Source organism: Cohnella baijiui, from assembly GCF_020731285.1.
In the GTDB taxonomy this organism is placed as follows: domain Bacteria; phylum Bacillota; class Bacilli; order Paenibacillales; family Paenibacillaceae; genus Cohnella.
Window position 1 is genome coordinate 1 of the sequence record NZ_JAJFOW010000048.1, and the last position, 46,830, is coordinate 46,830.

The following is a 46,830-nucleotide window of genomic DNA, read 5'->3' on the forward strand; positions in this document are numbered from 1 at the left end:
TACCTACATTCGGCGATCGTGCGGGGAATCGGCCAATGTGCGTATGTAAACTACCCACATTCGGCGTTCGTACGAGGTAATGGCCAATGCGCGTAAGAAGGCTGCCTCCTTCAGCGTGATTTTCGATTTTCTTCAAACTCCCCCGTTACGAAACCCCGGAAGACGCCTCGTCTCCGCCCGCATTTTCTTTCCTCCGAGCGATCATATTTCTCTCTATCATCTCATAGCATAGTTAATAGATTGAGGGACAAGGGGAGAAGACCGATGCAGCAGAAGACGAGAATGACGTTCCGCTTCGACGGAGCCGAGCCCCGGGAGACGACGCAGCCGCAGCATGCCGCCGCGCAGGAGCAACCGATCGAAGCGCGGAGAAACGTCGCCGCGCATGCGCCCGCGTCGCGCGGAACCGAACATCGCAGGGACAATCGGGACGAGCCGCGGGAAGCGGAAACGCTGGACGCCTGGCAGAGCCCTTATCAAGACGATATTCACGCGCTGGAAGAGATCATCCGCCGCTCGAATCCGGCGGATCCGCAGACGCAGCCGATTCAGCCGGCGCCAACACGCGTGCGGCGCCAGGCCCGCAAGCCGGCGCGGTCGGCCGCGCTTGCGCCAACGGAGTCGGCGCCGGAACCGCATCGGACCGCGGCGCAGCAGGCCGCCGAGCGGCATCGCCGCGGCGAGCGGCTCGATGCTTGGTCTTCTGCTGCGCCCAAGCCGGAAGATTGGCCGACATCTGCACCCAAACCCGAAGCTTGGTCTACGTTTGCACCCAAGTCTGAAGCTCGGCCGACATCTGCACCCAAGCCGGGGGCATGGGGGGAGCCCGAGTCTTCCCCCGCCCGGCCAAGCGATCGCGACATGGCTCCGCCGCGCGACGAGGCGTCGGCGGAGGCCGACTCCAATCTGCGGCCGGATCTCTATCGGACCATGCCGGTCCGCGCCGCACGCGGCGGCGGATTTTCCGCCGGTCGCGAATCATCCCATGCCGGCCGCGAATCGTCCCATGCCGGTCGCGAATCATCCCATGCCGGCCGCGAATCGTCCAATACCGGTCCGAATCCGCCTTCGCCGCACGAGCGCGTGCAGCCGCAAGCCTTCCCGGCGGAAGGCCGCAAGTCGGTGGCGGGATTCAGCGGCTTAGGCCGGCCGAACGGGCAACCAAACGCACCGGTCGAGAAGGCCATGCCCCATGCGGACGAATGGCAGGACGCTTACGGTGGAAGCCACGCGCCGTATTCCGACATACAGGGCGAAGGGCCGGAACTGGAACCGGGCCTGGACGAGCCGCGGAACCACGGCTGGATGTCGCAAGCTTATACGCGCCGTCGCGAAGGCCCGTCCTGGCTGCGCATCTTCGTGTCCGTGGCGGGGGCGATCGTAACGGGTGCCGTCTTCGGCTACCTGGTGCTGGCGCTGTTCACGGGCGAGCCGCTTTTCCCAGGCTCGCCATCCGGCCCCAGCGCGCCGGTCGTCGCCGACGTTCAGCCGTCTCCCGGCACGTCCCAGCCGCCCGGGGCGTCCCCCGCTTCGGCGTCTCCGCCCGCGGACAAGGGGGCGGCCGGTTCCGAATCGGGCGCCAAGCCCGTACAAGGCGCTGCTTCCGCCGTCGCCCCGGCATCCGTCTATTATTTGCTGCAATACGGCGTGTTCGGCACGGAAGCCAGCATGAACGACGCCGTGAAGCAGTTGACCGGCAAAGGTCTGCCCGCCGCCTCCGACACGACCGACGGCTTCCGCGTCTACGCCGGGATCGCACCCACAAAAGAAGCGGCGGCGGCCCTCGCGAAAACAATGGCGGGGACGGAAGTGTACGTCAAGGCGCTCGAAAGCCAGCAGCTCGACCTGAGCGACAACGCCCAGGCGGATCGTTGGGCGGCGTACTTGAAGACGAGCGACGCCTTGACCCGGAGCCTTTCGAAGCTGGCCTCGGACGGCCTGCAGCAGGAGAAGACCCAGGCGCCGGCGGCCGAGGAGACCCAGGCGCTGGAGCTATCTTTCGCTGCTTGGCAGCAAGCTTCGCAGGGCCTCGAAACGTGGTCGGATGCCGCCAAGACCGAGGCGCTCGCGCACGCGTCGCAGCTTTCCAACGCCGTCAAGGCTTTTCGCGAGCACGCAAAAACGCCGTCCAAAGCATCGCTGCGCCAAATGCAGTCCTCCGCGATGGCGGCGGCGCTGGGCGCGAACCGGCTGCGGCTCGATCTGCAGCTCGGCAGCGGCAGCTGATAGGACGACAGACCCGGCGGCCCCGGCCGAAGGGGCTGTCTTTTCTTTGTGCATTGTGCAGCATGCGAAGGGCACGTATAATAGAGAAACAAGTGTCAAAAAATGGTGGGAGACGTTGAATCGTGAAGAAAAACGGATGGGTCTTGCTATTGTTCGTATTTCTGGGCATCCTCGGCGGAACGCTGCTCGGCCACTGGCTGGAGACCGTGCCCGGGCTGGGATTCCTGACCCGGACCGTCAAGTTGAACTGGTCTCCTTCCGCCGATCTGCTGGTGCTCGTCTACGATATCAAGATCGCGTTTCACCTCAGCTTGCTCAGTATTATCGGGGCGGCCGTCGCGATCTGGCTGTACCGCAAAATGTAGCTAGAAGGGAATTCAAACATGTCTGATTCTACCGCAACTTTTGGCGACCCATCTTCGCAGGTTTCGCTCGTGCTCGCCTCCTCATCGCCTCGCCGGAGCGAACTGATCGCGCATCTGGGACTCCCCGTCGAGGTGCGTCCGAGCGACGCGAGCGAGGAAGTGCCGGCAGACTGGATGCCGGACCGTATCGTCGAAGCGCTTTCGCTCCGCAAGGCCCAAGCCGTCGCGGAGCGGCTCGAGGCCGGCGGCGGCCGGCGAATCGTCGTCGGCAGCGACACGATCGTCGTCCTGGACGGCGAAGTCATGGGCAAGCCCCGGGATGCGGCGGATGCGGTACGCATGCTCAGCGGCCTGGCCGGACGCGTGCACGAAGTGTACACCGGCGTCACCTGCATCGAGGCCGGCGCGGACGCGGTTCGGACCGCGCATCGCGTGACGCGCGTCCGGATACGGGCGCTCTCGCCCGTCCAGATCGAGCGTTACGTCGCCACCGGCGAGCCGATGGACAAGGCCGGCGCGTACGGCATTCAAGAGCTCGGCGCGCTGCTCGTCGAAGGCATCGAAGGCGACTACTTCAACGTGGTCGGCCTCCCGCTTTCGCTACTGGCGGAGCTCCTATCGAAATTCGGCATCGAGCGGCCCTAGATCGCGGCCGACCGCCTCCCCCTCCCGACGACCGCAGCCGAGATCCGCAGCCGACGCGGATCGCCGAAATCGAGGGGGAGATCCGATGGAACAAAAAGTTTATTTGCTAAGAGAAGTGCCGGAAGAGGAACGGCCGCGGGAGCGCATGCAGCGGCACGGACCGGCAGCGCTCAGCCATGCCGAATTGCTGGCGATTCTGCTGCGCACCGGCACGCGGGACGAGTCGGCGGTTCATTTGGCCCAGCGCATTCTGAACGAATGCGGTGGGCTTCGCCGGTTGGCGGGCCGGACGTGGGACGAGCTGATCCACATCCGCGGCATCGGCCCGGCCAAGGCGCTGGAGCTGCAGGCCGCGGTCGAGCTCGGCCGGCGCGTGGCCCGCTCCCGGCTGCCCGAGATGCCCCGCATCTCGCAGCCCCGGGACGCCGCCGACCTCGTCATGGAGGAGCTGCGGCATTTGCGCGAGGAGCACTTCGTCGTCCTGTTTCTGAACACGAAGAACCAGGTCGTCGGACGCGAGACGCTGTCGATCGGCAGCCTGAACGCCTCCGTCGTGCACCCCCGCGAAGTGTTTCGCGCCGCCATCCGCCGCAGCAGCGCCTCGATCATCTGCGCGCACAATCATCCGAGCGGGGACCCGACGCCTAGTCCCGAGGACCTCCGTTTGACGCGCCGTCTGGCGGAGGCGGGCGAGCTGATCGGGATCGAGCTCCTCGACCATTTGGTAATAGGTGACAATCGCTATGTCAGTTTGAAGGAACTGGGCTCCTTGTAATATAATAAACAAGATTGTCCCAACAGGAGGTAGCAGAAGATGCTTGGAGGATTCACACGCGATCTGGGGATTGACCTGGGTACCGCGAACACACTCGTCTATGTAAAAGGAAAAGGAATCGTAGTAAGGGAACCTTCCGTGGTCGCCCTGCGTACCGATACGAAAAAAATCGAAGCCGTCGGGGAAGCCGCCAAGAAAATGATCGGGCGCACCCCCGGCAATATCCGCGCCATCCGGCCGATGAAGGACGGCGTCATCGCCGACTTCGAGACGACCGCGACGATGATCAAGTATTTTCTGACCCGCGCGCAAAAGCAACGCTCGTTCCCGCCCCGCCACCCGAACGTGATGGTATGCGTCCCTTCAGGCATCACGGCCGTTGAGAAGCGAGCGGTCGAAGACGCGGCGAAGCAAGCGGGCGCGCGCGAAGCGGTTACGATCGAGGAGCCGTTCGCGGCGGCGATCGGAGCCGACCTGCCTGTATGGGAGCCGACCGGCAGCATGGTCGTCGACATCGGCGGCGGCACGACCGAGGTCGCCGTCATCTCGCTCGGCGGCATCGTCACGAGCCGCTCGATCCGCGTGGCCGGCGACGAGATGGACGAATCGATCATGCAATACATCAAGCGTTTGTACAACCTGATGATCGGCGAACGGACGAGCGAGTCGCTGAAGATGGAGATCGGCTCCGCCTTGCCGCTCGACAAGATGGAATCGATGGAGATTCGGGGCCGCGATCTGGTGACCGGCCTCCCTAAGACGCTGGCCATCACGTCCGACGAGATTACGGAAGCGCTCGCGGACACGGTGAACGCGATCGTCGAGGCCGTCAAGGTCACGCTGGAGAAGTGCCCGCCCGAACTGTCCGCGGATATCATGGACCGCGGCATCGTTCTGACCGGTGGCGGCGCCCTGCTGCGCAACCTGGACAAACTGCTTGCGCGCGAGACCGGCATGCCGGTCCTGGTCGCCGAAAATCCGCTCGACTGCGTCGCGATCGGGACGGGTCGGGCGCTCGAAAACATCCATTTGTTCAAATCGAAAGGATCCCGCTCCGGCCGTTAAAGAAGCAGGCGGCCGGAGACCGGCGGCACAACAAAAGCGGGTGATCGGTTATATTTAAACTTTTTGGCAACAAACGGCTGTTCATTCTCATGATCGGGCTCATTCTTTTCATCGCCGTCATGGGATTCACCTTGCGACGGAGCGGGTCGACGTGGCCCGAGCGGTTCGTGAACGACGCGTTCGGATCCGTGCAGGGCGTCTTGTACAAGCCGGTCGGAGCGGTCGCCAGCTTTTTCCGCGACCTCGGCCGGCTTTCCGATGTGTACAAGGAGAACGAGGAGCTGCGCAAGACGGTGGCTCGCTACACGCAGGACCGGATCCACTACAACACGATCGAGAGCGACAACAAGCGTTATCAAGAGCTGCTTCATTTTACCGAAACGCAAAAGCAATTTTATAATTATAAATACTTGTTCGCCCAGGTGATCGCGAGCAGCACGAACCCGTACGACAAGACGATCAAAATTCTGCTCGGCTCCCGGGACGGCATCAAGGAGCGGATGGCGGTCATCACGGCGGACGGCCTGGTCGGCCTCGTCAGCTCGGTGTCCGAGTTCACGTCGACCGTCATGCCGATCACGGAGATGGATCCGTCGTCACCGGACGTCATCTCGATTTCCGCGACGATCTCCGGCAAGGAAGACGAAGCGTTCGGGATTATCGAGTACAACAAAGAAAGCAAATCGCTGCTCATGAGCAAGATCGACGAAAACGCGAAGGTCGAGAAAGGCGACACGGTCGTGACGGCGGGTAAAGGCAATCTGCTGCCCAAAGGCCTCATCATCGGCACCGTGCTGTCCAATCAGGTCGGCGACTACGGATTGACGCATACGGCGACGATTCAACCCGCCGCCAAATTCGATCATCTGTACGAGGTCATGGTCGTTGTGGCGCCGGATCCGGACAAGCCATGATGACGATGCGCATGAACCGTACGATCGTCGCGGCGCTCGTGCTTCTGCTCCTGCAAACGGCCGTCATTCCCTGGGCCATCCCGTCCGCATGGAGCGATCGTCTGCTGCCTCATTTGCCGTTCGTCATGACGATGTTCGTCGCGGCGTTCGCCGGACGCCACCGGGCCTTTCTATTTGGCCTCGGCTTCGGGCTTTTGGAAGATACGCTGTCCTACGGACACATGATTGGAGCTTACGCGTTCGGGATGGCGCTGCTCGGCTATCTCGTCGGACTGCTCGCCGAGCAGCGAACGACCCGTACGCTTGCTTTCACGCTGCTCATGATCGGCTTGGGCAGCGGCTTGCTGGATCTGCTCGTCTATTTCGTCTATAAGCTGTTCCTCCTCACGCATTTGTCGGTCGCTTACGTGGTCTACTGGCAAGTCGTCCCTACGCTGCTGCTGCAGACGTTCGCCGGTCTCGCGCTCTATTTGCCGGTGAGGCGTTGGTTTATCAAGACGGCAGCCCCCAAAGAGGAGGCGGCAGCGTGAGCCTTCGGCGTCCGCAAGCCGCGCTCCCGCGGCCGCATTTCGCCCGGCAGGCAGGAATTCGGCCCCGACTGACCGAATTGGATAGAAGGGGAGGGGCGAAATCGCGTGAACGGCAAATCGTCGATAACGATCAAAGGCGTCAAAGAAGGACTCGTGTTCCTCCTCGACGACCAGTGCGACTTCGTGACACTGCTCGACGAGCTGCACGCCAAGCTCGACAAGCACGAGCAGCAGCTCGCCGGTCCGCTCGTCCACGTCTATGTCAAGCTGGGCGCCCGTCAATTGGACGAAGAGGACAAGGAACGCATTCGTGCGATTATCCGCAAACAGGGCAATTTCCTGGTGCAGACGATCGAGAGCGATCCGGTGGCGGAGGAAGCGGCGGATTACGCCTCCTACCGGCTGCATACAGTCGCCGCGATGGTCCGTTCGGGTCAAACGCTGGAGCACGACGGGCATTTGCTGCTGCTCGGGGACGTCAATCCCGGCGGCACGGTCCGCTGCACCGGAGACATTTATATTATGGGCGCGCTGCGCGGCACGGCGCATGCCGGCTGCGCCGGCCACGAAGAAGCGATCATCGCGGCTTCGCTCATGAAGCCGACGCAGCTGCGAATCGCCGACATCATCAGCCGGCCGCCCGACGAGTGGGCGTCGGCCGAGCCATGGATGGAATATGCCTATTTGGCGGACGGGGCGATGCAGATGGACAAGCTGACGCATCTGCACCACAGTCGCAACAAAGTTCTTCAGGCCAAAGGAGTGTAGCGCGATGGGAGAAGCGATCGTCGTAACATCCGGCAAAGGCGGGGTCGGCAAGACGACCACATCGGCGAATGTCGGTACCGCGCTTGCTTTGCTGGGGAAAAAAGTGTGCATGGTCGACACCGATATCGGCCTGCGCAACTTGGACGTCGTCATGGGGCTCGAGAATCGCATCATTTACGATCTGATCGACGTGGCCGAAGGCCGGTGCAGGCTGAATCAAGCGTTGGTCAAGGACAAGCGCTTCGACGAGCTGTACATGCTCCCAGCGGCCCAGACGAAGGACAAAAACGATATTTCGCCGGAGCAGGTCCGCAAAATCATCGAAGACCTGAAGCCGGATTTCGACTATGTCATCATCGACTGCCCGGCAGGCATCGAGCAGGGCTTCCGCAACGCCATCGCCGGCGCGGACCAGGCGATCGTCGTGACAACGCCGGAAAATGCGGCGGTCCGCGACGCGGACCGGGTGATTGGCCTGCTGGAGAAAACCCAGATCGCGCCGCCCAAGCTCGTCATCAACCGCATTCGCCCGAGTATGCTGCGCAACGGCGACATGCTGGAGGTGGACGACATCTGCCAGGTGCTCGCCATCGATCTGATCGGCATCGTGCCGGACGACGAAGTTGTCATCAAGGCGGCGAACCAGGGCGAGCCGACGGTCATGAACCCGAATTCGCGCGCCGCCATCGCCTATCGGAACGTCGCGCGCCGCATTCTCGGCGAAACCGTCCCGCTTATGCATCTGGACGAGAAGAGCGGCGTTTTCCGGCGGGTCCGCAAGTTTCTCGGAATGGGATGATCCCGCTTGCTTAACAGACTAAAAAAAATCGATTGGCTCATGATGCTCATCCTCATCCTGCTCATGGGGATCAGCACGCTGCTCGTCCGCAGCGCGACCTACTACACCGAAGGCTACTCGAACAAAGACGTCCAGACGATGATGTTCTATGGCGCCGGGTTTGCGGCCATTCTGATCATCACGCTGTTCGATTACCGGCTGCTGGTGAAAACCTGGTACGTCTGGTACGCCATCGGCATCGTCCTGCTCGTGGCCGTCTACTTGTTCGCCAAGCCGATCAACGGGGCCAAAAGCTGGTTCCAAATCGGAAGCTTCCTGTTCCAGCCGGCGGAGATCATGAAGATCTTTCTCATCCTCGCCGTCGCGGCCCTGATGGGGCGACGAATGGGAGATCCGCTGTCGATGCGCAAGGACGTGCTCCTGATCGTGGCGATCTCGGCCGTGCCGTTTTTGCTCGTCATGATCCAGCCCGACCTCGGGAACGCGATGATCTACGTGTTCATCGTGCTCGGCATGCTCTGGATCGGCAACGTTCGGTACTCGTACGTACTGATCGGATTGGGGGCCGTGGTCGGCGGCGTGATCCTCTTCGTGACCTTGTTCAACACGTACAACACCGAGATCAAAGACTTCCTGACCAAGCACGACAAGCCGCACTGGTATCAGCGGATCAATACGTACATTCACCCCGACGAAGCGTCGATGGACGAAAAACGCCAGGTCGAATACGCGAAAATCGCGATCGGTTCGGGCGGCCTCTCCGGGGACGGGTACATGCAGGGCGAGTCCAAAAACCGCAAGTTTATCCCGTATACGTATTCCGACTCGATCTTCGTCGTCGTCGGCGAGGAGTTCGGCTTCCAGGGCGCGGCCGTCCTGCTGCTGCTCTACTTTATATTTATTTACAGGATGATCCTCATCGCCTATCAATGCTACGACAGGCGAGGCTCCTTTATTATCATCGGCATCGCCTCCATGGTGGTGTTTCAGATTTTCCAGAACATCGGCATGATGATCGGCATCATGCCTCTCACCGGCATCACGCTGCCATTCATTAGTTACGGCGGCACGTCGCTCCTGCTCAATATGATGTCGATCGGACTCATCTTCAGCGTTCGCGCGCATCAGGAGAAATACCCGATCGAAACGTAGTTGGATTCGCCGGCGTCAAGGCCGCCCTCCCCCCGGAGGGCGGCCTTTTTGCGCGCGCGGCCGGGGGGATGCGAAACGCCCGGGGTGCGCAGAAGGAATGGTCTAAACGGGGCGGACGTGCCATATCGTGGTAGAAGAGAAGGACAAGGGAGGGCTGGCCGATGCCAATGCGAAAAAACGCCCGCGGGCAGGATCCGCGCCGTGCGCCGACGTCCGCCGGCGGGGCCGCGCGTCAGAACGGTTTGGGGACCCGGGCGCCAGCCCCGGAAGAGAACGATCCGGAGCTGTGGTGGAAGGAGCGCCAGCGTCTTCAGCGGGAGAACGGCGGAGACTGGGGGCGCATCGGCGGCATCGGCGGGTCTTACGCGGGCGGACGATCGCCCGGAGAGGCAGCTCCCCGTTCATTCGAAGAGACGGGTAGCCCGTATTCCGCCCATTATCCGTCGGCCGGAGGAGCCTCCGCTTCCGATTCGGGCGGGGGAGGGGCGGCGGGCGGGCGGCCTCCGCTCGGGCCCTGGTACGGCGAGACGCCCGGCAGGAACGGCCCGTCTCCGGGCTGGGGAGACGACGGTGCGTGGCCGGATCCGATCCGCAGGCTGGCGCGGGGATTCGCGATCCGGTCCGTCGTCGCGCTGCTGGTATTCGCCGGCGTCTGGGGCTGGTTCCGGCTGGAGTTGCCTGGCAGCGACGAGGCGCAGACGTGGGTTGCTCAGGCGGTGACGCGCGATATGGACTTCGCCGCCGTGGAAGCTTGGTACGCGAAGACGTTCGGAGGCTCGCCTTCGTTCCTCCCGGCGTTCCGCCACAATTCGGACGCTGAGGCGGTGAGTGCCCAGTGGAGCCGGGAAGAGACCGTGCCGCCGATCGACGGCCGCGTGGTCGAGACCTTTGCGCAAAGCAAGAGCGGGGTGCGGCTGGCGGCGGTCGCAGGTACGCCCGTCGTGGCCGTCCATACGGGCAGAGTCACCCAAGTGACGACGGGGGACAACGGCCTGGCGACGATCCTCGTGCAGCACACCAATCGCGTGGTGACCGTCTACGGGAATGTGAGCGAACCGGCGGTGCAGCCTAACGATTGGGTGGAAGCCGGCCAAACGCTGGGCGCCCTCGCCCGGGCTTCGGACTCTCCCGGCGGGGAGGGCTGGCTGCTTTTCGCCGTCAAGCAAAACGGCAAGACGTTGGACCCGGCGGAAGTGGTGCCCTTTGATTAGAATCGGAGGCATCGCGTTCCGCCTTCACCCGCTATTCGTCCTGTTGATGCTGACCTCCGTGCTGACGGGACGCTTTGCCGAGGTGGCGACGCTGTTCGTCATCGTGTTGCTGCACGAGCTCGGCCATCTATTGGCCGCCCTCCGCTTCGGCTGGAACGTCCGGGAGGTGAAGCTGCTCCCGTTCGGCGGCGTCCTCGAAGTCGAGGACGCGGGCTCTGTTCCGGCAAAGGAGGAGGCGCTCGTGGCTCTCGCAGGCCCTCTGCAGAACGGCATCCTGGCCGGCCTCGCCTGGCTCCTTGGACAAGCCGGACTCCTCGATCCGATTTGGACCGGAGACTTCATTTCCGCCAACGCGATGATCGCCCTCTTTAATCTGCTTCCCATCCTGCCGCTGGACGGCGGAAGGATGCTGCAAGCCGGCGTCAGCCTGCACGTTCCCTATCACCGCACGCTGCTTTGGAGCGCGAGAATCAGCCTGCTGCTGAGCGTATCGGTCGTCTGCGCGGCCTTGTATCCGCTCCTCGCCGGCGGTCTTCTCCATTTGAATCTGCTCGTGATCGGCCTGTTCCTCTGCGCCTCGAATTGGACGTACCTGCGGAACGTGCCGTTCGTCTTTTTGCGCTTCCTCGTTCATCGCGCCCGGCGCTCGGACAAGCGGATCGACGGCGGCACGCTCGCCCAGCCGATCGTCGTCTCCGACCAACGGCCGCTCTCGTCGGTCGTGCGTCTGCTCATGAAGGAGCGCTACCATCTCGTCTACGTGATGAACCGCGGCACCGTCTCCCGCGTCGTGCCCGAAGGCAAGCTGATCGACGGCTTTCTCGGGAGTTTGACGAACGGACATGCGGATTCGCGGTTTTTCATGTAAAATAGGGAAAACGTCTCTCGACGGGAGGTAGGCATGAAGCAGCTCTTCGTCCACTGCGCGCGCAACGTCACGCAATCGGCGCTGCTCGAGAACGGCAGTCTGACCGAATTCAGCGTCGAACGATCGGAAGGCACCTCCCTCGTCGGCAATCTCTATCTGGGGCGCGTCGTCAACGTGCTGCCCGGCATGCAAGCCGCGTTCGTCGATGTCGGACTCCCCAAGAACGCGTTCCTCTACGTGGACGACGTGCTGCATCCTCATTTGGACCGCCAGCCGAAAGTCAAGCCCGCCATCGCCGATCTTCTGAAGCCGGGAGACCAGCGCGTCGTCCAGATCATGAAGGAACCGCTGGGCGGCAAGGGCGCCCGCGTCACCACCCACTATTCCTTGCCGGGCCGCTGCCTGGTGTACATGCCCCACGCCGACTACGTCGGCGTCTCCAAAAAGATCGAACAAGAGCAGGAGCGCGCCCGGCTGAAGCAGCTGGCCGAGGAACTACGCGCACCTGGCGAAGGGCTCATCCTCCGGACGAACGCCGAAGGAGAGTCGCGCGAGTCGCTCGCGGAAGATTTGAACGCCTTGCGCCGCGTCTGGCGGGATATCGTCGAGCGGGGTGAACAGGCCGCGGCGCCTGCGCTGCTGCACCGGGATTTCGGGCTCGTGCAGCGGACGGTGCGGGACGTCTTTACGCCCGAGATCGAAGAGCTCATCGTCGACAACCCCAAAGCGTACGAAGAGGCGAGAGCGTACCTTAGGCAGACGGCTCCCTCGTTGGAGGACCGCGTGCGTCTGCACGGCGAAGGTGCGCCGCTGTTCGAGCGGTTCGGCATCAAATCGCAGATCGAAAAGGCGTTCCAGCCGCGCGTGGCGCTGGAAAGCGGCGGTTACCTCGTCTGGGATCAGACGGAAGCGCTGACGGTGATCGACGTGAACACCGGCAAGTATACGGGCAGCGTCGATCTGGAGGAGACGGTGTTCCGCACGAATGTCGAAGCCGCTTCGGAGATCGCGCGGCTGCTGCGGCTGCGCGACGTCGGGGGTATCGTCATCGTCGATTTTATCGACATGGACCGGGACGAGCATCGGCAGCAGGTCGTCCAGCGTCTCGAGGCGACCATCCGGCGCGACCGGACCAAATGCCAGGTCGTCGGCTGGACCCGTCTCGGACTGCTGGAGATCACCCGCAAAAAGACGCGGCAAGACGTCATGAGCTACTTTTACGATACGTGCGCGGCCTGCAAAGGCCGGGGCAAAATCTATGTGCGGTAAGCGCGGCTGGTTCCGCGCGGAGGCTGCACTGGACGTTCTTAAAAAGGGTTTGTAATCATAAGCCGAGTATGATAAACTACCATAGTGCGTGCAATGGGCTCATCCCCGAGATTGCAGGCTACAACCGCACTTTAACGGGTTTGCAAAGACCGGCGCTGTCCTGGCATCTGATCGGCCGCGACAACCGGCACCCCATGAGGCGAGTCTTAGACACGAGGAGGTGCACAAGATGTACGCGATTATCGAAACCGGCGGCAAGCAATACAAGGTCCAAGCGGGCGACGTGATCTTCGTGGAGAAGCTCTCCGCCAGCGAAGGCGACAGCGTCAAGTTCGACAAGGTCCTGGCCGTTTCCAACGACAAAGGCTTCGTATCCGGCACGCCGCTTCTGGCTGGCGCATCCGTTACGGGCAAAGTCGAGAAGCATGTCAAAGGCGAGAAAATCATCGTTTTCCACTATAAACCGAAGAAGAACGAGCGCAAAAAGCAAGGTCATCGTCAACCGTACACGAAAGTGACGATCGAATCCATCCAGGCGTAAGGTGAGGCCGAGATGATCAAGATCACGATCTTTCGCGGTCCGGATGACCGGATCAAGCGCTTTTCCGTCACGGGTCACGCGATGTACGCCGATCCCGGCAAGGACATTGTCTGCGCGGGCGTGTCGGCCGTCACGGTCGGCGCCGTCAACGCCATCGAGAAGCTGACGGGCGTTGTCCCCGAAGCCGAGATGAAGTCGGGCTTGCTGTCGGCATCCTTGCCGGAGAGCGGCGACGCCGTCCGCGACGAGCAGATTCAACTGCTGCTCGCGGGCATGGTCGTGTCGCTCGAGTCGATCGCGGACGAATACGGCAAGTTCGTGAAGATCAAGCATACTCTCGCATAAAGGAGGTTGACACCCCATGTTGAAACTGAATCTTCAGCTGTTCGCTTCCAAGAAGGGCGTAGGTTCGACGAAGAACGGCCGCGACAGCCGTTCCAAGCGCCTCGGCGTCAAGCGCGCCGACGGCCAGACCGTTTCCGGCGGCACGATCCTCGTGCGTCAGCGCGGAACGAAGATCCATCCGGGCAACAACGTCGGCATCGGCAAAGACGACACGTTGTTCGCTAAAGTGGAAGGCGTCGTGAAGTTCGAGCGCTGGGGACGCGATCGCAAAAAAGTGAGCGTCTACCCGGTCGAGCAAGCGCCTGTCGCTGCGGCTCTCGAAGCTTAATTCGTCATCCAGAACCCCGGCCAGCGAAGTGGCCGGGGTTTTTGCACGATTAGGAGGAGAGGAGATCGTCTCTCTTCCCGGACGCGGCCGTCACACCGCCGAACCAGACGGGCGGCAGGGATCGGTCTGAGTCGGGATCAAACGAAACGGGGAAGCTTAATCATGGATGGGAAAACCACCCTATGGCGGTTTGGCGCGGCGATTTCGCTCCTGGTGCCCGCCGTTTGCGTCTTCGTATGGCGCGACTGCCTTTGGCCGCTCGTGTTGTTCGTCCTTTGGACCGTCGCTGCCGCAGCATGCTGGTTGGCGGCGGAGCGACGAGTCCAGCGGGCGAAGACCGAACGAATGCTCGCGCGGGCGCAACGGACCGCAATCGAGACGCTGAGCCACCACCGGCACGATTGGATGAACGAACTGCAGATTCTATACGGGTATCTACGTCTCCAGAAGCTCGATAAAGCCGTGGCGATCGTGGACAGAATAAGGGAACGCATGGACCAGGACAGCCGGATCTCGCGGCTCGGCAGCGCGGAGCTGGCATCCTATGTGCTTTCGTTCCGCACGATGTGCGATACGATGCGGCTCGATGTCGCGGTGGAAGACGGCTTTCAATGGAACAAGGACGAGCCTCGTGCCGAGGCGTTCTCGCAGACGGTCATCGGGCTGATCAACGCGTTTCGTTACCGCTCGATCGCCTCAACCGGCGAACAGAACGTGCTGTCGCTCCGGTTCAAAAGCGGTTCCGGCGCGTTTCGGATCGAGGTCACGTATACCGGAGAGTTGGCGGCGGAAGACAGTCTCGCGCAAGAGATCACGAAAATACTGGACGGACGGGGAAGCTGGACGGCGGAGGAAGCGCCGGACGGGTCCGACGAGCCGGCGGGAACGCGCCGGTTCGCCCTGACGTTCGAAGCTGGATGAAACGAGAGTGAAGTCATCATGTTTGTAGACAAGGCGAAGATCTACGTCAAAGGCGGCGACGGCGGGGACGGTCTCGTCGCGTTCCGGCGGGAGCTGTATGTGCCGGAAGGCGGTCCCGCAGGCGGCGACGGCGGCAACGGCGGCGACGTCGTCTTTCGGGTGGACGAGGGACTCCGCACCCTGATGGATTTCCGCTACCAAAAGCACTTCAAAGCGCCGCGCGGCGAAAAGGGGCGCAACAAGTCCCAGCACGGCGCCAACGCGGAAGATATGCTCGTGCGCGTGCCGCCGGGCACGATCGTCTATGACGACGACTCCGGCGAGATGTTGGCCGATCTAACCCAGCATGGCCAGTCGGTCGTCATCGCCAAAGGCGGCCGCGGCGGCCGCGGCAACACGCGCTTCAAAAGTTCGGTTAATACCGCGCCCGCCATCGCCGAGAACGGCGAAGAAGGCCAGGAGCGGTGGGTGACTCTCGAGCTGAAGGTGATGGCGGACGTCGGCCTGGTCGGCTTCCCCAGCGTCGGCAAGTCCACGCTGTTGTCGGTCGTCTCGGGGGCGCGCCCAAAAATCGGCGCCTATCATTTCACTACGCTCACGCCGAACCTCGGCGTGGTGGAGCTCGGCGACGACCGCAGCTTCGTCATGGCGGACCTGCCGGGCCTCATCGAGGGCGCGCATACCGGGGTCGGCCTCGGCCATGAATTTTTGCGGCACGTCGAGCGCACCCGCGTCATTTTGCATGTCGTGGACATGTCCGGCATGGAGGGGCGCGATCCGTACGACGACTGGGTCAAGATCAACGACGAGCTGAAGTTGTACAACGCCAAGCTCGCCGAACGTCCGCAGTTCGTGGCCGCGAACAAGATGGACATGCCGGACGCCGAGGAGCACCTCGCGAACTTCCGCGAGAAACTGGCCGAAGAGCGGCCGGACATCGTCGTGCTGCCGATCTCGTCGCTGACGCGGCAAGGGGTGCCGGAGCTGCTTTACCGCGTGGCGGAGCTGCTCGAATCGCTGCCGGATCCGGCGCTGCTGGACGAGGCGCAGGACCAGGAAGAAGACGATGCAGAAGGCGTCGTTTATCGGATGGAGCCGCGCGAGGAGCACGAGTTCAAGATCGCGCGCGACAACGAAGTGTACGTCGTCGAGAGCGAGTCGATCGAGCGCCTGCTGCGCCGGACGCAATTCGGCTCCTACGAAGCCGTCATGCGCTTCGCTCGTATTCTGCGCAAGATCGGCGTCGACGCGGAGCTGCGCAAGCGCGGCGCCAAGGACGGCGACACGATCCGCATCGGAGATTTCGAATTCGAATTTTTCGAGGGCGGCAAAGACGATTACTTGTACGAAGACGAATAATGGCGGTCCGACGGACCGCGCTTGCAAGACCGGCCTCGATAGGGTCGGTCTTTTTTGCGGAAATCAAACGTTCCCCGCTGTCCAAATGACTATTGCCGCTGACGGCGGCATCCGCTATAATGTCCACTATACACAAACAATCGTCTTTCTTGGGAGGACGGAAGATGGCGGAGCGCTATTACGTCGTCCGCGAGGATCTGCTGCCGGAGGGCATGCTCAAGACCGAGCAGGTCAAGGAGCTCCTTCGGCGCGGCGAAGCGGCCACCGTGCACGAAGCGGCGGAGAAGGTCGGCCTGAGCCGAAGCGCGTTTTATAAATACAAAGACGGCGTTTATCCGCTCGAACAGGCGGCGCGGGAGCGCATAGCGACGCTGTCGCTCGATCTGGAGCATCGTTCGGGCGTCCTGTCCAAGGTGCTGGGCACGCTGGCGCAGAACGAAGGAAACGTCATGACCATCTCGCAGTCGATTCCGCTGCAGGGCATGGCCAACGTCGTCGTGACGCTCGACGTTTCGACGCTGAACGGGTCGCTGTCCGAGTTGCTAGAAAAGCTAAAGGCTCTGGACGGCGTCAAGCGGACGACCGTCGTCGGACGCAGTTGAACGGCCGTCGAGGCCGATGAGGAAGCGGAGGAGAACAGACATGAAGCCGGTCAAAGTGGGATTAATGGGGCTCGGAACAGTTGGAACTGGCGTCGTCCGAATCGTGGAAGGACATCAGGAGGACTTGCAAAGCCAGGTCGCGTCGCCGATCGTCATCTCCAAAATATTGGTCAAGAACCGCGCCAAGGCGCGCAGCGTATCGGTTGACGCCGACAAGTTGACGGAAGACCCTTGGGAAATCGTTCGGGATCCGGAGATCGACGTCGTCGTAGAAGTAATGGGCGGCGTTGCCTCCACGAAGGAATTGTTGCTCGAAGCGCTGGAGAGAGGCAAGCATATCGTCACTGCGAACAAGGACCTGATGGCGCTTCACGGGCCGGAAATTCTCGCGAAGGCGAAGGAAAAGGGCTGCGACGTCTTCTATGAGGCGAGCGTCGCCGGCGGCATCCCGATCATCCGGACGCTGATCGAAGGCTTCTCCTCGGACCGTATCACGAAGATCATGGGCATCGTGAACGGGACAACCAACTACATCCTGACCAAGATGAGCCAGGAAGGGGCGGCCTACGCGGACGTCCTGAAGGAAGCCCAGGCGCTCGGCTATGCGGAGTCCGATCCGACCTCCGACGTGGAAGGCCTGGACGCGGCCCGCAAGATGACGATCCTCGCGACGCTCGGCTTTCGGGCGAACGTATCGTTGGATGACGTCGACGTCAAAGGCATCAGCTCCGTCACCCAGGAGGACATCCAGTACGCGCATCAGCTCGGTTACGAGGTCAAGCTGCTCGGCATTGCCGAGCGTCAGGACGACTACATCAGCGTCAGCGTGCAGCCGACGATGGTGAAGCGGAGCCATCCGATCGCCTCCGTGAACGGCGTGTTCAACGCGGTGTACGTCCACGGTGAAGCCGTTGGCGAGACGATGTTCTACGGTGCAGGCGCCGGCGAGCTGCCGACGGCGACCTCGGTCGTCGCCGACCTCGTGGCCGTCGTCAAAAACATGAAGCTCGGCGTAGGCGGCCGCCAAGCTTCCGTTTCCTACAAGGAGAAGAAGCTGAAAAGCGACGAGCAGATCGCTTCGAAGTACTTCCTGCTGCTGCACGTCGACGACCGCGCTGGTGTCCTGATGCAGATCGCTCAAGTATTCTCCAAGTACGACGTGAGCATCGAATCGGTCATGCAGCCGGCGACGCCGGGACAACAAGGCGCCGAGCTCATCATCTCGACCCACGCGGTCAGCAAGGCGTCGATGAACCAGGTGCTGAAGGCATTCGAGGAGCTGACCTCCGTCCAGACGATCAAGAGCGTCTACCGGGTCGAGGGCTGACGACGTCTTTGCGTTCGCGTCCCGAACCGAAAAAGCAAGGCGATAACGGAAGGAGTTCCACGATGAGCAACGAACGAATGAGCGTCTCGGGCGAGGGAGAGACGCAGCGCGCCATCCTCCGCGACCGCGTCGTGGCGAAGGTGCCGGCCAGCACGGCCAACCTCGGGCCCGGCTTCGATGCGCTCGGCATGGCCTTATCTCTTTATGCCTGGGTGGATTTGCGGCCTGCCGCAAAGACGACGGTTACTTTGTACGGCGACAATTTGAGCGGCGTCCCCGAGGATAAGACCAACCTCGTCTATGAGGTGGCACAGTCGGTGTTCGCGCGAGCCGGGCGGGACGTTCCCGAGCTTGCCATCGGCATCCGCAGCGATATCCCCTTGACGCGGGGACTCGGCAGCAGCGCATCGGCTATCGTCGGCGCCCTCGTCGCCGCCAACGCGCTGATCGGCGATCCGCTTTCGCAAGACGAGCTGTTCCAGATGGCGACCGCCTTGGAGGACCATCCCGACAACGTCGGCGCCTCGCTGTACGGCGGCATCGTGGCGGCCGCCTGGGACGGCAAGCGGGCCGAAGCCGTCCGCTTCGATCCTCCGGCGGGTCTCGCCGCGCTCGTGGCGATTCCGGCCTTCGAACTGTCGACCAAACACGCGCGCAACGTGCTGCCCCGCGAAGTGGCGATGGGCGATGCCGTGTTTAACGTGGCGCACGGCGCGCTGCTGACGGCGGCGCTCGTGACCGGAAAGCTGGACGTGCTGAAGCACGCCTTGCGGGACAAGCTGCATCAGCCGTATCGCGCCGCGCTCGTCCCTGGCATGGAGACGATTCTTCGCGAAGCGCCGGACCACGGAGCCTTCGGCGCGGTGCTGTCCGGGGCGGGCCCGACGCTCCTCTTGCTGGCCGAGGACGGCGGCGGCCGCGAAGCCGAGCTGGAGCGCTTCGTAACCGAAGCGATGGCCCGCGAAGGCATCTCCATCTCGCTGCGCTGGCTGGCGCCCAGTCTGGCGGGCCCGGAGGTACGGGCGCTCAGCTCGGGCGACCCGGACTACGCGAGGGAGCCGCATGAAGTACTCGTCGCGGCGCAGCCGGGGGAGGAGGTGCGGGCATGACGAAGCTGCCTTCCGCTGCCGCGCTTCCCCGGGGTACGTTTTCGGACGAGGCCGCCCGCTACTTTTTCCGCGACGACACGGTGGAGCTGAAATATCACAAGATGATCGCCGACGTGTTCAAGTCCACGGTCCGAGGCGACACGGACTGGAGCGTCATTCCGATCGAGAATACGATCGACGGCTCCGTTAGCTTGCATACCGACTGGCTGGTGCACGAGGTAGAGCTGCCGATTCGCGCCGAATGGGTTTTTCCCGCGATCCAGAATCTGGTTGGCCGCGCCGCCGAGCTTACGCCGGAGAGCGGGTCCGATTGGGATCCCTCGCGCATCGTCAAGGTGATCAGCCACCCGGTCGCGATGGCGCAATGCTACGAATTTCTGCGGTCGCGCATCCCGCACGCGGAGCTGGAGACGCTAAGCAGCACCGCCGAGGCGATCCGCACCGTCGGCGACAATCCCGGGCAGGGCTGGGTCGCCATCGGCACGAAGACGGCCGCCGCCGACAACGGTCTGGACGTCCTCGTGGAGGGCGTGACCGATCACGACAACAACTACACCCGCTTTCTCCTCGTCGGCCATCGGGCGTACGAGTCGGCTTCGGCGACACGGTTCAAAACGAGCGTCCTGGTCACGCTGCCGGAAGATTATCCTGGCGCGCTCCATCAAGTGTTGGCGGCTTTTTCCTGGCGACGGATCAACCTTTCGCGAATCGAGTCCCGTCCGACGAAAAAGAAGCTCGGAAGCTACTACTTCTGGATAGACATCGACATGTCGATGGATACGGTGCTGCTGCCTGCGGCCATCGCCGAGATCGAAGCGATCGGCTGTCAAGTACGCATTCTCGGTTCCTATCCCAGCTTTCCATTCGAAGGATAATCTTTGGAGGTGCCGTTCTCGCATGGCGGAGCAATGGATTTATCTCAACGGGGAGTTCGTCAGCAAGGAAAACGCCAAAATTTCGGTTTACGATCACGGTTTTCTGTACGGAGACGGCATCTTTGAGGGCATCCGCATCTATGACGGGAACATCTTTCGCTGCAAGGAGCATCTCGACCGGTTGTACGATTCGGCGAAGTCCATCATGCTGGACATCCCGCTTGCACCGGACGACATGCAAGCTGCATTGGTCGAGACGATCCGCAAAAACGAGCTTCGCGACGGCTACATCCGGCTCGTGGTCTCTCGCGGTCCAGGCAACCTCGGGCTCGATCCGCTGCGCTGCCCGACCGCTTTCGTCGTCATCATCGTCGAGCAGTTGGCCATCTACCCGGAGGAAGCGTACCGCGACGGGCTTCGGTCCGTTTCGGTCAGCCCGCGGCGCAACCTTCCGGACGCGCTCAATCCGAAGATCAAATCGCTGAACTACCTGAACAACGTGCTGGTGAAGATCCAGTCCAACCAGGCGGGCGTCGGAGAAGCGATCATGTTGAACGCGCAGGGTTACGTCGCCGAAGGTTCCAGCGACAACATCTTCATCGTGAAGCGAGGAGTCGTCTTTACGCCGCCTTGCTATATCGGGGCGCTCGAAGGCATTACGCGCGGCGCGATTATGGAGCTGTGTGAGCGGCTTGGCTACAAGTTGAAAGAAGAGCCGTTCACGCTGCACGACGTCTATACCGCCGACGAAGTCTTTTTCACCGGCACCGCAGCGGAAGTGATCGCCGTGCGCGAAGTCGACGGCCGCGTCATTGGATCGGGCCAGGCTGGCCCCGTCACGGCCCGGCTGCTCGAGGAGTTCCGCAAGCTGGTCATCGTAGACGGCGTAAAGGTTTATGATTAAATAACGGTAACTCGTAAGAGGCGCTCATGAGGAGCTTGCGGATTCGCCGCGCTCCCGAGCGTCTCTTTTGCTATCCTGTGGGCGGTTCCTCCTCTCTCCAGCTCCACTGGCGAGCCTTTGCACATTATCCCCTTTGCTCAGGATAAGGTGTTCGCATGACGGCCTATGTACGATATCCCCTTCGCTCAGGACAAGGTACTCGCATGGCGGCCTACGCACGATATCCCCTTCGCTCAGGACCGGGTGTTCGTATGGCGGCCTATGCACGATATCCCCTTCGCTCAGGACCAGGTGTTCGCGTGGCGGCCTACGCACGATATCCCCTTCGCTCAGGACAAGGTGCTCGCATGGCGGCCTACGCACGATATCCCCTTCGCTCAAGGCAAGGTGCTCGCATGACGGCCTTTGCACGATATCCCCTTCGCTCAGGACAAGGTACTCGCATGGCGGCCTTTGCACGATATCCCCTTCGCTCAGGACAAGGTGCTCGCATGACGGCCTACGCACGATATCCCCTTCGCTCAGGACAAGGTGCTCGCATGACGGCCTACGCACGATATCCCCTTCGCTCAGGAAGTATCGTTAAATAGCCCCTAAATTCTGGGTGTGAGAATCATGCGGAATACCTCCAACAACAGGGATGCATCTGAGCAAAGGGGTTTTCGCCCAGAAGAAACCACTTTCTTCTGAGCGAGGGGGATATCGTACAAATGTCCAGAAAAGATCGATTTCCTGAGCGAAGGGGATATTGCGCAAAAGGCGAAAAACGCTCCATCTCCTGAGCGAAGGGGATATCGTCCTAAAGGACGAAAATACACTCGGTTCCCTAAACAACGGGATATCGTCTAAATTTAAGACGAAGCAGAAATTCGAGCGAAACCCGGTGACAGAGCTTTTTAAAAATCAGCGAATGCTCGGGCCGGATCATATTCCTGCCATGGGGTGCATTTGCCTAGCTTTTTTTGCGGCAGGGATGTCAAACGCCTAACTCCTGCATAGGATGTAGGGATTGCGCGAGGGCGATCGCCCGCACGTGAAGTCTAGCCATCAGGAGGGAACCGAGTGAAGATCCATATCGTGAAAAGCGGGGATACGCTGTATCTGCTGGCCAAAAAATACGGCGTTCCGCTGGAAGAGCTGATCGCGGCCAACCCGGAGATCGCGAATCCGAACGAAATCTCGACAGGGATGAAGATCAAGATTCCGATGCCGGCTAAACCGGCCTACGAAATCGAGCAACAGCACACGGTGCAGCAAGGTGATACGCTGTGGAAGCTGTCGAAAGCCTGGGGGATTCCGCTGGCGGACATGATCGCCGCGAACCCGCAGCTCAAAAATCCAAACGCGCTCCTGACCGGAGAGGTCGTCAACATTCCGAAGCTGCCGGCCACCTCCGCGGAGGCGGAAATGCCAGTCGCGGAAGCTATGTCGTCCGGGCATGACCCCCATGGACACCATGAAGGCCACCACGCCCATGGAGGTCATCATGCAGGCCACCTCGCAGGCCACGTTGGCGGCATTGCTTCGAAGGTGCATGATACCGTCACCGGTTGGCTGCCTACCGGAAAGCCTCACACCGGAGTCAAGCCGGGTACGAATGTCAAGCCGAGCACCGAAGTCAAGCCGAACATGGAAGTGAAACCGAACACGGAAGTGAAACCGATCACGGAAATGAAACCGATCACGGAAATGAAACCGAACACGGAAGTGAAGCCGAATACGGAAGTGAAACCGAGCACGGAGGTTAAACCGAGTACGGAAGTAAAGATGGAACTCGAGGTCGAAGTCGAGGTGGAGGCGCCTGCTGCGCCAATTCTGCCGAAGCCGTCATATCCGGTTAAACTCCCTGAGGCAACATACGGATACCCGTCGCACCATGGCTATCCGGCACAATCGGCTGAATACAGTCCAAGTGTGGATCTGTTCAAACAGTTTCCGGTACCGGCGGTAGAAGCTATGGCTCAGCCTGCTCCTTCATCCTACGGTTATGCGCCCGAAGCCGTCTCGCCAGCTACGACAAGCGGTTACGGTACGACGCAAGTGTCGCCAGCGGCAACGGGCGGTCATGGCTACGGCATGGGCCCGACGCAGGTATCGCCCACGATGACGAGCGGCTACGGCATGGGCCCAACGCAGGTATCGCCCGCGATGACGAGCGGCTACGGCATGAACCCGACGCAGGTATCGCCCGCGATGACGAGCGGCTACGGTATGAGCCCGACGGAAGTTTCGCCTGCGATGACGAGCGGCTACGGCATGAGCCCGACGCAGGTTTCGCCCGCTGCAACGTCAGGGTACCCGAATGTTTCTCCTGCGGAAATGTATACCGTCCACAGTGTACAACCGGGGATCGGCGGTCTACCGGGTCTCGGTCCGACGAATATCGGCCATCTTGGCGGTCTCGGTCCGACGAACATCGGCGGCCTGCCTGGTCACCTCGGTGGGCTAGGTCCAACGAATATCGGCGGCCTGCCGGGCCTCGGCCCGACGAATATCGGCGGCTTGCCTGGCCATCTTGGAGGACTCGGTCCAACAAATATCGGCGGTCTGCCGGGCCTCGGCCCGACGAACATCGGCGGCATCGGACCGCTTCCGATCCAACCGATCGCATGGCCGGCCGGAGAATGCCATCCTTGCGCAGGAACGCCGGTCTACCCGGCTGCAACGTCTCCCGCGGCAGTAGCGCCCGCAGCGGGAACTTACGGCACGGCAGTCTCTCCGGCTTCCGTCGGACCGGAAGGTTATCCGATGCCGTATGACATGGCCGTCTCGCCGACGGCGACCGGGGCGATGCCAAACGTGCAACCATACGGCATGGCCGTCTCGCCGGCGGCGACCGGGGCGATGCCAAACGTGCAACCATACGGCATGGCCGTTTCTCCGGCTGCGACAGGCGCCGTCCCGTACGCCTACCCGTACGGACATTACGGGTACGAAGCCGGACGCGTTGACGGAGCGAGCTACGGCTACTATGGCTACAATGGCGCGTACGATGGCGCAAGCTATTTAGCAGGCGGCTATCCGGAGGCGCAACAGACCGAGGAGCAGGAAGAGCAGGAGGAGCGGGCCGTCAGTTCGTCGAGCGTCGATAAGGCGTCCGCGTCCAAAAAAGCTTCGGTCGCCAAAGTGAAAGCCAAGCCGAAAGCACGGACATCCGTCCCGAAGCGCAAGGAAAGCCTTCCATGGATCAAATGGTAATCTGACGCATACCCGCCGTTCCCCCGGGCAACAATAGGAAAAAAGCAAAGAAGGGGATAACGGTGTTCGGGTTTCGCATCAAAGAACTGAAAAAACGATTGAAACGCCACCGCCGCCCGATTCTCACGCTTGGAACGTGGACGGCCGCCGTACTGACGGCGGCCGTCGCCCTCGCCCTCATCGTGAACCGTTCCGGCGCCGGACCCGCGGGACCTTCGCCGAGCGAAGGCAGTGCCGCGCCCGCCTGGTCGGACAACCTCTCGTTCGAATCTCCGTCGTCGGAACGGGGCAAGGCGATCGCCGCGCTGGCGGGGCAGCCGGGCGACGTCGAAGTCGTGCTGCATCGCGCTTTTTTATGCGGGGAAGAGACGCGAAAGCTGGGGAGATTTTCGACGAACGAAGCGATCGACCTGCTCAAGTCCCATCGGGAATGGTCCGCCTCTTTCGACGGGGCGGGACGGGTCGTCATGGAGGAAGCTGTCGACGATCTGTCTCCGATATGCCGGGAAACGGCGTTTATCGGCCTGGACCGAGACGGCAACCTGTCGCTGTTCGACGGACCGCCGCGAAAGGAGAAGGTGATCCGCACCTTTTTCCAGTTGGACGTCAAGTCGCTCGAGAGCAGCTTGTCCAAGGAGCGGATGCGCGAGCTGACGGAGGGCATCCGCGTCACGAACCGCGATTCTTACAATCACGTGCTCACCCGGTACGTCGAATACGCGAGGGATCGGGCGCAAGGGAGTTTGAAGCGGGCGGAATAGGTGCGACTCGCGCCGCATCGGACATGAAGAAGGAGACCCCGGGGCTACCCCTGGGCTCCTTCTTTTTTGCGTGTTGAGGGGCTGTCTTTCCCGAACTGCTAACCTCTAAATCCGGTGTTCGGTATTTGTTCTCATCCTCTCAATCATTTGGTATAATCAAGTAGGCTGTTTGAAATGACGACTAGAGAGCGGGGTTGCTTCATGCGCGTATTGGGTATCGACCCCGGCATCGCGATCATGGGATTCGGATTCGTGGACAAGATCGGGCATCGTCTCGTCCCCGTGCAATACGGGAGCATCCAGACCGCCGCCCACACGCCCCAGGAGCAGCGGCTGGTCCAGATCTACGAGGCGTCCTGCCAACTGCTGGATCAGTACCGACCGGAGCGGATCGCGGTGGAGAAGCTCTTCTTCAACAAAAATGTCACGAACGCGTTCAGCGTCGGACAAGCCCGCGGCGTGTTCTTACTGGCGGCGGCGCAGCGCGGCATTCCGGTCGGCGAATATACGCCGATGCAGGTGAAGCAGGCGGTCGTTGGCTACGGCGGCGCCGAGAAGAAGCAAGTGCAGGAGATGGTCAAGCGTCTCCTCAAGCTGTCGACGGTGCCGAAGCCGGACGACGTGGCCGACGCGCTGGCGGTGGCGATCTGCCATGCGCACTCCGTCGGATTGAACGAGAGAATGAACGGAGTGACGCGATCTTGATCGATTACTTAGTAGGGCGCGTAGCCCATATCGAAATGGAGTACGTCGTGCTGGACGTGCGGGATATCGGGTACCGGGTGTTCGTGCCGAATCCATATGCGCTCGCCCGGAGCGAAGAGCCGGTGCAATTGTTCATTCATCATCACGTCCGCGAGGACGCGATTCAGCTGTTCGGCTTTCCGACGCGGGACGAGCAGAGTCTGTTCCGCAAGCTGCTCGACGTGTCCGGCATCGGGCCCCGGGTCGCGCTGGGCGTCCTCGCGGGCGGGCGGCCGGAGACGGTCGCCGCGGCGATCCAGCAGGAAAATCTGACGTTCTTGACCAAGCTGCCCGGCATCGGGAAGAAGACCGCCCAACGGATGATTCTCGACCTGAAGGACAAGCTCGGGGTGTACGACGACCGGATGCATGGCATCGCCCTTGTAGCGCCGGCGAGCCAGCTCACGATGGGCGAGGAAGAGTCCTCGAACTGGGCGGCGGCGCGCGAAGCGCTTGCGGGTCTCGGCTATCGGGACGTCGAGCTGGACCGCGCCTGGGGGGCGATCCGCGATCAGGCGAAGCCCGACGCGTCGCCGGACGCGCTCATGAAGCTTGCGCTGCAGCAGTTGTTCCAAGGTTAACGATTGAGGAGCGGGAGAGGGGGCCGTACGGGTGGAAGACCGGATCGTGACCGCTCATTTGATGGTAGAGGACGGACCGGCTGAATTCAGCCTGCGTCCGCGATATTTGGCCGAATACATCGGCCAATCGCAAGTTAAAGAAAACATGAAAATCTATATCGAGGCGGCGAAGCTGCGCCAGGAGGCGCTCGACCACGTCCTGCTGTACGGCCCGCCGGGCCTCGGCAAGACGACGCTGTCCAACATCATCGCCAACGAACTCGGCGTCAATATCCGCACGACCAGCGGACCTGCGATTGAGCGGCCCGGGGATTTGGCGGCGATCCTGTCGAATCTGCAGGAGAACGACGTGCTGTTCATCGACGAGATCCACCGTTTACATCGCACCGTCGAGGAAGTGCTGTATCCCGCGATGGAGGACTTCGCGCTGGATTTCGTAATCGGCAAAGGGCCGAGCGCGAGGTCGATGCGGCTCGATCTGCCAAGGTTCACGCTGATCGGCGCGACGACACGCGCGGGATTGCTGTCGGCGCCGTTGCGCGACCGGTTCGGCGTCGTGAGCCGTCTCGAATTCTATACGGAGGACGAGCTAGCCTATATCGTCAGCCGGACGTCGGATCTGCTGAACGTCGGCATTCTGGGCGAGGCGTCGCGGGAGATCGCGCGGCGCGCCCGGGGGACGCCCCGGATCGCGAACCGGCTGCTCAAGCGGGTGCGGGACCACGCCCAAGTGCGCGGCGACGGCATCATCACCGAGCAGCTCGCCCGCGAGGCGCTCGAGCGCATCCAGGTCGACCCGATGGGACTCGACGCGATCGACCACAAAATGCTGCAGGCGATGATCCAAAGCTTTCGCGGCGGCCCGGTCGGCGTCGACACGATCGCAGCGTCGATCGGCGAGGAGAGCCAGACGATCGAAGACGTCTACGAGCCGTACCTAATGCAGATCGGCTTCCTTCAGCGGACGCCCCGCGGACGGATCGTGACCCATGCGGCTTACCGGCATCTGGGCCTGCCCGTGCCGGAGCCGTCATGAACTGGCGAGGGGACGACGCATTGCCCCGTCCCGCGCTGACCGTCGTCTACGACGGAGAATGCAATCTGTGTCTTGCCACCGTCGCCAAGCTGCAGACGCTGCGCACGCGGAGCGAGATACGCTACGCGACGCTGCAGTCGCTCGAAGAAGGATCGATTCCTTCCTGGCCCGCGATCGCGCATGTGCCCGCGGAGCGCCTGGCCGCCCAACTGCACGTAACGGACGAAGCAGGCCGGCTGTACGGCGGCTCGGAGGCCGTCATGCGGCTTCTGCAGGAGGTGCCTTCGCTGCGCTGGCTGGCCGTCTTGGGCGGCTTGCCCGGCATGAAGGGCGTCAGCCGGGCGCTGTACCGCCTCATCGCGAGGCATCGGTACCGGCTTTTCGGACGCACCCCTATCTGCGCGGACGGCGTATGCCGGCTGCCGGACACTAAACCGAACGACGGAGGGAAACCAACATGACCTTGTCTCAACGCCGCCGCACGCGGCTTACCGCCGCGATGCTCGCGGCGCTCGCTTTGACGTCGGCCAGCGTGCCTGCCTACGGGGCCGTCTCGGTGCCCCAGCAGATTCGAGTGGCGCTCTTCCTGGATCTGGGGTCGAAGTATCAGTCGACGACGCCGTCAGCGACCCTCGTGTCGACCGACGGCATTTCGCTCTCCTGGCAAGCAGGCGGCGCTTTCGCGACGATCGCGGCAGGCGCTTCGGTCCGGTTCGCGGTTGACGGCTATCGCGTCGTCGTGCTGGAAACGGCGGATCCGACCGCCGCGGCGAACGCGCTGAAAAAGATCCAGGCCTCCTCCAAGGCCGGCGCCGTGACCAAGCTGATCAAGCGGGGCGCGGCCGTTTATCAGGTATCCGAAGGCGGCTTCGCGACGGCCGCGCTCGCCAAGTCCGCGCTCTCCAAATGGACGAACGCCGGCGTCGCGGGCGGATCGTCGCTCACGCCCGCTTTTGTCGGCGGGCCGTTGGCCGTCGAAGCCGGCCCCTATAGCAGCTTGGCCGAAGCGGCCGCTGCAGCCGAGCAGATCGGCAATGCCGGGCTGGACGCCTTCCCGGCGGTGAAGCCCGCTGCCGGCGGCGCCTCCTACGTCGTCCGCGTCGGTCAAGCCTCGGACGCGGGCGAGCAGGATCGCGTCCTGCAGGCCGCGTCGGCTGCCGGCTTCGCAGTTGCAAAGCCGGCTTCGAACGATCCGTACGCGGTCGTCCGCAACGACGTGACGGCCAACCCGGCCGGCGCGGCCGTCCCGCTCTACGGGCTTCCCGCGGGCTCGACCGCCGCGCTGCTCGCCGGCCCGGCCGGCGACGCGCCCATCCAGGTCGTCGAGCGCAGCAAGCGAAGCTACCGCGGCAATCTGGAGATGAGCGTGCTGAACAACAACCTGGCCGTTGTGAACGTTGTCGGCCTCGAGCAGTATTTGTACGCCGTCGTCGGCGCCGAAATTCCGTCGAGCTGGCCCGCCGAGGCGCAAAAGGCGCAAGCCGTCGCCGCACGTTCCTACGCGCTGTCGATGGGCAACCAGTATCAGGTAGCCCAGGTCGTGGACTCTACATACAGTCAGGCGTACAACGGCACGACCTCGGAAAATCCGAGCGCCATCGCGGGCGTCCAAGCGACGGCCGGCGAAGTTATGACGTCCGGCGGCAAAATCATCAACGCCGTGTTCTCGTCGAACGCGGGCGGCATCACGGCCGATCCGGTCGAGATCTGGGGCAATACGACGCCCTATCTCGCCGGCGTCGTCAAGAGTCCCGACGAAGGGCCGCAGCAGGGCAAGCCGGACTGGTTCCGGATCGCGCTGAGCACGGGCGAGATTGGCTATATCCGGAGCGACATGGCCGCCGATCAAGGGCAGAAAAACGACGCCGGCCTGCCGGTGGTCCGGGTGACGGCGAACGACGTGGCGGTGCGGAAAATCCCGCTCGTTCAGAACGACGTAACCCCGCTTGCGCGGTTGAACGCCGGTGCGACCGCCGTCCTGCTGGACAAAGTGCCCGAATATACGAACTACAGCTGGGTTGAGGGTCCATACACAGGAGATCAGTTGCTGACCAATCTCAATAACAAGCTGGGCGCGAGCAACAAGATTCAAGGACCGCTGCAGACGCTGGAAGTATCCGAGAAGGGCGCGTCCGGCCGGGCGATCAAGCTGTCGGCCAACGGCAAGCCCGTCGCGATTACGGGCGACAATCTGCGCAGCGCGCTGGGCGGCGTCAAGAGCACGCTGTTCGAAATCGAGGAGACGGGCCGCTTCACTGTCATGGGAGCGGACGGCGCCAAGCGCGAGCTGCCCGTTCAGTCCGGCCCGCTTCAGGTGCTTGGCGGCGACGGCGCCACGCGTTCGTTCGACAGCGGCAGCGCGATCGTACTGAGCGGCGGCGGCAAAATCCGCGCCATTACGGCGCAGGCGCAATTCGTCATCAGCGGCCAAGGCAACGGTCACGGCCTCGGCTTGTCGCAATGGGGGGCCAAAGGTCTGGCCGACCAAGGGTATGACTATCAATCGATTCTGAAATACTATTATAAGGATATTGCGCTGGAGAAGGATGGCAACGGATGAACGTAAGCGATTATGACTTTGAATTGCCCGAGCGCCTGATCGCGCAGACGCCGCTAAAGGACCGAACGTCTTCCCGACTGCTTGTCCTGCACCGCGACACCGGCGCGGTCGAGCATCGGTCCTTTCGGGACTTGAAGGACTATCTTCGCCCGGGCGACACGCTCGTCCTGAACGATACGAAGGTGATCCCCGCGCGCCTGTTCGGCACCAAGGCGGATACGGGCGCCAAGGTCGAGCTATTGCTGCTCAAAAATATCGAAGGCGACCTATGGGAGGCACTCGTACGTCCCGGCAAGAAGATCCGCAAAGGCGCGATCCTGCATTTTGGCGGCGCGGATCTCGATTCGGAACAAAAAGTGAAACCGATTCTCACCGCCGTCGTAGAAGAAGAAGGCGAGATGGGCGCCAGACTCATCCGTTTTGCCTATGAAGGCATCTTTAACGAATTGCTGGATCGGCTCGGCGAGATGCCGCTGCCTCCTTATATAAAGGAAAGACTGGACGACCGCGACCGTTATCAGACGGTTTACGCCCGTCACGAAGGCTCCGCCGCGGCGCCGACGGCCGGTCTCCATTTTACGGACGACTTCCTGGCCGAGCTCGAGGCATGGGGCGTCCGGATCTGCCGGGTGACGCTGCACGTCGGCCTCGGCACCTTCCGCCCGGTGGCGGTCGAGAACGTCCTGGAACATCGGATGCACGAGGAATGGTACTCCGTCAGTCCGGAGAGCGCGGCCCTGCTGAATCGGGCTCGGGCCGAAGGCGGACGCGTCGTCGCGGTAGGCACGACCTCGGCCCGCACGTTGGAGACGGTCGGAGGACGGTTCGGCGAAAGGCCGATCGAACCGTGCAGCGGATGGACGGATATTTTCATTTATCCGGGCTATGAATTCCGCCTCGTAAACGCCCTGCTGACGAACTTTCATTTGCCGAAGTCGACGCTCGTGATGCTCGTCAGCGCCCTCGCCGGCCGCGAAGCAATTCTCTCGGCCTACCGTGAGGCCGTCGCCGAGCAATACCGCTTTTTCAGCTTCGGCGACGCGATGTTCATCACCTAGAGAAGGGACCGATTTTCGTACCATGTCCGCCATTCGCTACGAATTGATCAAGACCTGCGCTCAGACGGGCGCCCGTCTGGGCCGCGTGCACACGCCCCACGGCGTCATCGATACGCCGACGTTTATGCCCGTCGGGACGCAGGCGACCGTTAAGGGCATCAGCCCCGAAGAGCTCAAGGCGTTGAACGCGCAAATCATCCTGAGCAACACGTACCACCTGTTTCTCCGGCCCGGCCACGAGCTTGTGCGGGCGGCGGGCGGCTTGCACAAGATGATGAACTGGGACCGCCCGATCCTGACGGACAGCGGCGGCTTCCAAGTGTTCTCCTTGGCGGAGATGCGCAAAATTACGGAGGAGGGCGTGGCGTTCCGCTCTCACTTGAACGGCGACAAGCTGTTCCTCTCGCCGGAAGTGGCGACGAACGTCCAAAACGCCCTCGGCTCGGATATTATGATGGCGTTCGACGAATGTCCGCCCTATCCGGCCGAATACGAATACGTCAAGCAGTCGACCGAACGGACGAGCCGCTGGGCGGAGCGATGCCTGAAGGCGCATGCCCGGCCTCACGACCAAGGGCTGTTCGCGATCGTCCAGGGCGGCATGCACAAAGACCTTCGCGCGCAAAGCGCGGCGGATTTGACTTCCCTGGATTTTCCGGGGTATGCTATTGGGGGTTTGAGCGTAGGCGAATCCAAGGACATCATGTACGAGGTGCTGGAGCATACGGTTCCGCTGCTCCCGAGCAACAAGCCCCGTTACCTGATGGGGGTCGGATCGCCGGACGCGCTCGTCGAAGGCAGCATCCGCGGCGTCGATATGTTCGATTGCGTCCTGCCGACGCGGATCGCCCGCAACGGCACGACGATGACGAGCCAAGGCCGGCTCGTCGTCAAAAACGCCAAGTTCGCGGAGGACTTCGGTCCGATCGATCCCGAGTGCGATTGCTACGCCTGCCGGCATTATTCCCGTGCCTACATCCGCCACCTGATCCGGGCCGACGAGATGTTCGGCCTGCGGCTGACGACGATTCACAACTTGCATTTCCTCGTCCATCTGATGGCCGAAGTCAGACAAGCCATCCGCGAAGACCGCTTGGGCGACTTCCGGGATGAGTTCTTCGAGAAATACGGCATGGCCCATAACGAAAGCGGATTCTGACGAAAGGGGGGATATACGATGCTTTATTTGGCTGACAACGCAGGCGGAAGCAGCTTGCTGATGACGCTTTTGCCGTTCGTGCTCATGTTCGTCATCTTCTACTTCCTGCTGATTCGCCCGCAACAGAAAAAATCGAAAGATCGCAACTCCATGCTGCGCGCGCTGAAAAAGGGCGACAAGGTGACGACGATCGGCGGTCTCCACGGCTCGATCGATCAAATCACCGACGATACCATCGTTTTGAAAGTGAACGACGTCACGAAGCTGACGTTCGAACGTTCGGCGATCAACAACGTCACGGCGCGTTCCCAGGAGAAATCCGAAGGAGAAGCTTGATTGACGCTGTTCCGATCCAAGCAAATGGCTGCCTGTTTCCCGAGAGGGAGACGAGCAGCCATTTTGTGTCATACAGAATGGATAAGTTTTACCCCTATCTACTTCTGTATGACCTCCGAAAAAACGAGTCGCCATCGGGGAAGACGGCAAAGCCGTTTTCACTTGCAATTCCGTCTACGGCGCGTTCAAGACCCGGTATATCGGGAGGAGGCCAGCTTGCCCCGCAGGCTCCGGCCTTCCTCGGGACGATCCGCGCGTGCCGCCCAACCCCCGACTGCCCAGCCTGTCGCCGAAGCGACTGCCGCGAGCGCGATCCCGGCCAGCATATCGGTCGCCCAATGGATGCCGAGGTAAAAAATCGAGAACAGGATCGCTCCGGCGTGAAGCCAAGCGAGCAGCGCCCATTTTCGCCGGCCGGACCTTAGCGCGATGAGCGCCGTCGTGACGGAAATGGCGGTATGCAGGCTCGGGAAACAATTGTCGAGGCCGGACAGACGCCGGTACTGGGACTCGAACTCGGGATAAACGTCGAGCATCAGAAAACGAATCTGAGGCGCGACATGCCAAGCCTCGTTTACCGGAAGAAGCAAAAAAAACGGCATCGCGATCAAGTAGTCGAGCAGCAAAGCCGTGCAAAACGCGTAATACAGCCGCTTGTTCCGTTCGCTCGCATACAACGTAATGGAGGTGATCACGAATGCTTGAAAAATCACGAGGTACAATAGCGCGCAAGTCCAAGTAAGCGCGGGCGACGCCAATCGCCGCTGCAGCCGCCCCTGCCACGCGCCTTCCCAGTCCGTCAACGCGGCAGTGAGGTCCTTCGGTTCGGGAAACAGCGCCTCCAGCCGAAGCTCGTATTTGTTCGCGAGCAAAATCGTCAGCAGTGCCGCGAAAAAGAGCAGCGCCCTCGGCGATACGGCGAGCAGGCGCAGCCAGATGCCGACCGCTTCGAGCGGCCCCCGTCCGCCGACCCAGCGGATCAGCAAAGCGGCGGCGACAGCGGTGAGCGCCGAGATCGTCGCCATGGAATGGATGGCCCACATTGGATAGTCCCCCTGCTTTGTGGTTGTCTAGTTGCCAATATGCCCCAAAAGGAAGGGAGCTAGTATCCCGCCGTGCTAAAAAGACGGTCCTCGGAACGCCTGCGCTCCCGGACCGCCCTTGATTTGCCGTTTTGCCAAAATGACCGCTGCCCGTCTAGCGGCCGCCAATCGTTTACCGTTTGCCCCCGGACGATCCGGCGCTCCCCGTATTTACGCCGAGCATGCCGCCGAATGCGCCGGCGAAAAGCGCGACGATCGCGAGCAGCGGAATGCGGGAGGACCAGTCGATGTTCTGGGACAGGAAACCGGTGAGGATGACCAGAACGACATAGAGCAGCCCGGTCATGGCGCCGATGTACCACCCGCGTTTGCCGGACCGCCGCGCCGAGGTGAAGCCGCCGGCGAGCGACGCCGCGCCGTGCGTTCCGTACACCCAAGGCAGGATGTTGGATTCGGACAGCGAGGAGCTGTAGAGCAGCAAGGATAATAGCAAAGTCCCCGCCCCCAGCCAGATGATCGACCAGACGATGCCGGACAGCAAGGGGGAGGTGATGCGGAAGCCTGAGACGCGGGGAATCGGATTCATCGGCATGCACTCCTTCGCGAATACGCATTTTGTACCATTGTATGGGCTTGTTCGGGCGGGTAGTACAAGGCGCTTTGCCATTTTTTCCGGCGCGCGCCCGAATTGCATGAGCGCGGCGGGCAGCGGTGACACTACAAGCGCATGCAGACTTTCCCGAGAATGACTGAGGAGGAAATTCGCGTGGAACTGACGGCGGTTTTGTCGCGCACGACGCTGATGTATTTCTTCGTGTTCTTCGTCCTGCGACTGATGGGCAAACGCGAGATCGGCAAGCTGTCCGTCTTTGACATGGTCATCTCGATCATGCTCGCCGAAATCGCCGTGCTCTCGATCGAGAGCACGGACCGGTCGCTCTGGATCACGATCGCGCCGATGGTGATGCTCGTCCTCATTCAACTCGCGATCTCCTACTTTACCTTGAAAAGCCGCAAGCTGCGCATGTGGTTCGACGGATCGCCCAGCGTCATCATCAGCGGCGGCCATCTGAACTGGGAGGAAATGAAGCGCCAGCGTTACAGTCTGGACGACCTGATGATGCAGCTTCGGGAGAACAAGGTGGACAATGTGAACCAAGTCGAGTTGGCCGTCCTCGAATCGAGCGGCAAGCTGTCCGTTCTGCCCCGGGCGGCGGTGCCCGAACGGGAGGATTTGCGCGACCGACGGCGGGATCCGGCAGGCGCCGCCGACGAACCGCAGCACGGGTTGCAGCAGCCTCGTTTCCGCTACGAGGTGCTGCCCCTGCCGCTCATCCTCGACGGCGAAGTGCAGGAGGACAATTTGGCGAAAAGCGGCCGCAATCTGTTTTGGCTGAAGCAGGAGCTGCGGGAGCGGGGGATCAAGGACGTGGGACAGGTGTTTTTCTGCAGCCTCGATCACCGGGGCCGGCTCTATGTCGACCGGAAGCGGTAATTACCGGAACAGCCGGCCCAGGATCGGCACGCGGGCCACGTCATGCCGGTCGATCAGCTTCATCGCGACGAGGAGCACTAGATAGACGACGATAGAGATGGCGGACGCGGCCGACAGATCCCAGACGCGGCCGGGCAGCAAATTGCGGTTCCACACCCACAGCGCGACGGCGCCCATCACGGTCATCGCGGCGCCGACTTTAAGAAAGTCGCTCGGGAGCAGCCGAAAGCCCGTCAATCGCGCGACGCTGATCCAATGCAGCAGCGTGACGAGCGCCATATTGACGGAGATGGCGATGACGGCGCCCTTGATGCCGAGTTCGGGGCGCGAAGCCAGCTGGATGATAAGCACGAGCTTTACCATCGCGCCGACGAACGTATTGAACAGCGCCGTGCCCGGCCGGTTCAGCGCTTGCAACGCGGCCTGGAGCGGCGATTGCATATAAAGGAAGACGGCGACGGGCGCCAGCCAGCCCAGCATGCTGCCGACCGAGGCGTCTCCGTACAGGATGGCGCAGAGCGGATCGGCGAACAGCGTCATGAGCGCGACGAACGGCGCGCCGGTGACGACCGCGAGCCGCATGGATTGGTGCAGACGCTTTTGGATGGCGGCCCAATCGTTTACGGCGGCGGCTTCGGAGAGCGAAGGAACGAGCGACGTCGCCAAGGAGAACGTCAGTGTCCCCGGCAAGAGAATGAGCGGGATCGCCATCCCTTGCAGCGCGCCGTACTGGGTCGTCGCGGCCGCCGCCGTCAGGCCGGCGAGCACGAGGCTGCGCGTCGTCAGGATCGATTCCAGCAGATAGGAGAGCGAGCCGATCATCCGGCTTCCCGTCACCGGCAGCGCCAGGCCGATCAGGCTGCGCGACAGCTTCCGTGTCGCAGCGGCTTCGACCGCGGGCAATTGCCCGTCTCGAGGCGTCTCGTCAGGCCGGGCCCGCTCTCGCCGGACCTGCACCCACAGGACGAGCAGGCCCGCCAGTTCTCCCGCGCCCGTGCCCAACATGGCGCCAGCCGCGGCGGCTTCGATTCCGAACGGCAGCAGCAGATAGGCGAGCAGGAGCGTCAGGACGATGCGCACGATCGTTTCGACCGTCTGCGAGATTGCGGGCGGGATCATGTTTTGCTTGCCTTGAAAGTACCCCCGCCAAACGGAGGACGCGGCCACGAGCGGCATCACCGGGATGATGGCCAAAAAGGCCGTGTGCACCCGCGGATCGGTCATGATGCGGGACGAAATCCAGTCGGCCAGCGCAAGACAGACCGCGGCGGCGATCAATCCGAGGCTCAGCGCGATCGACATCGCGATGCGAAGCACCTTGCGCGATTCGCCGTTGCGACCGCGGGAGTCCGCTTCGGCGACCATCTTGGCGACGGCAAGCGGGAGGCCGCCGGTGATGACGGTGAGCATGACGATGAGAAAAGGAAAGACGAGCTGGATGAGGCCGACGCCTTCGGCACCGATCAGCCGGGGCAGGGCGATGCGGGGAACGAAGCCGAGCAGGCGGTTGACAAGCCCCGCGGCCAACAGGATCATGGCGCCCTGGATGAAGGTTTGCTTGCGAACGGACATGGTCATCCCTCTTTTTCGGGTACTGGCTTTATTTCACAGCTTATGCGGGGTTTGTCCGAACTCATGACAAGCCCTGCGATTTCGCTTCGCGCGTGCAGGAATATCGGACCGGGGCGGAGAAGTCATACAGTCCGATGAGCGATTGAACGCCGAAGGCGCAGCCAAGGCGTCGGGGAGAGGAGGAGCTGCCGTGACGGAATCGGAGGAAGAGCTGAAAGCGGGCGGGGGACCCGAGTTGAACAGCACGCTCGCGCAGCTGTGCGAGAGCAAAGCGGAGGAGTTCCGGCTGCTCGGGTACGATCAGGTGAGCGGACCGGATGTCTGGGAATGCGTCAGCGACAAATACCACAAGAGCGGCACCCCTCCGCTGCACGCGGTCGTGAACGACATCCTGTCCCTGAAGGTGACGCAGTACATGAACTTCATCACTCTGAGCATGTACCGCGGGGAAAAGCGGCGCTAAGCCGCTTGCGGAGCCGAAGCGGTGCGGGCTCGGAGCAAAGATCGGCCGTCTTGCGAGAGTCGAGGACTTGCGGGACGGTCTTTTTCGTCGTGGAACGGAGGTGCCGCCGAAAGGGACGAAGGCGACCCGGCAGCGGGCAACCGCCCGCCGATATACGTCCAAGGAAGGCGTCCGGCGACGGGAAAAGACGCGTCGGGAAACGGGGAAGAGCCGCGCTGCATGGGCGTTTTCGGGGCGTTCCCGGCTTTTTCGACAAATTGACTTCCATTTAAGCGCGTAGGTATAATAGGAACATTGAGAATCGAAAGGGGTCGGCAACACAACATGAACCGTATGCTCGCTTTCGTGCTCGTGGTACTCGTCTCGTTCGGGGTTATCGCATGGACAAGCCCCGGATTGCTGCACGATACCAAGCTCGGGCTCGATTTGAAAGGCGGCTTCGAGATTTTGTACGAAGCTTCTCCGTTGACGGGAGAAGGCCAAGTTACCAAGGATTCGCTGAACAAAACGGCGGAGAGCATCGAGAAGCGCATTAACAGCACGGGGATCGCAGAGCCCGAGGTCACGACCGAAGGCAAAAACCGGATCCGCGTCAAGATCGCGGGCGTCGCGAACGAGGAAGAAGTTCGCACGATGCTGAAGAAGCCGGCCAGTTTGACTTTCCGCAGCGCGGATGGCTGCAAGTCCGAGACCGACTACTGCAAAATCGAGCTGAACGGGGACGAATTCGTCGAAGGCGCGGCCAAGGTCGAATACAACAACCTGCGCGAGCCGCTCGTCGCGATCAAGGTCAAGGACAAGAAGAAATTCGAAGAGATTTCCTCGCGCTTGTCCGGCTCGGTGCCGAAGCAGCGCCTCGCCATCTACCTGGACGAAGACCTGTTGTCCGATCCCGTCGTCCAGTCGACCTTCATGGACGGCACGGCCGTCATTTCGGGCCAACCGACGCCCGCCGACGCCAAGGCGCTCGCCGATACGATCAATCTCGGCGCCCTGCCGCTGAAGCTGACCGAGAAATATACGCAAAGCGTCGGCGCGACGCTCGGGCAGAAGTCGCTCGAAGAGACGCTGCTCGCCGGCGGCATCGCTTCGGCCATGATTCTGCTCTTCATGTTCTTCTTCTACCGGCTGCCCGGCCTGGTGGCCAACATCTGTCTGATCGTGTTCGTCTGGCTGCTGCTCGCCGTCATGTGGCTGATGGGCGCGACGCTGACGCTGCCCGGCATCGCGGCTTTCGTGCTCGGGATCGGGATCGCCGTCGACTCGAACATCATCACCGCCGAACGGATCAAGGACGAGATTCGTTCCGGCAAGAGCATTCCTTCTTCGCTTCGCGCGGGGAACAAGAACAGCTTCCGCACGATCATCGACGCCCACATCACGAACCTCATCGCCGGCGCCGTGCTGTACTTCATCGGCCAAGGCTCCGTCAAGGGCTTCGCCGTCGTCCTGTTGGCGAGCATCATCATCAACATCCTGACCAACATCTTCCTGCCGCGTTTCTTCATGCATCTGATCGTCAAGAGCGGCAAGTTCAACAAACTATCCTATTATGGCGTAAAGGAGAGTGAGATCCGTGCGCTATAAGTTCCACGACTTCGACTTCATGAAGTGGAGCAAGCCGCTCATGGCGATCTCGATCGTCCTCGTGCTGCTGGGCGTTCTCTCGCTCTCCATTTTCGGGCTCAACTACGGAATCGACTTCCAGTCGGGCACTTCGGTCGACATCAGCGTCACGAAGCCGGTGGACGACGCGAAGGTCAAGCAGTTCCTCGCGGACGAAAATCTCGGCGACCATACGACGACCGTCGCCGCCGAGCGCATCTCCGTCCGCTTCAAGCACGCGCTGACCGAAGCGGACCAGGCGAAGCTGGAGACGGACTTCAAAAAGCAGTTCGACGACAAAGCGTCGTTCGAGAAAAACATCGTCGACGTCGACATCGCCAAGGAGCAGCAGGTCAACGCCCTTCGCGGCATCCTGATCGCGAGCCTCGGGATCATCATCTACATCGCGATCCGCTTCGAATGGCGGTACGCCATCGCTTCGGTTCTCGCGCTGCTCTATGACGCCTTCATCGTCATCACGCTGTTCTCGATTTTCCGGCTGGAGGTCAACCTGCCGTTTATCGTGGCGGTCCTGACCATCATCGGCTACTCGATCAACGACACCGTCGTCATCTTCGACCGGATCCGCGAGAATATGCGCTTCGCGAAAGTCAAATCCGAAGCGGATCTCGCCAAAGTCGTCAACGACAGCATTCTCCAGACGCTGACCCGGTCCATCAATACCGTTCTGACGGTCGCTTTCGCCGCCCTGTGCTTGTACATTTTCGGCAGCGAATCGATCAAGATGTTCTCTCTTGCCATGATCTTCGGTTTGATCAGCGGCGCGTATTCTTCGATCTTCATCGCGAGCCCGCTGTGGTTCTGGATGAAGCGCAGAGCGAAGCCGAACAAGCCGGTCAAGGCGCAAACCGCTCCTTGATCCGGCTACGTTAAGAGGAGGCTAGGCCATGACGGAATATCGGACCGTTCACGTCGAGCACGGCGTCAAAGTATCCCTCTGGGGACTGCTCGGGCTGTCGGTCTGCAAAGCCGCGGCGGGCTGGCTAACCGGAAGTAAAGCGCTGATGGCGGATGCTTGCCATTCCGCCGCGGATTTCGCAGGCGCGACGACCGCTTACATGCGGCTGCGGCGTGCCGGAAGGCCAGCATATGCGCAGGACGACCGCCAGTCGTCCGAAGCGGTGATCGCCGTCGTCATGTCGGCGCTCCTGCTGCTGGCCGGTCTGGAAATCGGGCTTTCGTCCTTGCGTTCGATCGCGTCCGGCGAGGACAAGGCCCCGGGCTGGGGCGCCGTCGTCGTCATCGCCGCGGGCATGGGCGTCCGGGAAGGGCTCGTTCGCTACAAGCGCCATCACGACGCCAAGCTCGGCATCCGGACGGAGACGGCGCGCGGGGATCGCGCCGACGTCTTCGCCTCGCTGACGGCACTCGTCGGCGCGACGGGCGCGATGACGGGCGACCTGCTCCATATGCCGGTCCTATATGTGCTCGACCCGGCCGCCGGCCTCGTCGTCGGCGTCTTCGTCCTCCGGATGGGCTTTCGCCAGGCGTCGTCGGCCATCCGCGCCGTCGAGCGCCGCGGCGCCGACGAGGTCGACGTCCAGTCGCTGCTCGAGGCGATTCAACGGGTGGACGGCGTCGTCGCCGTCGACGAGCTGAGGGCGCGGGAGCAAGGACACTACGTCTTCGTGGAAGTCGTCATTCGGGTCAACCCCCGCATCTCCGTCTTCGAAGGCCACGATGTCGCGCTCCGCGTGCGGCGCCAGCTGACCAAGCGGTTCCTGCACGTGACGGATGCGAGCATTCGCGTGGAGCCTTACGATCCCGGCTACCCCTACAAGTCCAACCATCACGAAGAAGAGCTCCCGACGCTTCTCCAATAGACGAGCCGACTCCGCCGCACTCCGGCGGAGTCCTCGTCTTTCGGGCGTGCGATAGGTGAGCGCCCGCTCCGCCGTCGGGCGGAGTTGCTGTTTGATTGGGCTTGGAGGAGTTTGCGCGGAACCATCGTGCCCGGAGAAGCGAAAAGCCGCAGCAATCGACGAGGAGGAAAGGAATTGAGACAGAAATACCGATGGACGATCTCGGATCCGGACGAAGGCGCGGCGGCGGAGCTGGCGGCCGCGCTTGACGTGCCGCCGCTGGTCGGTCGGCTGCTCGCCGCGCGGGGCTGGACCGACCCGGCCGAGGCGCGGCGTTTTCTGGAAGCGGGTCCGCAGCAGTTTCACGACCCGTTCGGGATGAAAGGGATGCGCGAAGCGGTCGCCCGGATCCGGCAGGCGCTGGACGCGGGCGAGTATATCCGCGTCTACGGCGATTACGACGCGGACGGCGTCACCTCGACGGCGCTCATGACGAGGCTGCTGCGCAGGCTGGGCGCGCGGTTCGATACGTACATTCCGCATCGCAGCCGCGAGGGCTACGGCCTGAACGCCGGCGCGATCGATCTGGCGGCGGAGGCGGGCGTGAAGCTGCTGATCACGGTCGACAACGGCATCAGCGCCGTCGAGCAAATTGCCTACGCCCGCGAGCTTGGCATCGACGTCGTCGTAACCGACCACCACGAGGCCCCGCCCGTGCTGCCGGACGCCGCGGTCGCGCTCGTCAATCCGAAGCAGCCGGACTGTACATATCCGTTCAAGGGTTTGTCCGGCGCGGGCGTCGCCTTCAAGCTGGCGCACGCTTTGATCGGTGAGCCGGACCTCTCCTTATCCGACCTTGCGGCCATCGGCATTGTCGCGGATCTCATGCCGCTGACGGATGAAAACCGCGCGATCGTCAAGCTCGGGCTCGCCGAGATGAACCGGCGTCCTTCGCCCGGCATCCGGGCGCTCGCGGCAATTTGCGGCGCGGAGCCGGGCCGGCTGTCCAGCGGCCGGATCGCGTTCGGGCTCGCCCCGCGGCTCAATGCCGGTGGGCGTCTGGCCGAAGCGGACGGCGCGGTGCGGCTGCTCGTCGCGGAAGACGACGAGGAGGCCGAACGGCTCGCGCTTGCGCTGGACCAACTGAATCGGGAGCGCCAGCAGCTCGTGGACGAGACGGTAGTCGAGGCGGAGGCGGCCTGGCAGCGGCGAATCGCCGAGAACGGCGGCGTGCCGCTGCCGGTCATCGTGCTGGCGGGAGACGGGTGGAACGCGGGGATCGCGGGTCTCGTCGCCTCGAAGCTGGTGGAGCGCCACTATCGGCCGACGGTCGTGCTCGCGCACGATCCGGAGACCGGCAAGTGCAAAGGGTCGGCCCGTTCGATCGACGGCTTCGATCTGTATGCGGCGCTGCGCGAATGCGCGGACGAGATGGAGCACTTCGGCGGGCACCAGGCGGCCGCGGGCATGACGATCCGCAGGGACAAGGTCGAAGCGCTCGAGGCGAAGCTGGGCGCGCTGGCGGCGGCTTGGCTGACGGCCGAAGACTGGACGCCGAAAAAGAAGGCGGACCTGCGCTGCCAGGCGGCGGAGCTGACGCTCGAGGCCGCGGAACAGTTGAGCGCCCTCGAGCCTTACGGCAACGGCAATCCGACGCCGCGGCTCGTCCTGCGCGAGGCGTCGGTCGCCGACGCGAAGGCGATGGGCAAGGAGGGCAAGCATCTGCGCGCCCTGCTCGCCCAAGGCGGCCGAAGGCTGGAGGCGGTCGGCTTCGGCTTCGGCGAAGAAGCGGCGAGGCTGATCGGCAGCGGTGCGGTCGACGTGCTGGGCGAGCTCGCGATCAACGAGTGGAACGGCAGCCGCCGCGTGCAGTTCATGCTGCAGGATTGGCGTCCCGCCGCGCTGCCCGTGCTCGATCGCCGGCAGGAGCGGGATTGGACGAAGGCGCTGCGTTTGCTAGCCGACGCGCCCGGGCCGCTGCTCGTTCTGGGCGCGTCGACGCAGGCGTTGGCGCGGCTGGAGTCGGCCGCGATCGCGCTCCATGGCGCCGCGCTTTACGTCGACGGATCGCGGCTGGCCGCCGGTCGGGTGCCGGCGGACGGAGCACCGGACGAGTCGCCCTATGCCAGGCGGCATGCGGGCGGGGTCCGGCTCGCGCTCGTCGGTTTGCCGGATGGCGCCGACGCGCTCGACGGGCTCGCCTGCGCAATGCGGGATTGCGGGCCGCTCGAAGAAATCCATCTGTTCGCCGACGATAGCCGGGATGCGTCCGGGGACGGTGCGGATTTCGTATTTCCGACCCGGGAGCAATTCGGCCAGGTGTACGCGCTGTTCCGCCGCCAGGCGGAATGGATCGACGCGCCGGACGGCTTTTTGCGGCAGGTCGCGGATCGGACCGGCTGGCCGCTCGCCGCCGTGCGTCTGATGCAGGAGATATTCGACGAGCTCGGCTTTATCAGGCGGCACCGGGCTTCGGTGCAGGTCGTCGCGAATCCGCCGCGCCGGGCGCTCGACGAATCCGAGCGCTACCGCAAGGCGCAGCGGCGCGCGGAAGCGGCCGCGCTCGCGGGCATGAGCTTTTCGAAGCTGCAGGCCTGGCTGCGCCAGCTGGCAAATGCTTAAGCGTGGCGTGACGACGGCAACAAGTGTATAATGCAATTCGTACAGTCCATTGGAGGAGAGGATCTCACCGCATGAATTTCAAAGATTATATCCGCGTCATTCCCGATTTCCCGCAGCCGGGCATCCGGTTCAAGGATATCACGACGCTTCTCAATAACGGCAAGGTATACCAAGCCGCGATCGACGCGCTGAAGGAGCAGGTCCAAGGCTGGGACATCGACGTCGTCGCAGGCCCCGAGGCGCGCGGCTTCGTCATCGGCGCTCCGCTGGCGCTGGCGCTCGGCGTGGGCTTCGTGCCGATCCGCAAGTCGGGCAAGCTCCCCGGCGAAACGGTCGAAGTCGGCTACGATCTGGAGTACGGCAAGGACAAGCTCGCGGTACACAAAGACGCGATCTTGCCCGGACAAAAGGTGCTCATTGCAGACGACTTGCTCGCGACAGGCGGCACGATCGCAACGACGATCAATCTGATCCAGCAGTTGGGCGGCGAGATCGCGGGCGCGGCGTTCCTGATCGAGCTCAGCTACCTGAACGGACGCGAAAAGCTGGGCGGCGTAGACGTCGTCTCCCTGATGACTTATTGATCTCCTCTGGCGATGCCTGCCGGATTCCCAAGCGGGAATCCGGCTTTTTGGTTTTGGTTCGTTCCTTGCGCGGTAGGGCGACGAGGCTTCAGCCGATTTTCAGCTTCGTTTCAGGCACGTTTCAGCCTCGGGAAGGATAATAGAGCGATCAAGGGCGATAGACGCGATGCTGGGGAAAGGCGGCGCTCCGGGGCCATGTCGTGGAACGAAGGGACATGCACGTGGGTCGAGTGGCATAGAGGAGAAGGGCTTGATAGCCGCGGACCAAGGGCCATAGAGAGGAACGAATGGACAAGGGCGCGGTCCAAGGCTATAGAAGGGGAACAAACGGACAAGGACGCAGAACGAGGGCCATGAAGGAGAAGGGCTGGATATAGCCGCGAACCAAGAGCCATAGGGAGGATCGATGGGCAAAGACCCGGAGGCCATGGACGCCACCTGGGAGCAATAGATGCGCAGAAGGAGCGAACGAACCGATGAACCCGATCAAAGGCGTCCGTATTCTCGTCGTGGACGACGAGCCGAATATTTTGCAGTTTCTGGAGCTCGGGCTGTTGAATGAAGGCTTCGAGGTGAAGACGGCGCCGGACGGGATGGCGGCATTGACGCTCCTCCCGCTGTTTCGCACGCATGTGGCCATCCTCGACGTCATGATGCCGGGGATGGACGGCTTCGAGGTGTGCCGGACGCTCAAAAAGTCCGAAAACGTCGCGGTCATCATGCTGACGGCCAAGGATGAGGTGGACGACCGGGTCAAAGGCTTGATGCTCGGAGCCGACGACTATATGGTGAAGCCGTTCAGCTTCGAGGAGCTGCTCGCGCGCATCCACGCGCGGATCCGCAACCAGTTCCCGATGCTCGTCGGGGAGGCGTCGTTCGGTCCGTTCCGGATCGAAGACCGGCGCAAGGAAATCCAGTACTACAGCCGCATACTGGAGCTTTCGCCGACCGAGTACGAGCTGCTGAAGTTCCTCGTCGTCAACCACGGGATCGTCACGAGCAAGGCGCTCATTCTCGAGAAAGTATGGGGCTATGACTTCGGCGGGGACGAGAACATCGTTGAAGTGTACATCCGTTCGCTCCGGGAGAAGCTCGGAGACCGCGAGCATCGGCTGATCCGCACGCTGCGCGGTTCCGGATACCGGGTCGATCTGCCATGAAGCGGCTAAGACACGCCCCGGGCGAGCCGCGCACGCCGCCGGCCGGCGCATCGCTGCGAGGGTCCCTTCGGCTGCAGCTGCTGTCCCGCTCCCTCCTCGTGCTCGCCGTTCTGCTCGTGTTCATCGGCTTGTTTCAATATGTGCTCATGCGCAAGTTCACCTACGAAAACAAAGCCTCCGCGCTGCAAGGTCAGCTGTTGTCGCTGCCTCCGGAGGTGTGGCGGGACAAAGGCTTTCGCCCGCCACGTGGCGCGGTCGCCAGCGCTATCGCCGAAGGTTCGCTCAGCGCGGGCTGGTGGCTCCAGAGCGCGCAGGGAGAGGCCCGCATCCGCGATGGCGCCGCAGACGGAACCGGAAAGCCGGGGGCGGATGCGGAGCGGATCGCCACCGGCAACAACGCCGACCAGGCGGGGCAAGGCGACCAGGCAGGGCAAGGCGGGCGGACGACGGATGGCGGTGTTGCGGCGCCCGAAGGCGATTCGAGGGACGCCGCTGCCGGCAGTCCGTCCGCCGGCAGCCTGGCGAGCCCCGGCCGGGTAGCTCCGGAGAGCAATCCAGCGGGCGCCGCTGACCAGGGAGCGAGTCCAGCAACCGAACTGCCGGCGGGCGAAACGCCTTCGGGGCCGGGAGGCCAATCGCCGTGGGCCGTCCGAGCCGCGCGATCGCTGTTCATCCCCGATACGGCGGTCGCGATCATTTCGTCGGACCTCGCTTTTACCGCCATATCGGAATGGGTGGGAGGCATCGCACCTCCCCGGCTGACGAACGCGCAATACGAGGAAGCGATGAAGCAGGCCGCCGTCCAGAGCCGCAAAAGCGACGAAACGGCTTATTACATCGCCAAAGACGAGACGGGCCGCGAGCAGTTGGTCGTGCTCCGGCCGCTGGGCGCCGCCGGCCGTGCGCAAGGGCTCGTGCAGATCAGCACGGGGACGGCGGCGCTGAAGGAAACGCTGAACAAGCAGCTGTTGCTGTTTGTCAGCTTGGCGGTACTCGCGGTGGCCGCCGGCCTCATCACGCTGCGCGCCGTCTTGCGTCGCACGCTGTCGCCGCTCTCCGATCTGGTCGACCGGGTGGAGCGGATTGACGCGGGCAATCTGGACGAACGCTTTCCGGCGACGCCGATTCCGACCGAGATCGGGCGCCTGTCGGCCTCACTTGGCGGGATGCTGGACCGGTTGAACGCTTCGTTCGAGGCGGAAAAGGAAGCGAAGGAGCACATGCGTCAATTCGTCGCGGACGCCTCGCACGAGCTGCGGACGCCGCTCACCTCGATCCATGGTTTTCTGGAGGTGCTGCTCCGCGGCGCATCCAGCCGTCCGGAGCAGCTGGAGAAGGCGCTGCGAAGCATGTACGGGGAGTCGGAGCGGTTGAAGAAGCTGGTCGAGGATCTGCTCGCGCTGGCGAAGCTCGATCGCTCGGAAAGCCTGCGAGACCAGGAGGGCGATCTCGGTGAAACGTTAAGGGAGATGGAGCCGCAACTTCGGATGCTGGCCGGGAGCCGGGATGTCCGGCTGCGCCTGGCATCCGGCCTCATTTGCCGGTACGACGCCGACAAGATGAAGCAGGTCGTCCTGAATCTGTTCCACAACGCCGTGCAGCATACCGATCCCCAAACGGGGGAGATCGGGCTGTCGCTGCAGCGGTTCGGCGGCGGCGTCCGGATCGAGGTCCGCGACAACGGGACCGGGATCGATCCCGCCCATTTGCCGCACGTGTTCGACCGCTTCTACCGCAGCGACTCTTCCCGGACGCGCAAATACGGCGGATCCGGGCTCGGGCTCTCCATCTCCCGGGCGATCGTGGAGGCGCACGGAGGCACGATTGAGGCGCGGAGCGAGCCGGGCCGCGAGACCGTGTTTGCGATATGGCTGCCGCCAGACCGGCAGGAGCGGGACTTGCCCGCCCTCTAAGCCCGTCTGAAGTCGAAGAGACTTCAGACGGGCTTTTTTTTGTTGGCTTGGGAAGCGGTTGGCTGGCAGATGTGCGGAAAAACCGAATAACTCTGGCGCAGGGGGCGGAATGGCGGGGAGTTGTGCGGAAAAACCGAATAACTCCTGCGCAGGAGACGGGACGGCGCAGAAATTTTGCAAAGAACATGACACGGATAACGGCGTGGGAAATTTTACAAA

Annotated in this window: 45 protein-coding genes and 1 other annotated feature; of the genes, 42 read left to right on the forward strand and 3 right to left on the reverse strand. The window is 62.6% G+C overall.

Annotated elements, in window-relative coordinates; genetic code table 11:
- Window positions 1–264 precede the first annotated feature (264 nt).
- The 33 genes from LKX83_RS27860 to yajC all read left to right on the forward strand — a co-directional run bounded on the left by LKX83_RS27860 (window position 265) and on the right by yajC (window position 32,331).
- Complete coding sequence (locus tag LKX83_RS27860; protein ID WP_227886114.1) at window positions 265–2,226, forward strand: SPOR domain-containing protein; 1,962 nt, start codon at window positions 265–267, stop codon at window positions 2,224–2,226.
- Window positions 2,227–2,348: 122 nt separating this feature from the next.
- Window positions 2,349–2,591 (forward strand): DUF4321 domain-containing protein, encoded by a 243-nt coding sequence (locus LKX83_RS27865; RefSeq protein WP_227886115.1) that lies wholly within the window; start codon window positions 2,349–2,351, stop codon window positions 2,589–2,591.
- Window positions 2,592–2,609: 18 nt separating this feature from the next.
- Window positions 2,610–3,236, forward strand: a complete 627-nt coding sequence (locus tag LKX83_RS27870; protein WP_227886116.1) for a Maf family protein — start codon at window positions 2,610–2,612, stop codon at window positions 3,234–3,236.
- Between the two features lie 85 nt (window positions 3,237–3,321).
- On the forward strand, window positions 3,322–4,011 hold the full coding sequence (radC, locus tag LKX83_RS27875; protein WP_227886117.1) for a RadC family protein: 690 nt from the start codon (window positions 3,322–3,324) through the stop codon (window positions 4,009–4,011).
- 39 nt (window positions 4,012–4,050) lie between these two features.
- Entirely contained in the window at window positions 4,051–5,076 is a 1,026-nt protein-coding gene (locus LKX83_RS27880; protein ID WP_227886118.1) for a rod shape-determining protein, read from the forward strand.
- 77 nt (window positions 5,077–5,153) lie between these two features.
- The gene (mreC, locus tag LKX83_RS27885; RefSeq protein ID WP_255654950.1) at window positions 5,154–5,990 is read left to right on the forward strand and encodes a rod shape-determining protein MreC; all 837 of its coding nucleotides are present in this window, start codon (window positions 5,154–5,156) and stop codon (window positions 5,988–5,990) included.
- Window positions 5,987–6,520 (forward strand): rod shape-determining protein MreD, encoded by a 534-nt coding sequence (gene mreD / locus LKX83_RS27890; RefSeq protein ID WP_227886120.1) that lies wholly within the window; start codon window positions 5,987–5,989, stop codon window positions 6,518–6,520. Before mreC ends, mreD begins: the two co-directional genes overlap by 4 nt.
- A 105-nt stretch (window positions 6,521–6,625) precedes the next feature.
- Window positions 6,626–7,288, forward strand: coding sequence for a septum site-determining protein MinC (minC, locus tag LKX83_RS27895; protein WP_227886121.1), 663 nt, complete (start codon window positions 6,626–6,628; stop codon window positions 7,286–7,288).
- 4 nt (window positions 7,289–7,292) lie between these two features.
- Entirely contained in the window at window positions 7,293–8,087 is a 795-nt protein-coding gene (gene minD / locus LKX83_RS27900; RefSeq protein ID WP_227886122.1) for a septum site-determining protein MinD, read from the forward strand.
- A gap of 6 nt (window positions 8,088–8,093) precedes the next feature.
- Window positions 8,094–9,239 carry an FtsW/RodA/SpoVE family cell cycle protein gene (locus tag LKX83_RS27905; protein ID WP_227886123.1) on the forward strand — a complete coding sequence of 382 codons (1,146 nt, stop codon included), beginning with the start codon at window positions 8,094–8,096 and terminating at the stop codon, window positions 9,237–9,239.
- 161 nt (window positions 9,240–9,400) lie between these two features.
- Window positions 9,401–10,450, forward strand: coding sequence for a M23 family metallopeptidase (locus tag LKX83_RS27910; protein ID WP_227886124.1), 1,050 nt, complete (start codon window positions 9,401–9,403; stop codon window positions 10,448–10,450).
- The gene (locus LKX83_RS27915; protein ID WP_227886125.1) at window positions 10,443–11,318 is read left to right on the forward strand and encodes a M50 family metallopeptidase; all 876 of its coding nucleotides are present in this window, start codon (window positions 10,443–10,445) and stop codon (window positions 11,316–11,318) included. The genes LKX83_RS27910 and LKX83_RS27915 overlap by 8 nt, the downstream gene beginning before the upstream one ends.
- 33 nt (window positions 11,319–11,351) lie before the next feature.
- A complete protein-coding gene (locus LKX83_RS27920; protein WP_227886126.1) occupies window positions 11,352–12,587 on the forward strand; it encodes an Rne/Rng family ribonuclease in 1,236 nt (411 codons plus the stop codon).
- Between the two features lie 112 nt (window positions 12,588–12,699).
- Window positions 12,700–12,804: a sequence feature (ribosomal protein L21 leader region), on the forward strand.
- Window positions 12,805–12,816: 12 nt separating this feature from the next.
- Complete coding sequence (gene rplU, locus LKX83_RS27925; RefSeq protein ID WP_185672114.1) at window positions 12,817–13,128, forward strand: 50S ribosomal protein L21; 312 nt, start codon at window positions 12,817–12,819, stop codon at window positions 13,126–13,128.
- 12 nt (window positions 13,129–13,140) lie between these two features.
- Complete coding sequence (locus LKX83_RS27930) at window positions 13,141–13,473, forward strand: ribosomal-processing cysteine protease Prp (RefSeq protein ID WP_227886127.1); 333 nt, start codon at window positions 13,141–13,143, stop codon at window positions 13,471–13,473.
- Window positions 13,474–13,489: 16 nt separating this feature from the next.
- Window positions 13,490–13,801 carry a 50S ribosomal protein L27 gene (rpmA, locus tag LKX83_RS27935; RefSeq protein WP_227886128.1) on the forward strand — a complete coding sequence of 104 codons (312 nt, stop codon included), beginning with the start codon at window positions 13,490–13,492 and terminating at the stop codon, window positions 13,799–13,801.
- A gap of 162 nt (window positions 13,802–13,963) precedes the next feature.
- Complete coding sequence (locus tag LKX83_RS27940) at window positions 13,964–14,722, forward strand: Spo0B domain-containing protein (protein ID WP_227886129.1); 759 nt, start codon at window positions 13,964–13,966, stop codon at window positions 14,720–14,722.
- An 18-nt stretch (window positions 14,723–14,740) separates the two neighbouring features.
- Window positions 14,741–16,081, forward strand: coding sequence for a GTPase ObgE (gene obgE / locus LKX83_RS27945; RefSeq protein WP_227886130.1), 1,341 nt, complete (start codon window positions 14,741–14,743; stop codon window positions 16,079–16,081).
- A gap of 164 nt (window positions 16,082–16,245) precedes the next feature.
- Window positions 16,246–16,683: an ACT domain-containing protein gene (locus LKX83_RS27950; protein ID WP_227886131.1), complete on the forward strand. Its 438-nt coding sequence runs from the start codon at window positions 16,246–16,248 to the stop codon at window positions 16,681–16,683.
- A gap of 40 nt (window positions 16,684–16,723) precedes the next feature.
- Window positions 16,724–18,010: a homoserine dehydrogenase gene (locus LKX83_RS27955; protein ID WP_227886132.1), complete on the forward strand. Its 1,287-nt coding sequence runs from the start codon at window positions 16,724–16,726 to the stop codon at window positions 18,008–18,010.
- Between the two features lie 62 nt (window positions 18,011–18,072).
- On the forward strand, window positions 18,073–19,119 hold the full coding sequence (thrB, locus tag LKX83_RS27960; RefSeq protein ID WP_227886133.1) for a homoserine kinase: 1,047 nt from the start codon (window positions 18,073–18,075) through the stop codon (window positions 19,117–19,119).
- 5 nt (window positions 19,120–19,124) lie between these two features.
- Complete coding sequence (gene pheA / locus LKX83_RS27965) at window positions 19,125–19,994, forward strand: prephenate dehydratase (RefSeq protein ID WP_227886156.1); 870 nt, start codon at window positions 19,125–19,127, stop codon at window positions 19,992–19,994.
- Window positions 19,995–20,016: 22 nt separating this feature from the next.
- Window positions 20,017–20,898: a branched-chain-amino-acid transaminase gene (gene ilvE, locus LKX83_RS27970; protein ID WP_227886134.1), complete on the forward strand. Its 882-nt coding sequence runs from the start codon at window positions 20,017–20,019 to the stop codon at window positions 20,896–20,898.
- A gap of 1,062 nt (window positions 20,899–21,960) precedes the next feature.
- On the forward strand, window positions 21,961–24,096 hold the full coding sequence (locus LKX83_RS27975) for a LysM peptidoglycan-binding domain-containing protein (RefSeq protein ID WP_227886135.1): 2,136 nt from the start codon (window positions 21,961–21,963) through the stop codon (window positions 24,094–24,096).
- A 62-nt stretch (window positions 24,097–24,158) separates the two neighbouring features.
- Window positions 24,159–24,857, forward strand: a complete 699-nt coding sequence (locus tag LKX83_RS34515) for a BofC C-terminal domain-containing protein (protein WP_227886136.1) — start codon at window positions 24,159–24,161, stop codon at window positions 24,855–24,857.
- A gap of 201 nt (window positions 24,858–25,058) precedes the next feature.
- Window positions 25,059–25,562 (forward strand): crossover junction endodeoxyribonuclease RuvC, encoded by a 504-nt coding sequence (gene ruvC / locus LKX83_RS27985; RefSeq protein WP_227886137.1) that lies wholly within the window; start codon window positions 25,059–25,061, stop codon window positions 25,560–25,562.
- Window positions 25,559–26,182, forward strand: a complete 624-nt coding sequence (ruvA, locus tag LKX83_RS27990; RefSeq protein WP_227886138.1) for a Holliday junction branch migration protein RuvA — start codon at window positions 25,559–25,561, stop codon at window positions 26,180–26,182. The genes ruvC and ruvA overlap by 4 nt, the downstream gene beginning before the upstream one ends.
- 31 nt (window positions 26,183–26,213) lie before the next feature.
- Window positions 26,214–27,218, forward strand: coding sequence for a Holliday junction branch migration DNA helicase RuvB (gene ruvB / locus LKX83_RS27995; RefSeq protein ID WP_227886139.1), 1,005 nt, complete (start codon window positions 26,214–26,216; stop codon window positions 27,216–27,218).
- Complete coding sequence (locus tag LKX83_RS28000; protein WP_227886140.1) at window positions 27,215–27,679, forward strand: thiol-disulfide oxidoreductase DCC family protein; 465 nt, start codon at window positions 27,215–27,217, stop codon at window positions 27,677–27,679. The genes ruvB and LKX83_RS28000 overlap by 4 nt, the downstream gene beginning before the upstream one ends.
- The gene (locus LKX83_RS34175; RefSeq protein ID WP_304518356.1) at window positions 27,676–29,778 is read left to right on the forward strand and encodes a SpoIID/LytB domain-containing protein; all 2,103 of its coding nucleotides are present in this window, start codon (window positions 27,676–27,678) and stop codon (window positions 29,776–29,778) included. The genes LKX83_RS28000 and LKX83_RS34175 overlap by 4 nt, the downstream gene beginning before the upstream one ends.
- Window positions 29,775–30,836, forward strand: coding sequence for a tRNA preQ1(34) S-adenosylmethionine ribosyltransferase-isomerase QueA (queA, locus tag LKX83_RS28010; RefSeq protein ID WP_227886141.1), 1,062 nt, complete (start codon window positions 29,775–29,777; stop codon window positions 30,834–30,836). The genes LKX83_RS34175 and queA overlap by 4 nt, the downstream gene beginning before the upstream one ends.
- A 22-nt stretch (window positions 30,837–30,858) precedes the next feature.
- Window positions 30,859–31,995 (forward strand): tRNA guanosine(34) transglycosylase Tgt, encoded by a 1,137-nt coding sequence (gene tgt, locus LKX83_RS28015; protein WP_227886142.1) that lies wholly within the window; start codon window positions 30,859–30,861, stop codon window positions 31,993–31,995.
- Between the two features lie 18 nt (window positions 31,996–32,013).
- Window positions 32,014–32,331: a preprotein translocase subunit YajC gene (gene yajC / locus LKX83_RS28020; RefSeq protein ID WP_227886143.1), complete on the forward strand. Its 318-nt coding sequence runs from the start codon at window positions 32,014–32,016 to the stop codon at window positions 32,329–32,331.
- A gap of 185 nt (window positions 32,332–32,516) precedes the next feature.
- On the opposite strand, the gene LKX83_RS28025 is transcribed toward yajC, so the two are convergent.
- Together LKX83_RS28025 and LKX83_RS28030 are read right to left on the reverse strand one after the other, a co-directional pair.
- The gene (locus LKX83_RS28025; protein ID WP_227886144.1) at window positions 32,517–33,374 is read right to left on the reverse strand and encodes a phosphatase PAP2 family protein; all 858 of its coding nucleotides are present in this window, start codon (window positions 33,372–33,374) and stop codon (window positions 32,517–32,519) included.
- Between the two features lie 172 nt (window positions 33,375–33,546).
- Window positions 33,547–33,960, reverse strand: coding sequence for a TIGR04086 family membrane protein (locus LKX83_RS28030; protein ID WP_227886145.1), 414 nt, complete (start codon window positions 33,958–33,960; stop codon window positions 33,547–33,549).
- A 180-nt stretch (window positions 33,961–34,140) separates the two neighbouring features.
- On the opposite strand from LKX83_RS28030, the gene LKX83_RS28035 reads away from it, so the two are divergent.
- Window positions 34,141–34,869, forward strand: a complete 729-nt coding sequence (locus LKX83_RS28035) for a YetF domain-containing protein (RefSeq protein WP_227886146.1) — start codon at window positions 34,141–34,143, stop codon at window positions 34,867–34,869.
- Here the strand turns inward: LKX83_RS28035 and spoVB are convergent, their stop codons facing one another.
- On the reverse strand, window positions 34,870–36,441 hold the full coding sequence (gene spoVB, locus LKX83_RS28040; RefSeq protein ID WP_227886147.1) for a stage V sporulation protein B: 1,572 nt from the start codon (window positions 36,439–36,441) through the stop codon (window positions 34,870–34,872).
- A 190-nt stretch (window positions 36,442–36,631) separates the two neighbouring features.
- Between spoVB and LKX83_RS28045 the strand changes: the two genes are divergently transcribed.
- The 8 genes from LKX83_RS28045 (at window position 36,632) to LKX83_RS28080 (ending at window position 46,611) form a co-directional block, all read left to right on the forward strand.
- On the forward strand, window positions 36,632–36,904 hold the full coding sequence (locus tag LKX83_RS28045) for a post-transcriptional regulator (protein WP_227886148.1): 273 nt from the start codon (window positions 36,632–36,634) through the stop codon (window positions 36,902–36,904).
- Between the two features lie 324 nt (window positions 36,905–37,228).
- A complete protein-coding gene (secD, locus tag LKX83_RS28050; RefSeq protein ID WP_227886149.1) occupies window positions 37,229–38,491 on the forward strand; it encodes a protein translocase subunit SecD in 1,263 nt (420 codons plus the stop codon).
- Window positions 38,481–39,389, forward strand: coding sequence for a protein translocase subunit SecF (gene secF, locus LKX83_RS28055; RefSeq protein ID WP_227886150.1), 909 nt, complete (start codon window positions 38,481–38,483; stop codon window positions 39,387–39,389). Before secD ends, secF begins: the two co-directional genes overlap by 11 nt.
- Before the next feature lie 28 nt (window positions 39,390–39,417).
- Window positions 39,418–40,353: a cation diffusion facilitator family transporter gene (locus tag LKX83_RS28060; protein ID WP_227886151.1), complete on the forward strand. Its 936-nt coding sequence runs from the start codon at window positions 39,418–39,420 to the stop codon at window positions 40,351–40,353.
- A 174-nt stretch (window positions 40,354–40,527) separates the two neighbouring features.
- Window positions 40,528–42,954 (forward strand): single-stranded-DNA-specific exonuclease RecJ, encoded by a 2,427-nt coding sequence (gene recJ, locus LKX83_RS28065; protein ID WP_227886152.1) that lies wholly within the window; start codon window positions 40,528–40,530, stop codon window positions 42,952–42,954.
- Between the two features lie 71 nt (window positions 42,955–43,025).
- Entirely contained in the window at window positions 43,026–43,538 is a 513-nt protein-coding gene (locus LKX83_RS28070; protein WP_227886153.1) for an adenine phosphoribosyltransferase, read from the forward strand.
- Window positions 43,539–44,014: 476 nt separating this feature from the next.
- Window positions 44,015–44,698 (forward strand): response regulator transcription factor, encoded by a 684-nt coding sequence (locus LKX83_RS28075; protein ID WP_227886154.1) that lies wholly within the window; start codon window positions 44,015–44,017, stop codon window positions 44,696–44,698.
- Window positions 44,695–46,611 carry an ATP-binding protein gene (locus LKX83_RS28080; protein WP_227886155.1) on the forward strand — a complete coding sequence of 639 codons (1,917 nt, stop codon included), beginning with the start codon at window positions 44,695–44,697 and terminating at the stop codon, window positions 46,609–46,611. The genes LKX83_RS28075 and LKX83_RS28080 overlap by 4 nt, the downstream gene beginning before the upstream one ends.
- Window positions 46,612–46,830 lie beyond the last annotated feature (219 nt).

Excerpts from the sequence above, each read along its gene's own strand:
- spoVB (WP_227886147.1), bottom strand. The coding sequence starts at position 36,441 with ATGTCCGTTCGCAAGCAAACCTTCATCCAGGGCGCCATGATCCTGTTG.
- LKX83_RS27950 (WP_227886131.1), top strand. The coding sequence starts at position 16,246 with ATGGCGGAGCGCTATTACGTCGTCCGCGAGGATCTGCTGCCGGAGGGC.
- LKX83_RS28075 (WP_227886154.1), top strand. The coding sequence starts at position 44,015 with ATGAACCCGATCAAAGGCGTCCGTATTCTCGTCGTGGACGACGAGCCG.
- tgt (WP_227886142.1), top strand. The coding sequence starts at position 30,859 with ATGTCCGCCATTCGCTACGAATTGATCAAGACCTGCGCTCAGACGGGC.
- LKX83_RS27940 (WP_227886129.1), top strand. The coding sequence starts at position 13,964 with ATGGATGGGAAAACCACCCTATGGCGGTTTGGCGCGGCGATTTCGCTC.
- secD (WP_227886149.1), top strand. The coding sequence starts at position 37,229 with ATGAACCGTATGCTCGCTTTCGTGCTCGTGGTACTCGTCTCGTTCGGG.
- LKX83_RS27930 (WP_227886127.1), top strand. The coding sequence starts at position 13,141 with ATGATCAAGATCACGATCTTTCGCGGTCCGGATGACCGGATCAAGCGC.
- queA (WP_227886141.1), top strand. The coding sequence starts at position 29,775 with ATGAACGTAAGCGATTATGACTTTGAATTGCCCGAGCGCCTGATCGCG.
- LKX83_RS28080 (WP_227886155.1), top strand. The coding sequence starts at position 44,695 with ATGAAGCGGCTAAGACACGCCCCGGGCGAGCCGCGCACGCCGCCGGCC.
- LKX83_RS28070 (WP_227886153.1), top strand. The coding sequence starts at position 43,026 with ATGAATTTCAAAGATTATATCCGCGTCATTCCCGATTTCCCGCAGCCG.
- LKX83_RS27870 (WP_227886116.1), top strand. The coding sequence starts at position 2,610 with ATGTCTGATTCTACCGCAACTTTTGGCGACCCATCTTCGCAGGTTTCG.
- LKX83_RS27880 (WP_227886118.1), top strand. The coding sequence starts at position 4,051 with ATGCTTGGAGGATTCACACGCGATCTGGGGATTGACCTGGGTACCGCG.
- rpmA (WP_227886128.1), top strand. The coding sequence starts at position 13,490 with ATGTTGAAACTGAATCTTCAGCTGTTCGCTTCCAAGAAGGGCGTAGGT.
- thrB (WP_227886133.1), top strand. The coding sequence starts at position 18,073 with ATGAGCAACGAACGAATGAGCGTCTCGGGCGAGGGAGAGACGCAGCGC.
- yajC (WP_227886143.1), top strand. The coding sequence starts at position 32,014 with ATGCTTTATTTGGCTGACAACGCAGGCGGAAGCAGCTTGCTGATGACG.
- LKX83_RS34175 (WP_304518356.1), top strand. The coding sequence starts at position 27,676 with ATGACCTTGTCTCAACGCCGCCGCACGCGGCTTACCGCCGCGATGCTC.
- LKX83_RS28000 (WP_227886140.1), top strand. The coding sequence starts at position 27,215 with ATGAACTGGCGAGGGGACGACGCATTGCCCCGTCCCGCGCTGACCGTC.
- rplU (WP_185672114.1), top strand. The coding sequence starts at position 12,817 with ATGTACGCGATTATCGAAACCGGCGGCAAGCAATACAAGGTCCAAGCG.
- obgE (WP_227886130.1), top strand. The coding sequence starts at position 14,741 with ATGTTTGTAGACAAGGCGAAGATCTACGTCAAAGGCGGCGACGGCGGG.
- LKX83_RS27955 (WP_227886132.1), top strand. The coding sequence starts at position 16,724 with ATGAAGCCGGTCAAAGTGGGATTAATGGGGCTCGGAACAGTTGGAACT.
- ilvE (WP_227886134.1), top strand. The coding sequence starts at position 20,017 with ATGGCGGAGCAATGGATTTATCTCAACGGGGAGTTCGTCAGCAAGGAA.
- mreD (WP_227886120.1), top strand. The coding sequence starts at position 5,987 with ATGATGACGATGCGCATGAACCGTACGATCGTCGCGGCGCTCGTGCTT.
- LKX83_RS28025 (WP_227886144.1), bottom strand. The coding sequence starts at position 33,374 with ATGTGGGCCATCCATTCCATGGCGACGATCTCGGCGCTCACCGCTGTC.
- LKX83_RS27920 (WP_227886126.1), top strand. The coding sequence starts at position 11,352 with ATGAAGCAGCTCTTCGTCCACTGCGCGCGCAACGTCACGCAATCGGCG.
- LKX83_RS27910 (WP_227886124.1), top strand. The coding sequence starts at position 9,401 with ATGCCAATGCGAAAAAACGCCCGCGGGCAGGATCCGCGCCGTGCGCCG.
- LKX83_RS28060 (WP_227886151.1), top strand. The coding sequence starts at position 39,418 with ATGACGGAATATCGGACCGTTCACGTCGAGCACGGCGTCAAAGTATCC.
- LKX83_RS28030 (WP_227886145.1), bottom strand. The coding sequence starts at position 33,960 with ATGAATCCGATTCCCCGCGTCTCAGGCTTCCGCATCACCTCCCCCTTG.
- radC (WP_227886117.1), top strand. The coding sequence starts at position 3,322 with ATGGAACAAAAAGTTTATTTGCTAAGAGAAGTGCCGGAAGAGGAACGG.
- ruvC (WP_227886137.1), top strand. The coding sequence starts at position 25,059 with ATGCGCGTATTGGGTATCGACCCCGGCATCGCGATCATGGGATTCGGA.
- LKX83_RS27860 (WP_227886114.1), top strand. The coding sequence starts at position 265 with ATGCAGCAGAAGACGAGAATGACGTTCCGCTTCGACGGAGCCGAGCCC.
- minD (WP_227886122.1), top strand. The coding sequence starts at position 7,293 with ATGGGAGAAGCGATCGTCGTAACATCCGGCAAAGGCGGGGTCGGCAAG.